This is a genomic window from Roseateles depolymerans (assembly GCF_003387155.1).
Classification (GTDB): Bacteria; Pseudomonadota; Gammaproteobacteria; order Burkholderiales; family Burkholderiaceae_C; genus Roseateles; species Roseateles depolymerans.
The window spans coordinates 938465-995509 of record NZ_QUMT01000003.1; the positions used below are offsets into that span (position 1 = coordinate 938465).

Annotated in this window: 51 protein-coding genes and 1 riboswitch (1 of these 52 running past the window's edge); of the genes, 28 read left to right on the plus strand and 23 right to left on the minus strand. The window is 67.2% G+C overall.

All coding sequences use genetic code 11. The annotated features are described in order from the left end of the window. From glcF to DES44_RS18030, 10 genes are all read left to right on the plus strand, one after another. On the plus strand, positions 1-1100 hold the 3' portion of the coding sequence (glcF, locus tag DES44_RS17990) for a glycolate oxidase subunit GlcF (RefSeq protein ID WP_058933424.1). The gene continues 145 nt to the left of window position 1, outside the view; 1100 of the gene's 1245 nt are visible here — the last part of the coding sequence; its start codon lies off the left edge, out of view; its stop codon occupies positions 1098-1100. Between the two features lie 355 nt (positions 1101-1455). After that, on the plus strand, positions 1456-3243 hold the full coding sequence (locus DES44_RS17995) for an alkaline phosphatase family protein (protein ID WP_058933423.1): 1788 nt from the start codon (positions 1456-1458) through the stop codon (positions 3241-3243). Between the two features lie 148 nt (positions 3244-3391). Then, positions 3392-4288, plus strand: a complete 897-nt coding sequence (locus tag DES44_RS18000) for a glycine betaine ABC transporter substrate-binding protein (protein WP_083525237.1) — start codon at positions 3392-3394, stop codon at positions 4286-4288. Between the two features lie 64 nt (positions 4289-4352). Then, positions 4353-4613 carry a hypothetical protein gene (locus DES44_RS24735; protein WP_147307131.1) on the plus strand — a complete coding sequence of 87 codons (261 nt, stop codon included), beginning with the start codon at positions 4353-4355 and terminating at the stop codon, positions 4611-4613. A 177-nt stretch (positions 4614-4790) separates the two neighbouring features. Continuing rightward, a complete protein-coding gene (locus DES44_RS18005) occupies positions 4791-6752 on the plus strand; it encodes an ABC transporter ATP-binding protein (protein ID WP_083525236.1) in 1962 nt (653 codons plus the stop codon). A gap of 81 nt (positions 6753-6833) precedes the next feature. Next, the gene (locus tag DES44_RS18010; RefSeq protein ID WP_058933422.1) at positions 6834-7307 is read left to right on the plus strand and encodes a hypothetical protein; all 474 of its coding nucleotides are present in this window, start codon (positions 6834-6836) and stop codon (positions 7305-7307) included. Between the two features lie 173 nt (positions 7308-7480). Continuing rightward, positions 7481-8146, plus strand: coding sequence for a hypothetical protein (locus tag DES44_RS18015; RefSeq protein WP_116001698.1), 666 nt, complete (start codon positions 7481-7483; stop codon positions 8144-8146). After that, entirely contained in the window at positions 8146-8454 is a 309-nt protein-coding gene (locus DES44_RS18020; protein WP_058933420.1) for an HPr-rel-A system PqqD family peptide chaperone, read from the plus strand. The genes DES44_RS18015 and DES44_RS18020 overlap by 1 nt, the downstream gene beginning before the upstream one ends. Continuing rightward, positions 8451-9365, plus strand: a complete 915-nt coding sequence (locus DES44_RS18025; protein ID WP_058933419.1) for an HprK-related kinase A — start codon at positions 8451-8453, stop codon at positions 9363-9365. The genes DES44_RS18020 and DES44_RS18025 overlap by 4 nt, the downstream gene beginning before the upstream one ends. Then, positions 9362-10540 carry a nucleotidyltransferase domain-containing protein gene (locus DES44_RS18030; protein WP_058933418.1) on the plus strand — a complete coding sequence of 393 codons (1179 nt, stop codon included), beginning with the start codon at positions 9362-9364 and terminating at the stop codon, positions 10538-10540. The genes DES44_RS18025 and DES44_RS18030 overlap by 4 nt, the downstream gene beginning before the upstream one ends. A gap of 27 nt (positions 10541-10567) precedes the next feature. On the opposite strand, the gene DES44_RS18035 is transcribed toward DES44_RS18030, so the two are convergent. Then, positions 10568-12175, minus strand: coding sequence for a S41 family peptidase (locus DES44_RS18035; protein ID WP_083525235.1), 1608 nt, complete (start codon positions 12173-12175; stop codon positions 10568-10570). Positions 12176-12371: 196 nt separating this feature from the next. Between DES44_RS18035 and pssA the strand changes: the two genes are divergently transcribed. Beyond that, positions 12372-12989: a CDP-diacylglycerol--serine O-phosphatidyltransferase gene (gene pssA, locus DES44_RS18040; RefSeq protein ID WP_058937124.1), complete on the plus strand. Its 618-nt coding sequence runs from the start codon at positions 12372-12374 to the stop codon at positions 12987-12989. 81 nt (positions 12990-13070) lie between these two features. On the opposite strand, the gene DES44_RS18045 is transcribed toward pssA, so the two are convergent. The 6 genes from DES44_RS18045 to DES44_RS18075 all read right to left on the minus strand — a co-directional run bounded on the left by DES44_RS18045 (position 13071) and on the right by DES44_RS18075 (position 19896). After that, on the minus strand, positions 13071-14660 hold the full coding sequence (locus tag DES44_RS18045; protein WP_083525234.1) for a S41 family peptidase: 1590 nt from the start codon (positions 14658-14660) through the stop codon (positions 13071-13073). A gap of 232 nt (positions 14661-14892) precedes the next feature. Then, complete coding sequence (locus DES44_RS18055; protein ID WP_058933416.1) at positions 14893-15984, minus strand: alpha/beta hydrolase family protein; 1092 nt, start codon at positions 15982-15984, stop codon at positions 14893-14895. Positions 15985-16073: 89 nt separating this feature from the next. Then, entirely contained in the window at positions 16074-17066 is a 993-nt protein-coding gene (locus DES44_RS18060) for a DMT family transporter (protein ID WP_058933415.1), read from the minus strand. A gap of 21 nt (positions 17067-17087) precedes the next feature. Beyond that, a complete protein-coding gene (locus DES44_RS18065; protein WP_058933414.1) occupies positions 17088-17915 on the minus strand; it encodes an AraC family transcriptional regulator in 828 nt (275 codons plus the stop codon). Positions 17916-17977: 62 nt separating this feature from the next. Continuing rightward, positions 17978-19006, minus strand: a complete 1029-nt coding sequence (locus tag DES44_RS18070; RefSeq protein ID WP_232309905.1) for an AraC family transcriptional regulator — start codon at positions 19004-19006, stop codon at positions 17978-17980. Continuing rightward, positions 19003-19896 (minus strand): GGDEF domain-containing protein, encoded by an 894-nt coding sequence (locus DES44_RS18075; RefSeq protein WP_058933413.1) that lies wholly within the window; start codon positions 19894-19896, stop codon positions 19003-19005. Before DES44_RS18075 ends, DES44_RS18070 begins: the two co-directional genes overlap by 4 nt. 188 nt (positions 19897-20084) lie before the next feature. On the opposite strand from DES44_RS18075, the gene DES44_RS18080 reads away from it, so the two are divergent. Beyond that, a complete protein-coding gene (locus tag DES44_RS18080) occupies positions 20085-22679 on the plus strand; it encodes a TonB-dependent receptor (RefSeq protein WP_170156695.1) in 2595 nt (864 codons plus the stop codon). Between the two features lie 215 nt (positions 22680-22894). Next, on the plus strand, positions 22895-24499 hold the full coding sequence (locus DES44_RS18085) for a phytase (protein WP_211326942.1): 1605 nt from the start codon (positions 22895-22897) through the stop codon (positions 24497-24499). Between the two features lie 111 nt (positions 24500-24610). Here DES44_RS18085 and DES44_RS18090 read toward each other — a convergent pair whose 3' ends face one another. Further along, a complete protein-coding gene (locus DES44_RS18090) occupies positions 24611-25156 on the minus strand; it encodes a diguanylate cyclase domain-containing protein (RefSeq protein ID WP_083525231.1) in 546 nt (181 codons plus the stop codon). Between the two features lie 292 nt (positions 25157-25448). On the opposite strand from DES44_RS18090, the gene DES44_RS18095 reads away from it, so the two are divergent. The 10 genes from DES44_RS18095 (at position 25449) to DES44_RS18125 (ending at position 37101) form a co-directional block, all read left to right on the plus strand. Continuing rightward, positions 25449-26003 carry an ECF-type sigma factor gene (locus tag DES44_RS18095; protein ID WP_058933409.1) on the plus strand — a complete coding sequence of 185 codons (555 nt, stop codon included), beginning with the start codon at positions 25449-25451 and terminating at the stop codon, positions 26001-26003. Positions 26004-26116: 113 nt separating this feature from the next. Next, positions 26117-28807, plus strand: a complete 2691-nt coding sequence (locus tag DES44_RS18100) for a serine/threonine protein kinase (RefSeq protein WP_058933408.1) — start codon at positions 26117-26119, stop codon at positions 28805-28807. Positions 28808-28833: 26 nt separating this feature from the next. Next, complete coding sequence (locus DES44_RS24740; protein WP_147307133.1) at positions 28834-29241, plus strand: hypothetical protein; 408 nt, start codon at positions 28834-28836, stop codon at positions 29239-29241. Positions 29242-29542: 301 nt separating this feature from the next. Beyond that, positions 29543-29674 carry a hypothetical protein gene (locus DES44_RS25840; protein WP_257720726.1) on the plus strand — a complete coding sequence of 44 codons (132 nt, stop codon included), beginning with the start codon at positions 29543-29545 and terminating at the stop codon, positions 29672-29674. A gap of 12 nt (positions 29675-29686) precedes the next feature. Continuing rightward, positions 29687-29833 carry a hypothetical protein gene (locus tag DES44_RS25130; RefSeq protein ID WP_157592927.1) on the plus strand — a complete coding sequence of 49 codons (147 nt, stop codon included), beginning with the start codon at positions 29687-29689 and terminating at the stop codon, positions 29831-29833. 602 nt (positions 29834-30435) lie between these two features. Next, positions 30436-30588, plus strand: coding sequence for a hypothetical protein (locus DES44_RS25135; RefSeq protein ID WP_157592926.1), 153 nt, complete (start codon positions 30436-30438; stop codon positions 30586-30588). Positions 30589-30816: 228 nt separating this feature from the next. After that, positions 30817-33057 carry a peptidase domain-containing ABC transporter gene (locus DES44_RS18110; protein ID WP_198164877.1) on the plus strand — a complete coding sequence of 747 codons (2241 nt, stop codon included), beginning with the start codon at positions 30817-30819 and terminating at the stop codon, positions 33055-33057. A gap of 1 nt (position 33058) precedes the next feature. Then, the gene (locus DES44_RS18115) at positions 33059-34309 is read left to right on the plus strand and encodes an HlyD family secretion protein (protein ID WP_058933406.1); all 1251 of its coding nucleotides are present in this window, start codon (positions 33059-33061) and stop codon (positions 34307-34309) included. Between the two features lie 99 nt (positions 34310-34408). Beyond that, positions 34409-34924, plus strand: coding sequence for a hypothetical protein (locus DES44_RS18120; RefSeq protein ID WP_058933405.1), 516 nt, complete (start codon positions 34409-34411; stop codon positions 34922-34924). A gap of 200 nt (positions 34925-35124) precedes the next feature. Then, positions 35125-37101: an RDD family protein gene (locus DES44_RS18125; RefSeq protein ID WP_083525228.1), complete on the plus strand. Its 1977-nt coding sequence runs from the start codon at positions 35125-35127 to the stop codon at positions 37099-37101. 26 nt (positions 37102-37127) lie between these two features. Here DES44_RS18125 and DES44_RS18130 read toward each other — a convergent pair whose 3' ends face one another. Beyond that, positions 37128-37634 (minus strand): tellurite resistance TerB family protein, encoded by a 507-nt coding sequence (locus DES44_RS18130; RefSeq protein ID WP_058933403.1) that lies wholly within the window; start codon positions 37632-37634, stop codon positions 37128-37130. Between the two features lie 116 nt (positions 37635-37750). After that, positions 37751-38236, minus strand: a complete 486-nt coding sequence (locus DES44_RS18135; protein WP_147307134.1) for a hypothetical protein — start codon at positions 38234-38236, stop codon at positions 37751-37753. Here DES44_RS18135 and DES44_RS26075 point away from each other — a divergent pair. Beyond that, positions 38208-38627 carry a MerR family transcriptional regulator gene (locus tag DES44_RS26075; protein WP_375137538.1) on the plus strand — a complete coding sequence of 140 codons (420 nt, stop codon included), beginning with the start codon at positions 38208-38210 and terminating at the stop codon, positions 38625-38627. The genes DES44_RS18135 and DES44_RS26075 overlap by 29 nt on opposite strands. Positions 38628-38794: 167 nt before the next feature. Here the strand turns inward: DES44_RS26075 and DES44_RS18140 are convergent, their stop codons facing one another. From DES44_RS18140 to glpD, 7 genes are all read right to left on the minus strand, one after another. Beyond that, the gene (locus DES44_RS18140; protein ID WP_198164956.1) at positions 38795-40507 is read right to left on the minus strand and encodes an ABC transporter substrate-binding protein; all 1713 of its coding nucleotides are present in this window, start codon (positions 40505-40507) and stop codon (positions 38795-38797) included. 136 nt (positions 40508-40643) lie between these two features. Further along, positions 40644-40952, minus strand: a complete 309-nt coding sequence (locus DES44_RS18145; protein ID WP_058933400.1) for a DUF2160 domain-containing protein — start codon at positions 40950-40952, stop codon at positions 40644-40646. 14 nt (positions 40953-40966) lie between these two features. Further along, a complete protein-coding gene (locus tag DES44_RS18150) occupies positions 40967-41779 on the minus strand; it encodes a carbohydrate ABC transporter permease (protein ID WP_058933399.1) in 813 nt (270 codons plus the stop codon). Continuing rightward, positions 41772-42656 carry a carbohydrate ABC transporter permease gene (locus DES44_RS18155; protein ID WP_058933398.1) on the minus strand — a complete coding sequence of 295 codons (885 nt, stop codon included), beginning with the start codon at positions 42654-42656 and terminating at the stop codon, positions 41772-41774. The genes DES44_RS18150 and DES44_RS18155 overlap by 8 nt, the downstream gene beginning before the upstream one ends. Then, positions 42653-43780 carry an ABC transporter ATP-binding protein gene (locus DES44_RS18160; protein WP_058933397.1) on the minus strand — a complete coding sequence of 376 codons (1128 nt, stop codon included), beginning with the start codon at positions 43778-43780 and terminating at the stop codon, positions 42653-42655. Before DES44_RS18160 ends, DES44_RS18155 begins: the two co-directional genes overlap by 4 nt. Further along, positions 43780-44850 (minus strand): ABC transporter ATP-binding protein, encoded by a 1071-nt coding sequence (locus DES44_RS18165; protein ID WP_058933396.1) that lies wholly within the window; start codon positions 44848-44850, stop codon positions 43780-43782. Before DES44_RS18165 ends, DES44_RS18160 begins: the two co-directional genes overlap by 1 nt. Continuing rightward, entirely contained in the window at positions 44841-46472 is a 1632-nt protein-coding gene (glpD, locus tag DES44_RS18170; protein WP_058933395.1) for a glycerol-3-phosphate dehydrogenase, read from the minus strand. Before glpD ends, DES44_RS18165 begins: the two co-directional genes overlap by 10 nt. Positions 46473-46603: 131 nt before the next feature. Between glpD and DES44_RS18175 the strand changes: the two genes are divergently transcribed. Together DES44_RS18175 and glpK are read left to right on the plus strand one after the other, a co-directional pair. Then, on the plus strand, positions 46604-47368 hold the full coding sequence (locus DES44_RS18175) for a DeoR/GlpR family DNA-binding transcription regulator (protein ID WP_058933394.1): 765 nt from the start codon (positions 46604-46606) through the stop codon (positions 47366-47368). Positions 47369-47505: 137 nt separating this feature from the next. Next, positions 47506-48999 carry a glycerol kinase GlpK gene (glpK, locus tag DES44_RS18180; RefSeq protein ID WP_058933393.1) on the plus strand — a complete coding sequence of 498 codons (1494 nt, stop codon included), beginning with the start codon at positions 47506-47508 and terminating at the stop codon, positions 48997-48999. 90 nt (positions 49000-49089) lie between these two features. Here glpK and DES44_RS18185 read toward each other — a convergent pair whose 3' ends face one another. From DES44_RS18185 to DES44_RS18195, 3 genes are all read right to left on the minus strand, one after another. Further along, positions 49090-49668, minus strand: a complete 579-nt coding sequence (locus DES44_RS18185; RefSeq protein ID WP_058933392.1) for a TMEM165/GDT1 family protein — start codon at positions 49666-49668, stop codon at positions 49090-49092. A gap of 3 nt (positions 49669-49671) precedes the next feature. Continuing rightward, a riboswitch (yybP-ykoY riboswitch) is annotated at positions 49672-49863 on the minus strand. After that, entirely contained in the window at positions 49843-51282 is a 1440-nt protein-coding gene (locus tag DES44_RS18190; RefSeq protein WP_058933391.1) for a M16 family metallopeptidase, read from the minus strand. It overlaps the preceding riboswitch by 21 nt. Next, on the minus strand, positions 51279-52565 hold the full coding sequence (locus DES44_RS18195) for a M16 family metallopeptidase (RefSeq protein ID WP_116001705.1): 1287 nt from the start codon (positions 52563-52565) through the stop codon (positions 51279-51281). Before DES44_RS18195 ends, DES44_RS18190 begins: the two co-directional genes overlap by 4 nt. Before the next feature lie 108 nt (positions 52566-52673). Here DES44_RS18195 and DES44_RS18200 point away from each other — a divergent pair, with 108 nt between their 5' ends. Continuing rightward, positions 52674-53060 (plus strand): VOC family protein, encoded by a 387-nt coding sequence (locus DES44_RS18200; protein ID WP_058933389.1) that lies wholly within the window; start codon positions 52674-52676, stop codon positions 53058-53060. 10 nt (positions 53061-53070) lie between these two features. On the opposite strand, the gene DES44_RS18205 is transcribed toward DES44_RS18200, so the two are convergent. Together DES44_RS18205 and DES44_RS18210 are read right to left on the minus strand one after the other, a co-directional pair. Then, positions 53071-53637 carry a DUF3885 domain-containing protein gene (locus DES44_RS18205; RefSeq protein WP_058933388.1) on the minus strand — a complete coding sequence of 189 codons (567 nt, stop codon included), beginning with the start codon at positions 53635-53637 and terminating at the stop codon, positions 53071-53073. 55 nt (positions 53638-53692) lie between these two features. Continuing rightward, a complete protein-coding gene (locus DES44_RS18210) occupies positions 53693-54997 on the minus strand; it encodes an NAD(P)/FAD-dependent oxidoreductase (protein WP_232309904.1) in 1305 nt (434 codons plus the stop codon). A 61-nt stretch (positions 54998-55058) separates the two neighbouring features. Between DES44_RS18210 and DES44_RS18215 the strand changes: the two genes are divergently transcribed. Next, positions 55059-55751: a helix-turn-helix transcriptional regulator gene (locus DES44_RS18215; protein ID WP_058933387.1), complete on the plus strand. Its 693-nt coding sequence runs from the start codon at positions 55059-55061 to the stop codon at positions 55749-55751. Between the two features lie 30 nt (positions 55752-55781). Here the strand turns inward: DES44_RS18215 and DES44_RS18220 are convergent, their stop codons facing one another. After that, a complete protein-coding gene (locus DES44_RS18220; RefSeq protein ID WP_058933386.1) occupies positions 55782-56870 on the minus strand; it encodes an acyltransferase family protein in 1089 nt (362 codons plus the stop codon). Positions 56871-57045: the final 175 nt, after the last annotated feature.

The window sequence follows — 57045 nt, forward strand, 5'->3', positions numbered from 1 at the left end:
GGGGCCGCATCTACCTGATCAAGCAAGTGCTGGAGGGCGCCCAGCCCACGCGGGCCACCCAGCAGCATCTGGACCGCTGCCTGACCTGCCGCAATTGCGAGAGCACCTGCCCCTCCGGCGTGCAGTACGGGCAACTGGTGGAGATCGGCCGGCAGGTGGTGGACGCCAAGGTCGAACGCCCGCGGCAGGAACGGCTGCGGCGCTGGCTGCTCAAGGAAGGGCTGACCTCCTCGCTCTTCAAGCCCGCCCTGCGCCTGGGCCAGGCCTTCCGGCCCTTCGTGCCGGCCGCGCTGCGGGACAAGGTGCCCGCCCGCCCGCCGGCGCGGGCCCATCTCTGGCCGCAGCACAGCCATCCCCGCAAGGTGCTGATGCTGCTGGGCTGTGTGCAGCCGGCCATGCATCCCAACATCAATGCGGCCACCGCGCGGGTGCTGGATGCCGCCGGCATCCAGACCCTGGTGGCCGATGAAGCCGGCTGCTGCGGCGCCCTGCGGGCCCACCTGGGTGACCACCATGGCGGGCTGGATGATGCCCGTCGCAACATCGACGCCTGGTGGCCGATGGTGGACGGCCACAACCAGCCGGTGGAGGCCATCGTCATGAATGCCTCGGGCTGCGGCGTGCAGGTCAAGGACTACGGCCGGCTGCTGGCCCATGACCCGGCCTATGCCGAGCGTGCGGCCAAGGTGTCGGCCATGACCCGGGACCTGTGCGAGCTGCTGCCGCCCATGGCCGCGACGCTGGGCCGGCGCTTGCGGCCCGGTGCCAAACGGCCCCGTCTGGCCTATCACCCGCCTTGCACCCTGCAGCACGGCCAGCAGATCCGCGGCGGGGTGGAAGGGATGATGCGGGAGCTGGGTTTCGAGATCTCGGTCGCGCCGATGGACAGCCACCTGTGCTGCGGCTCTGCCGGGACGTATTCGGTGTTGCAACCGACGCTGTCCAAGCAGTTGCGGGACCGCAAGCTGCAGGCCCTGGCGCCGCTGGCGGCTGACGTCATCGTGTCGAGCAACGTCGGCTGCATCCAGCATCTGCAGGCAGGCTGTGAGACGCCCGTGCGGCACTGGATTGAAGTGCTGGATGACGCCTTGATGCCCTGAACGCGCGGCGGGCCGGCCACGGATCACCGCTGAATCGTCGCTTTCTTGCGTCGTTCGGACCCGAATGGCTGCCAAATCGAGAAAGAAGTCGCATCCAGGAGGCTCCTCTCCGGGCAAACCCCGGCATGCGCAGGGCCCGGCGCCCGCACAATCGCGGGCAATAACAGGAGGGGAGCGCGCAAGCGATCCAATCAGAAAACGGAACGGGCCGGTCACCATGTGGGGACCGGCCCTTTTCCTTTTTGGTGCGGAGTGCCTCACTGGTGCAGCCTGCGCCCGGCCCGTGGACGCCCCGGTGCCGCCAGGGGCCCGATCGGGCCATACTGCGCCGGTCACGTTTTCACCCCTCCCCGTCATGACACAGACCCGCCGCTCCTGGCTGGTGCTGCCCCTGCTCGCGGCTCTGGCCGCCTGCGGCAGCCCGGCACCGTCCAGTTCCGCCTCGTCGTCCGGTTCGACCGGGGCTTCGTCCGCCGGAGCCGCCACACCCGCGCCGTCCGCCCAATCGGGTGGCTCGGCGGGTCGCACGGGACCGGTGGCTGCGGCCCGGCCGCCCAAGCTGATCGTCTTCATGGCGGTCGATGGCCTGCCGCTGCGCCAGGTGCTCGGCTACCGGGACCAGCTCCAACCGGACGGCTTCCGCCGCTTCCTCGACCGGGGCACCTGGTTCTCCAATGCCTATTACGGTCATGGCTACACCGTGACGGCCGCCGGCCACTCCATCATGCTCAGCGGCGCCTATCCGCAGCGCAGCGGCATCATCGGCAATGAGTGGCGCGATCCGAAGACCGGCGCGGTCGTCTACAACACCGAAGACACGCGCTACCGCTACATCAACCACGAGACCGACCCTCACGCTGGCACCAGCCCCGCCAACTTCAAGGCGGAAACCGTGGGTGACGTGCTGCGGACGGTGCGGCCCGGTGCGAAGGTGATCGGCATCTCGGGCAAGGACCGCGGCGCCATCCTGCCGGCCGGCCACAAGGGCACGGCCTACATGTACATGAGCAGCGACGGCCAGTTCGCCTCCACCACCTACTACATGGACCGCCATCCGGCCTGGGTGGATGCCTTCAACAACACCCGCCCGGCGGACGCGTTTTTCCACAAGTCCTGGACGCTGCTGCTGCCGGAATCGGCCTATTCGCGCAGTGCCCCGGACGGTCAGCCCTGGCAGAGCAACGAGGGCAACGGCAACCGCCTGCCCGCGATGATGGGCGCCGGGCTGGACAAGCCGGGGCCCAAGTTCTACGCCGGCCTGCTGCCCTCCCCCTTCGGCGACGAGCTGACGCTGGCCTTCGCCCGCGCCGCCATCGAAGGGGAACAGCTGGGCGCGGACGACCAGACCGACATCCTGAGCGTGAGCCTGTCCAGCCACGACTATGTGAACCACGCCTTCGGCCCGGAGTCGCGCCTGTCGCACGACCATCTGCTGCGACTGGACCAGTATTTGCAGGGCTTCTTCCAGTACCTGGATGCGCGTGTGGGCCGAGACAACTACCTGCTGGCCCTGACCGCCGACCATGGCTTCATGGACACGCCCGAATGGGCGCAGCGCCAGGGCCGGGAGGCCGGCCGGGTGAACCCGGCGCAGTTGATCGCCAGCCTGAACAAGGGGCTGTCGGAGCGCTTTGGGGAGGGTCGCTGGATCACCAGCTTCTCGGCCACCGGTCTGCTGTTCGACGAGAAGCTGATCCAGTCCAAGGGGCTGCGCAGCGACGACGTCTACGCCGCCGCCAAGGTGCTGGCCGAGCAGGTGCCGGGCATCCAGGCCGCCTTCACCCGCGCCCAGCTCGCGGGCGACGACACCGCCACGCCCTATCTGGCGCAGATGCGTCGCTCCTGGCATCCGGACGTGGCAGCGCCGCTGCAACTGGTGCCGCGGCAGGGCTACATGTTTTCCAGCCGCACGACCGGCACGACCCATGGCTCGCCCTATGAGTACGACAACCATGTGCCGCTGCTGACCTGGGGGCCGGCCTGGGTGGGACAGGGCGAGGTGACGGCCCGGGTGGAGATCGTGGACCTGGCGCCGACGCTGTCGCGCATCCTGGGCATTGCCACGCCGGCGCAGTCGCAGGGGCAGGTGCTGCCACTGCCGCTGCCCGGTGGAGCGACCGCAGCGCCCCCCGTCGCACGCTGACGGGCGCATGCAGACCGTTGCCCCGGCCGGGCGACGGTTTCAAGCGGCCATCAAGACTGTTTCCCGGCTTGCTGGCTTCCTCCGGAGGCGCTCGCCGGGAATGATCTCCAGACGCATCGTGACGTCACGGTGACTGGAGACCTCTGCAATGACCGGCAACCAACGCCGCGCCGTCCTGCTCGGCGGCGCCTACGCTCTGCTCGGTGGCCGCGCCACCGGCGCTTCCCCCGACCGTGCGCCCATCCGACTGGGCGTGATCGACCTGAGTTTTCACCGCGCCACCGCCGCCGTGGTGACCGCCCTGCTGGAGCGGATGGGCCACCGCGTGGAACGCCACTTCGCCCTGCATGAAGCCTGCTTCGACCTGCTGCGCACCGGCGCGGTCGATATGGTGGCGTCCGCGTGGCTCAATGCCAGCCACGGGGTCTACCGGGCTCGGGTGGACGAGGTGGCGCCTACGCGGGCGCTGGGCCTGCACTATCAACCGTATGCGTTCTGGGGCGTGCCCGACTACGTGCCGTCTTCCATCGTGAGTGGGATCCAGGACCTGCTGCTACCGGAGGTCCGTGCGCGCATGCATCCGGTCATCCAGGGCATCGGGCCTGGCGCCGGCATCAGCCGGTTTTCGGTGAAGGCGATGGAGGCTTATGGGCTGAGGGAGGCCGGTTATCGCTTCCAGAATGGGTCCGAGGAAGACTGCTTCACCGCCTTCGAGCAGGCGGTGGCGGAGCAGCAATGGCGGGTGGTGCCGCTGTGGCAGCCGCAGTTCCTGCACGCCCGGCACAAGATCCGCGAGCTGAAGGATCCCCGGCAACTGTTCGGGGGCGTGGACCGCGCGGTGCTGCTGGCGCGGGAAGACCGCCTGAAGGCCTTGCCCGAGGACACCGTCCAGGCCCTGGACCGGATGCGTCTGTCCAACGGCATCGTGTCCGCGCTGGACCTGGCCATCAGCCGGCTGGGCCAGTCGCCGGACGAGGCGGCCGCGGAGTGGATGCGCGAGCATGGGGATCGGTGGCAGCCGTGGCTGGAGCGGGCTGGCAACTGACCAAGCATTCAAGGCGCGCGCCAAGGGCTTGTGATGTGGCGAGTTCCCCCACAAACTCTCGTGCATGTCGCAATCAATCCGCATCTCCGACGATCTCTCCGCGTTGGCCGAGCAGGCCAGTCAGGCGCAACAGATGGAAGTTTGCGCGCTGTTGAGAGATGGACTTCCTTCGCTCCAAGAGCGTCAGCTCAAAGACGAGGAAGATGTCTCGGCCGGTTTGCGAACAGCACGTAGCCTTTGGGCGGTCCAGAAAGGAGATCTAGAGGGATACCGTTTCACGCACAGTAAAACCTCGGAATTCGAAAAGGTCGGGCAGGGATGGTGAGGCGGCTCTGGCCCTCCCGGTTGCTCTCCCCGGCCATTCAACCGCGCCATGCGCCATTCATCCCTCGGGATGGCCACGCGTCACGCCTCTCCTGTAGGCTTGTCACTCTTTGCCCATAGGCCGCTCCCGAGCCGCCTGTGGGCGACGCATTGGTGACCATCGTTCCGGGAGACAGCCGTGCTGGGCTGGTTTGAAAAACTCGTTGACCCCTTCCCCACCGGCCCGGCTCCGCAGCCGCCGCAGGGCTTCTTTCCGTTCGTCTGGGCGGCCACCCGCGGCATCCGCGGGCTGCTCCTGCTGCTGACCGTCCTCACCGCAGGCATTGGCGCCTTCGAGGCGCTGCTGTTTTCCATGCTCGGCTCGGTCGTGGACTGGCTCAGCGCCGTGCCAGCCGCCCAGTGGTGGTCCACGCAGCAGCATCACCTGCTGCTGCTGGCCGGCATCCTGTTGGCCAGCCCGGTTCTCATCGCCCTGCAGGCGATGGTGAAGTACCAGGGCATGTCCAGCAATTTCCCGATGCGGCTGCGCTGGAACTTCCACCGCCATCTCCTGGCCCAGAGCATGAGCTTCTACCAGGACGAGTTCGCCGGCCGCGTGTCGGCCAAGCTGATGCAGACGGCGCTGGCCGTGCGTGAATGCGTGATGATCGTGACCGACATCCTGGTCTTCATCACCATCTACTTCGTCACCATGCTGGGCGTGGTGGGCAGCTTCGACCTGCTGCTGCTCGCGCCCTTCCTGGGCTGGCTGGTCTGCTATGTGCTGGCGCTCATCTTCTTCGTGCCGCGCCTGGGCAAGGCCGCCGCCGCACAGGCCGATGCCCGCAGCCTGATGACCGGCCGGGTGACCGACGCCTACACCAACATCAGCACCGTCAAGCTGTTCTCCCACAGCCAGCGCGAGGCCGGCTTCGCCCGCGGCGCCATGCAGGACTTCCTGGGGACGGCCTATCGGCAGATGCGGCTGATCAGCGGCTTCGAGATCGTCAACCACGCCTTGTCCATGGGCCTGATCGCCTCGACCGCCGGCATGACGCTGTGGCTGTGGACCCAGGGGCAGGTGGGCGTGGGCGCAGTGGCCGCGGCCACCGCCATGGCGCTGCGGCTCAACGGCATTTCCCACTGGATCATGTGGGAGATGGCCAGCCTGTTCGAGAACATCGGCACGGTGCAGGACGGCATCACCACGCTGTCTCGCCCCATCGCCATCACCGATGCGCCTGACGCGAAGACACTCACCGTCAGCCGCGGTGAGGTGCACTTCGACGCCGTGGACTTCAGCTACGGCGGCAAGAAGCCGGTGCTGCAGGGCCTGTCCCTGCACATCCGCCCCGGCGAAAAGATCGGCGTGGTGGGGCGCTCCGGCGCGGGCAAATCCACGCTGCTCAACCTGCTGCTGCGCTTCTACGACGTGGAGCGGGGCCGGGTGTTGATCGACGGCCAGGACATCGCCCAGGTCACCCAGGACAGCCTGCGGGCGCAGGTGGGCATGGTGACGCAGGACACCAGCCTGCTGCACCGCTCGGTCCGCGACAACCTGCTGTATGGACGGCCCGACGCCACCGAGGAGGCCATGCGTGCCGCCGCCGCGCGTGCCGAGGCCCAGGACTTCATCGACGGCCTGACCGACCCCAAGGGCCGCAAGGGCTATGACGCGCATGTGGGCGAGCGCGGCGTGAAGCTTTCCGGCGGCCAGCGCCAGCGGGTGGCCATTGCGCGGGTGATGCTCAAGGACGCGCCCATCCTGCTGCTGGATGAAGCCACCAGTGCGCTGGACTCGGAAGTGGAGGCGGCCATCCAGCGCAGCCTCTACCGGTTGATGGAAGGCAAGACGGTGGTGGCGATTGCGCACCGGCTGTCCACCATCGCGGCCATGGACCGGCTGATCGTGATGGACCAGGGCCGCATCGTCGAGCAAGGGGACCACGCCAGCCTGCTGGCCGCCGGCGGCCTGTATGCCAAGCTGTGGGCGCACCAGAGCGGCGGCTTCCTGGTCGAGGACGACGTGGACGATACGGCGCAGGAAGCGGCGGACCCGCGGCGCTCCTCGGCCACTGCGTCCCCGGACGCGGCCCGTGAGGGCGCCTCTGGCACCCGCCGTGATGCCGACCGCGATTATGTGGAGGACGCCGCAGACTGACCGTTGTCGTACCCAGGCCCCCGTTGCCGCTGACACGCCCCCCCGGGAAGATGGCGGGTTGATCAATGGGGGACATTTGCGTTGAAACTCGACATCCATGCCTTCGTGCCGGGGCCGTTCCAGGCACACGGGCAGATCGAGATGTGGCGGGAAGGGCCGATCATCCGCCTCCGCGCCCAAGGCCCGTTCAACCGGGAAGCCGTGCTGGGGCTGCGTCGGGCCATGGTGGACCTGCTGCAGGGCGACCCGCCGCCGGCGGCCTTTGGCTATGTGCTGGAACTCACCGGCAGCATGATCACGTCGCCGGAATCCATGGAAGAGATGGACCGGTTCCTTGAGCAAATGGCCGCCCTGCGCCAGCCCCCGCAGGCCGTTGCCTACGTGGTGCCGCCGGAGGTGGAGGCCCGCGACATCATGCTGCCCCTGATTGAAGCCATGTATCGGCGACACGGACGCCGTTTTGGTGCCTTCGACACCCTCGCATCCGCCTGCGACTGGACCCAGCAGCAACTGGTGTCCGGCCCGGATGCCCAGGCGCCAATGGATTCCGAGTGAGCCAGCACCAACTTATCCTTACGATTAGGTAGAACGGGCGCCACCCGTTCAAGGGGTGCACCGGCTTGGCGTCGGCGTGCCTTGTATGAAACACTTCCATCGCAGCCCGCAAACCGCGGGCGGCTTGAGCATCCGCCCCTCTTTGCGGGCACGTGCACTCGAAAGCTGAGCATATGGATCACCACAGCGACTCACAACAGCCATCGGCCCCGGTGCCGAATGCCGGCCCCATGGTGTCGTCGCGCCGCCGCCGCTTCCTGCAGGCCGGCGTGCCGGTGGGTCTGACCCTGGCCAGCCGTCCGGTCATGGCCTGGCACTGCAACACCACCTCGGCGTGGGGCTCGGCGGTGCTGCGCAATGGCGGCGCCAGCGTGCAGGCCCGTGCCGCTGCTGCGGTGCTGACCAATACCGAATGCTGGACCATCAGCAACTGGGTGAACAACTCGGTGCGTGCAGCCGTGTCGAGCTCGCCCCCGTGGAGCTTCGTGGCCACCTACTGGTATGCCGGCCGCTCGGTGAACTATTGCAAGAACAATCTGACGGTGGCCAAGGTGTTTCCGGGGGGGCTGAAGAATGTGTCCCCCAACGCCAAGGTGTCCGACCTGTTTGCGGCCAACGCCGGCAGCTACGCCACGATGATGCTGGTGGCCCGGCTCAACACGATGTTCGCCGGCCACAACGTGGCGCAGTGCGTGGTCTCGTCCACCGGTGAGGACATGCTGGTGAAGATGGCAGCCCTGGGGCCCAACAGCTTCAAGCCGAACAACGCCGGCAGCACCGCTCCCTGGACGGAAAGCGACTTCCGCAACTATCTCTACAGCAATTACCTTGTGAGCTGATGGCGCTCACGGCGACGTGGCGCTGCGCACATCCCGCGTCTGAGGTGCTGCGCGCCTGGGAAGGCGAGCAGCACGCGGTCTTTTTCAATCCTGCCAGCGGGGACACCCACCTGATCGCGGCCCTGGGGGCCCAACTCGCGGAATGGCTGCGGGACACGCCGATGACGCGCGAGCAGTTGCTGGTCCGCCTGACCCACGACGTGGACTGGGACGACACGCCCTCCCCCGAAGCGATGGCCGACCTGCTGGACCTGCATCTGCGTCGCCTGGTGGACATTGAACTGCTGGTGCAGGAGAGCGGGCCGTGAAACTCGCCGAGCTGTCCCGCGACGACGTGCGCCGCCAGTTGCGCACCGACGGCCTGGCCTTGCGACTCGCCCCGTTTTCGGTGAAGGTGCGCTCCGATCTGCCGCACCTGGCCGACGAACTGGTCGGCCTGTATGACCGCTTTGAGCTGGTCCCCGATCATGACTTCATCGACTTCCATGTCGCGGTGCTGCGCAGCCCGCACTGGCGGTCGCGGCTGATGGGCCGGGCGGAGTTCTGGTTCGACGGACAGCGCTCCTTCACCCCGCTGCCCGGCGCCCAGGCCCTGGCCATGCTGGAGTGGGGCATCAACTGGTGCATTGCCGCCCATGCCCACCAATACCTGCTGATCCATGCCGCCGTGCTGGAGCGCGGCGGACGCGCGCTGGTGATGCCGGCGCCGCCGGGCTCCGGCAAAAGCACCCTGTGCGCTGCACTGGCCCATCGCGGCTGGCGGCTGCTGTCCGATGAGCTGGGCCTGCTGGACCTGCGCACCGGCCTGCTGCACGGCATGGCGCGGCCGATCAATCTCAAGAACGCTTCCATCCCGCTGCTCAAGGCCTTTGCGCCGCAGGCGCGCTTCAGTGCGTCGATGCCCAACACCACCAAAGGCACAGTGGCGCTGGTGCGCGCCCCGGAGGACGCCATCGACCGCCGCAGCCTGCCGGCCCAGCCTGCCTGGGTGGTGCTGCCGGCCTGGCGGGCGGACGGTCCGGCGCAACTGATGCCGGTGGAGCGGGCCCAGGCCTTCATGGCGCTGGCCGAGCAGAGCTTCAATTACGACCTGCATGGGCAGGCCGGATTTCAGGCGGTGGGCCGCCTGGTGGATCAGTGCGACTGCTACCGCTTCGAATACAGCCATCTGGACGAAGCCGTGCGGCATTTCGAATCACTGGCTGAGGGGGCGGAATGAGTGCCCAGTTGCAGGCCGGCGCCCTGCCCGCGCCGCAGCACTCGCCAGCGCCCGATCAGCCGCTCCTGGTGCGGGTGCTGCTGTCCCCCACGCTGGCCTCGACCCTGTCCCTCACCGAGTGGGATCTGCTGCTGCGCCAGGCGCGGCGGGCCAACCTGGCCGGCAAGCTGGCCCACCTGGCCCGGTCGGGGGGATGGCTGGACGACCTGCCCGCCCCGGTGCAGCCGCATTTGCGCTCGGCGCTGCTGCTGTCGGAGCGCCAGGCGCAGATGCTGGCCCGCGAGGCCCGTTTTCTGGCGCAGGCGCTGTCCGAGCTGACGGGGCCGGTGGTGCTGCTCAAGGGCGCGGCCTATGCGCTGGGCGGCCATGCCCCCGCCCCCGGCCGCATGTTCACCGACATCGACCTGCTGCTGCCTGCCGCGCAACTGCCGCGCGCCGAGATTGCGCTGATGGTGCACGGCTGGGATTTCGATCCGCTGGACGACTACGACCAGCGTTATTACCGCGAATGGATGCATGAGCTGCCGCCGTTGCATCACCGGCGCCGGGGCACCTCGCTGGATGTCCATCACAGCCTGCTGCCGCCCACGGCCCGCACGCCCCTGGACACGGCCGCACTGTTTGACCACCCCCGGCCGCTGCCGGGCCACCCGGGCCTGTTCGTGCTGCCGCCCGAGGACATGCTGCTGCACAGCGCCACCCACCTGTTCCACGAGGGCGAACTGCCCAACGGCCTGCGGGACCTGTTCGACCTGGATGCGCTGATCCGCGAGTTCAGCGCCTCGGAAGGCTTCTGGCAGCGGCTGCTCCAGCGGGCCGAACGAATCGGCCTGGCCCGTCCGCTGGCCCTGGCCCTGCGCTACACCCGCCGCTGGCTGAACACCCCGGTGCCGGACGAGGTCATGGACGCACTGGCCCCCCAGGTCCGGCGCTGGTCGCAGCCCTTGCTGGACGCTGCCTACCGCCGCGCCCTGCGCCCCCCGCACGACAGCTGCCGCCTGCCGGGGCAAGGGCTGGCGGAGCTGGCGCTGTATGTGCGGGCGCACTGGCTGCGCATGCCGGTTCCGCTGCTGGCCCGCCACCTGGGCCGCAAGGCCTGGAGCCGTCTGACCGCTGCGCCCGCTCCGATCCAGGATGGGCCAGGCCACGGGGACGGGGCTGGGGACAGGGCTTGAGCGCGCGCCAGCGACGGGCCAGCCCGCTCAGCGCGGACGCACGCTCGCGCCTGGCTTCGACAGATCCAGCGCGGCCGGCCGGCGCAGGGGCCTGAAGGCACTCGCCGCGCTTGCACGCGCGCCCTGAAGCGGGGCCGCCTGCGACGGGCACTGTCCGGTGGCACGGAAGCTCAGTGCAGTCGCCAGCAAGCCCTCCGCTGGATCTCCCAGCGCATGCGTCAGGTCATCGAGGGCCTCACAGCCCGGCAGGCCCGTCGGACCATTGCCGCCGGGCTGGAAGCCGGCGGTGTAGTCGCCAAATCCTTTGGCGTTGCGCGCCTGGACCTCGATGGCGAAGGTGGCGGAACCGCAATTGTTGACACCCTCGAAGCCGTAGGGCTTGCCGCAGGTCGTGCCGCCGATCTGGACCACCTCGACATCGACACCCCGAAGCCCGTTGATCAGCAACTCGCTGGCGGAGCAGGTGCCGGGACCGGTCAGCACGAACAGGCGGCGAAGCTGCAGGGAAGGGAGCGGCTGACCCCGTTCGCAGCGTTCGTCCCCCTCCTCGCAGGTCTTGGTGAGGAAGGGCATCACGTCGCTCGCTGCAGTGGCCATGCGCGCGGCATTCCGGCGTGGCTGGTTGAACGTCTTGCCGGTGGTGCTGCTGCCCGCCACCATGTAGGCCAGTTGGCTGGCGATGAAACCCAGGCCTCCCGGGTTGTAGCGCAGGTCCAGCACCAGATCCCGCACCTGGGCCGCCGCCAGTTGCTCAAAAGCCTGCTTCAGGGCGGCCTGAGCCGGGGCGTTGAAGTCGTTGAACAGCATGTAGCCGACCGGCTCGGTCTGGCCTTGCTCCGCACCGAGCACGGAGACCAGCGGCACGGGCTGGGTGTCAAAGCGAGCGGCCACGAGGCGCCGGGTCAGAGGCCCTTCCGGGCGCTGCACGGTGAACGTGGCACTGTCTCCGACTGCGGGGCCCTGCAGTCGCTCTTCCATCTTCTGGCGCAGGGCCGGGTCGGACGACACCAGCGGAGCGTCGTCCAGCGCCAGCAGTTCGTCCCCACGGCGCAATCCGGACCCGGCGGCCGGCCCTTGCGGGTCCACCCAGGTCACGAACACCCGTGGAGGCTCCGTGGGCAAGGCCACGACGTTCAGGCCCCAGCCGGCTTCCTCGCCCGCCATCGACGCCTGCGCCGCGGTCACGTTGACGCGGTAGCTGAAGGGGTCTCGATCGGTGCTACCGCCCGGCCGGATCAGGTCGCCAAACCAGCGGTCCATGGCCGTGGCATGGTCCACCGGCGCGCCTGGCGTTCCCTGGTAACGAACGTCACGAAGGTCCAGGGCCGGCAGGTCCTCACTCCACAGATAGCGCTCCTGCAGCATCGCACGCAGCCAGGCCATTTCCGTGGCCCGTGAACCGGTCCGTTGAGGGGGCGGGGCGTCCGGATTGTCCGGAGCGCAACGCTCGGCATACACGCTGCTGGGCAATGGGGGTGAGGCGGCCGAGGAGGGGGCGGGCGGGGCATCTCCCCCGCCGCAGGCAGCCAGCAACAGCGCCAGGCCTGTGCCGGCCACCGCCGTGCGCAAGAGGGGCCAGCGTTCGGCGGTCAAAGGTTGGCCGCTGGGGAGGGGCGTTTTCGTGTGTCGAATCATGCCCGCTAGTCGGGAGGACTGTGGAGGCAGTTCCCCGCCCGTGGCGAGGGCCGGCCGCGCAGCCGGTCCAGCCTCTGGCGGCAGTTTCCAATGCAGGGTGGGGTCCTACAGGCCTGAAAGGCCCGAAAGGCCCGGTCAGATCAGGCAGGACCGGCCTTTGCTGCGTCAGGCTTGGACCTTCGCTTATGCTCGCAACATGAACAAACCCAAGCCCTTTTCGATGATCCGCGAGTTCCATCTCGCTGACTGGTTTACGCTGGGAAATGCCTTCTGTGGTGTCGGCGCCCTGTTCTCGGTGATGACCTACCTCCAGAACCGCGAACTGCTGCATCTGTACTACGCCTGCGCGCTGATCCCCGCTGCGCTGATCTTCGACGTGCTGGACGGGCGCATTGCCCGCTGGCGGCAGAAAAGCTCCGCCATGGGCCGGGAACTGGATTCGCTGGCCGACGTGATCTCCTTCGGTGTCGCCCCGGCGGTGATCGCCTACGGCTGTGGCATGCAGGGCCTGTGGGACCGCATCATCCTGGGCTTCTTCGTGGCGGCAGGGGTGTCGCGCCTGGCGCGTTACAACATCACGGCGGAGAGCCTGAGTTCCGAGTCCGGCAAGGTGTCCCACTTCGAGGGCACCCCCATTCCGACCTCGCTGCTGCTGGTGATCGTGATGTGGGTGGCGGCCGCCCAGGGCGCCATTGGCGACGCGCTGTGGTTCGGGGAACTGAAGGTGGCGGGCTTCCTGCTGCACCCGCTGGTGCTGATGTTTGCGGTGTCGGGCTCGCTGATGATCAGCCGGATCCGGATTCCCAAGCTCTGACCCTGGCGCGGCGGCAACGAAAAAAGGCGCTCCCTCGGGAGCGCCTTTTGTTTGGCGTCAACAGACCGGTGGATCAGACGATCATGGACGTCCGCCCAGGATGCGGTTGCTGCGCGCCGCCAGCCGCTGCAGGCTCAGCGCGACGCTGTCCGACGACGAGCGGGCCGACAAGGCCGTCGCGCGGTTGCTGCTGCCGGTCGCCTTGACCGGGCAGGTGCCATTGGCGCGGTACTGCAGCGCCGCGGCCAGCATGCGCTCGGACGTGTCGCCCAGCTGGCGAGTGAAGTCGTCCGTCACCGCGCAGCCGGGCACGCCGGTCGGTCCGGTGCCACCCGCCACAAAGCCGTCGGCGTAGTCACCGAAGCCCTTGTTGTTGGTGCCCACGAACTCGATCGGGAAGTAGCTGTAGCCGCAGTTGTCCTTGCCGGTGAAGCCATACGGCTTGCCGCAGGTCGTGCCGCCCATCATCACCACTTGCACATCCACGCCGCGCAAGCCGTTGATGATGGCCTCGCTGGCGGAGCAGGTGCCTTCCTGAGCCAGCACGAACACCCGCTTCAGGTTGAGCGTGGGCAGCTGCTGCGATTGGTTGCTGCACCGGCCGTTCACCAGGATGCAGGAGGTGGTGTAGAAGTCGGTCTTCGAGGCCGAGCTGCTGTTGTCCGACGTGCGCCGGCTGTTGTAGCGCAGCTGTTCGAAGGTCTTGCCGGTGGTGGCGTCCGGGCCGGCAATCATGTAGGCCAGCTCGCTCGCAATGAAAAGGTAGCCGCCGCCGTTGTAGCGCAGGTCCAGCACCAGGTCGGACACGCCCTGGTTCTTGAAGTTCTGCATGGCGGTGATCAGCTGGGCCTCGGCGGGGGCGACGTGGTCGTTGAAGACCATGTAACCCACCTTCGCATTGTCGGCAGCCGTGATGACCTGCGTCTGCAGCACCGGCGTCTTGGTGACGTTGGTTGCCACCAACGTGACGTCGCGGGTCCCGCCGCCGTTGGGTGTCAGCACCAGACGGTGGCTGGTGGCGGCACGCGACGGGAACAGGGCCTCATTGAGCGTGCCCACGCCGGAGGCCGTGGGGTCGTCGGCCGACACGGCATCCGCCGTGACCAGGGTGTCACCACGCCGCACACCGGCCGCAGCCGCCGGGCTGTTGGGTTCCACATAAGCCACCTGGATCTGGCGCGGCGGCGTGGCCGACTGCAGATGCCATTCAATGCCATAACCCAGCGTCACGCCACTGTCGGACAGGGCATTCCACTCGCGGGTGGACATCATGAAGCTGAACTCGTCCTTGGCCTTGTTGCTGGCCGTGCGGGCGGGAGTGCGCAGCGCGGTGAAATAGGCGTCCAGCGCGGTCCCAACGTCCGAGCCGCTGTACTGGGCCGCGGAGGGGTCCACATTGGGCACTTCGTCGCGCCACAGGTAGGCCTCGTCCATGTAGGCGCGGACCCAGTTCTTCTCAGTCGTCAGGCTGGCCGTGCGCAGGCCGGCGGCCGCTTCCAGGTTGCTGGGGGAACACTGCTGCGCGAAGCTTGCGCTGCCCGTGCCGCTGGGCGGCGGCGTTGAGCTGCCACTGTCCGAACCACCACCGCCGCCACAGGCTTGCAGAACCAGAATCGCCACCGCGCCGGCCACAGCCAGACGGGCGCGCCGCAAAGATGCGGGCAAAGTCATTGAACTGTCCTCCCTGAAGATATGGAACCCGTGTTGTATCGGTTTGCCCACATCTGTTAACTGACCTGAAATGATGCGAGCCGGATTTATAGCCCCTAATTCATGGGAGGCAACGACTTAAACATTTGGTTCCAACTTTAGGGTGATGCATGAATCGCCCACGCCCGAGCCGGTGCCGACATCCGTGCCAATACCGGTGCCAAAGCCGGTGCCAATGCCGGTGCCGGTGCCGTCAGCCCTGCTGCCAGGCGTCGCCGGCGGCCAGGCCTTGCGGCGACTGGAGTCGCTGTCGCGCCGCCGCATCGTTCAGCAGCCAGCATCGCCACCAGTCGGTCGTGACCGAGCGGATCACCGCCGCATGGTGGTCCGCCAGGGCCACCGGCGCTTCCGGCCGGCCGCGCCCCGCCAGTCGGGCCGCACGTCCGGCACCGACTTCCCCGCTACCGCCGAAGGTCTGGTGATCGGCGCCCTCCAGCCACAACTGCGCCTTGGCGCCCGGGGGCAGATGCTCATACACGGCCCGGCGGTAGTCGCCGGAGCGCTCGCTGCCCAGTGGGTCACCGTCCAGGCTGCCGGTCATGCAGAGCATCGGGCGGGTGATGGTGCGAAGGCCGTCGGGATTGGACCCGGCCGCCGGACTGAAGGCGGCAAACGCCTTGAAGCGGGGCTCGGCCAGATCGCTGCCCAGCCGGGCCGGGAAGGCACGACCGGCCACCGCCAGGGTGGTGTGGGCGCCAAACGAATGGCCGGACATGCCCAGCGCATCCGGCCGGATGCGGGCCCAGCCGGCCTCGCCCGCCTGCTGAAGCTGCAGGAGCTGGGCCACGGCGAAGCGCACATCCCGGCAGCGGGCCAGCAGTTGCTCGACGCTGGCCGCCGCCTTGACGGCCTTCAGGCCGCCGGCCCAGATCGCCCGGTCGCTGCCGGCATGTTGCAGATGCAGCGTGGCCAGACCGGCCTCGGCCCAGGCGCGGGACCACTCGGCGCCGCCTTCCAGGCTGCCGCCCAGGCCGTGGGAAAACAGGATGAGCGGGACGGCGCCGCTGGCGACCGCCGTGTCGGGCAGTCGCAGTCGCCACGGGATGTCGCGCTGGCGATCGGGATCGCGCCAGACGCCTTGCGTCACGATGCCGGGCCCGGCGGCGCTGCGGCTCTCCAGTCCGGCTTTTCGACGCGCGTCCCGATCGAGATCACGTGCGCGTGCGCTGCCAGGGACGGGTGCGCCGGGGTCGGTCCCGGTCTGCGCCCAGGTCACGGCAGACCCAGCGGCGGCCACCATCGACAGCGAGGTGGTGCGAAGAAAGTGTCGGCGGTTCACAGGCATGACGCATTGTGCAGAGCCGGCCCGCCGCTGACATCCCCGCTGGCCCGGATTTACCTGCCCATCACCGAAGCGTTACGCCGCAGCAAGCGTCATCCACCCGATCCCCGGGAGACCGGTTCCTCGGCCGACAAGACCGGCTGGACCGGCTTCAGGCGCAAGGCCCAGCACACCCCCGCCACGAGCAGCACCACACCCGCCACCGACACCGGCTGCGGCCAGGCCCCTCGCAGCAACTGGGCATAGGCCAGGGCCGACAGGGTCTCGAACACGATGAGCTGGCCGACCAGCGCCGTGGGCAGTCGCTGACTGGCCTCGTTCCAGCACAGGGTGCCCAGCCAGGACGCGAGCAGCCCCACCGCCAGCATCAGCCCGGCATAGGCCCACGGACGCGGTCCCGCCGGCAGCGCAAAGTCGTGCGGCAGCACCGGCACGCCCGCCGTGTGCAGCCCTGCAAGGACCAGGAAGGCCAGCAGTGCCATCGGCAGCGTCACCAGCCCCTGCGCCGTCGCCCAGGCGCGGGGGCTGCGGTCGGTGTGGGTGCGCAGCCAGTCGGCATTGCGGATGGGGTACCAGGTCCAGCAGGCCACGGCCACGCACGCCAGCAGCGCGCCCTGCAGGTAGCGCCCGCGATCCGCTGCGGCCACGGTCGCCTGCTCCACCTGGTTCACGCAGGCAATGCCAGCGGCCATCAGCAGCAGCGCGGGCGCCAGTTGCGCCCAGCGGTATTGCCCGTCGCGCCTGGCATTACGCCGGTTGGAGCACAGCGCGATCACCACCGGCAAGGTGCCGATCAGCATGGTGGGCAGCGGCCCGCCCGCGCGCTGGATGGCCGCCGACAGCGTGAGGTAGTAGAGGAAGTTGCCGATGGCGCTGAGCCGGCAGGCCGCCCACCAGTCGGACCGGCTCAGCCGCGACAGCTCGCGCCGGTCCAGCAGCGCCAGCGGCACCGCGATCAGGCCGAAAGCCAGGTAGCGCCCGGCGGTGAGCAGCACCGCCGGATAGTCCGGCAGCAGCAGCGGCGCCACGAACACCAGCCCCCACATCAGGCCGGCGGTCAGCGCAAAAAGAAGTCCGATCCCCATGACCGGCAGTGTGCCTGTGGGTCAGCGCCGGGGTCTTGTACCCAATTGCTGCTGGTAGCGGGCGGGCGTGACCCCGTAGCGCCCGGCAAAACTGCGGGTGAGATGCGCCTGGTCCGTCAGGCCGACAGCCGCAGCGACATCCGCAGGTGGCTCGCCGCAGGCCAGGCGGCGCTTGGCCTCGTTCAGGCGCAAAGCCATCAGTGCCTGCTGCGGCGTGGCGTGGTGACAGGCCTTGAAGCTGCGCAGGAAATGGAAGGGACTGAGCCCCGCCACGGCGGCGAGGGTGTCGGTGTCCAGTGTCCGGTCGAGATGGGCGCGCATGTAGTCGATGACCGGCTGGAAGCGCGGCGCGGCCCCGTCGCGCTGCACCGGCGCGCGATGGGCATGGCGGCTGAGCACCTGCACCAAGTCCAGTAATGCACTGTCAAAGGCCAGCGGCTCGCGGGCCTGCCACAGCGTGGCGATCAGCCCGGCGGCCCGTGTGGCGGACGGTGCATCCAGGGCCACTGCCGCATCAAAGCGCCAGGCGGGGCCGCCGTACAGCCGGGTCAGCAGCGACTCCTGCAGGTAGACCATGCGGTAGCCCCAGGCCAGCGGCGTCGCGGCCTGGCCGGTGTGGATATCGTCGGGGTTCATCAGCATCAGGCTGGCGCTGGGCGCCAGATGCTCGCCGCCGCGCCAGCGGAAGCGCCCCACGCCTTCGGTGATGGCGCCCAGGCCGTAAGCCTCATGGGTGTGCGGCTCGAAGCTGTGACGCAGGATGTGAGCACGGTAGAGCTCCACCCCGTCCCGATGGGCGGGGCGGCGGTAGTGGGCGTGATCCTCGGCATGCTCGAACACGGGCGGCATGGCCGTAGTGTAGGGACCTGCCGCAGGGAACGACCGCAGAGAATGGCCGTTGCGATTGGCCGCTACAGCATCCCCGGGGTCATGCCGGTCCAGCGACGGAAGGACCGCCGGAAGTTGCTCTTGTCGTGGAACCCCAGGGAGCGGGCCACGCTGTCGGCCCGCTGCCCGTGCTCGGTCATCAGGTACAGCGCCGCCTGGGCCCGGACCTGATCCAGCTGGGCCTGATAGTGCGTGCCCAGTTGCGCGAGCTGCCGCTTCAGGGTCGCGGGGCTCACCCCGAAACGGCGCGCACAAGCCTCCAGCGTCGGCGGCTCGCCGAGTGCGGCCAGCAGGCAGTCGTCCAGCGCCGCCAGTTGCCCGCGCCACAAGGCTTGCGGATCGGCCCCCTGGGCCAGCGCATTGGAGGCCATGGCGGAAGGACGGGCCGCCGCCGGCCAGGGCACCAGCGCCTCGGACTTGGACAGCCGCATCGCATCCGCCTGGCAGCCGAATTGCAGATCGGTGCCCAGATGGGCCGCATGCTGGGACAACTCCCGCGGGCGAGTACGGTTGAAGCTGAACCGCCACGGCAGCGGACGACCGCCCAGCCAACGGGCCATGGCGGTGACGGCGGTCATCTGCATGTCCACCAGCAGCGGCTGCAAGGGCGCGGGGGCACCACAGGCCGGCGTCCAGACCAGCAGCAGGTCGTCCTGGGTTTCCAGCAGGCGGGGCGTGAGCAGCGGCGACAGACGCGCTGCATACGCGCACAGCAGCTGCAGCGCCTGTCGCAGATCGGTGGCCTGCTGCAGTGCCTGGCTGGCCAGGCCGTAGTGCCCGGGCAGGCTGAGCTGCCCCAGCACAAAACCCACATCGCGCGCTTCCCGGTGCAGGGCGGCCAGCAGGCTCAGCAGTTGGCGCGGCGACAGCAGTTGTCCGGGCGACAGACCCAGCGGCGTCAACCAGTCCTGTGGGCCCAGCCCGCGGCTGTGCGCAAACTCCGCGAGCAGCGCGCCCTGGTAGGCCCAGGGAATGAAGGCGGTGTCGGCGCCGTAATGCGGCGGCTGGCCGGCCGGCAGGCTGCGGCGCAACTGGGCCAGCGCCTCGCTCACTGCAGTTGCTCCACCAGGCGCAGCAATTGCGCTTCGGCGTCCAGCACCGGGTCCAGCATCGTCTGCGCCATGCGGGCTTGCAGACGCGCCCGGGTGCGGCCGTCGGCGCAGGGGTGGACATGCGTATTCATCGTCGCCAGCAGGTCCTGCGGCAGCGTCCGGTCGGCATGCGGCAGCAGCGCCACGAAGCGGTCGGCCGCATACCGGCACAGCAGATCGCCCGGCCGCATCTGCAGCAGCAGCAGCGCACCGGTGCTCTGCAGGAGGCGGTCTGCTTCGGCCAATCCATGCTGGCGGGACAAGACGGCCAGGTCGGTCCAGCCCAGCATCACCAGCAGCGCGGGCTCGCCGCGATGCTGCTGCTGGCGCAACTGGTCCAGCAGATAGGCGCCGTCGCCCAGTTGCGTCAGGCGGTCGATCTGCGCGTGTTCCCGATACCCCCGTTCGCGCCCGCTGCGCAGCGCATTGAGCGCCAACTGCTCCTGACGCCACAGGTGCAGGCCCCAGGTCAGCCCGATCATGCCGATCAGCTGGAAGCCGGACTCCATGCCCAGCAGCAGGGTGTAGTCCCGCGGCAGCTTCCAGAATTCGTCCATCAGGTCGGCCCAGCCGCCCATCAGCATGCCCGAAAGACCCAGGCACAACCAGGTGGTCACGCGTCCCCCGGGGCGGCTCGCCCGCAGTTGCACCAGCCACAGGGACAGCATGCCCACCACCAGCGACTCGCTGAGAATGTCGATCCAGCGCCAGGCGGTCACCGGCTTGGCCACGGCCCAGTGGGCGAAGAGCCAGGTGATGCCGCACATCATCAGCATCAGCGCATGACCGAAATGACGCGAACCGGCCACCGGGGCCAGCACCAGCGGCGGGCGCGGCAGGACAAGTTTCATGGCGCGCGATGCTAGGGAGGGTTTGTGACAGTTCATGGCGCCGCGACGGCGGGGGGTGCAAACAGCTCACGGCGGTGGGCTCGATGCGCTGTACGGCAGCGGGCATGGCGTGGATGCCGCACTGTCATGCAAGCGCCATGCGGGGTTCTCACCATCCGGCCCCATTGCTGACTCCCGGACTGCCTTCCATGCGTACACCGCCCCGCCCCACCCTGCTGGCCCTGTGCCTCTCCAGCCTCTGGCTGACGCCGGCCTTGGCTCAATCGACAGCGCCGGCGCAGGCTGCGCCCTCCCCTGCGGCGGCGGCGTCGGCTGCATCGAAGACTGGCGCGAGTGCGAGTGCGGGTGCGAGTGCGGGTGCGACCGCCAGCCCCCAGAAGCTCGACACCGTGGTCACCGTCGGCCAAGCGGCCGCGCTGCGCTCCGCGCTGGACAAGCAGACCGCCGCCGCCGGCATCGTGAACGTGGTGCACGCCGACGGCATCGGCCAACTGCCGGACAACAATGCCGCCGAGGCACTGGCCCGTCTGCCGGGCGTGTCGGTGGAGCGGGACCAGGGCGAAGGTCGATTCATCCGCGTGCGCGGCCTGGGGCCGGACTACAACATGGTCACCATCAACGGCGCCGTGGCTCCGGCGTCGCAGTCCGACCGTCGCGCGCCCGGCCTGGACCTGGTGCCGGCCGGCCTGATCCGCTCGCTGGAAGTGGACAAGACGCTCATGCCCGAACAGGACGCCAACTCCCTGGGCGGTACCGTCACCGTGCGCACGCTCAGTGCGTTCGACCAGCCGGGGCGGCTGTTCACCCTGGAGGCCGGCGTCAACCACGATGCCAACGCCAGCCAGACGCGCCCGCGCGGCTCGGTGGCCTTTGCCGACCGCTTTGCCGGCGGCACGCTGGGCCTGGCCGTGGCCCTGTCCGCGGATCAACGCCGCTTCGCCAGTGACAACGTCGAGACCGGCGGCGATTGGTCCGACGGCAAGCTGGGCAGCTTCGAGCTGCGTCGCTACGAGATCACCCGCGAGCGTCTGGGCGCTGCCCTCAACCTGGATTACCGCCCGGATGCCAACCGCAGCTTCTACCTGCGCAGTTTCAGCAGCCGCTTCAACGACGAGGAAAACCGCCAGTCGATGAAGGTCGCCTTCAACAGCCCCCAGGCGCCGAGCGAGGTGGGCGCCGGCACTGTCAGCCGCGGGGTGAAGCAGCGCCGTGAGATCAACAAGTCCTCGGCCGTGGTGCTGGGCACCGAGTGGACGCAGGACGTGTGGAAGGCCTGGGCCGAAGTGGGCGCCGGCCGTGCCAGCGAGGACAAACCCGACACGCTCAGTTCCTCCGCCTTCACCGCCGACTTCACCGGCCTGGGCTACACCAGCACCGAACGTCCGATGCCCACCGTGGTCAGCGGGCTGAACGATGCCGGCAAGTACAGCTTCAACAAGGCCAAGATGGAGCAGAGCCACGCCACCGACCGCGTGCGCCATGCCAAGGTCGATCTGCAGCGTGAGTTCGATGTGGCGGGCTGGGACCTGGACCTGAAGACCGGCCTCAAGGCCACCCGGCGTGACAAGGACAACGCCCAGGAAGTGTTCGCCCCCACCGCCAAGCTGCTCAAGAAGGCGCCCTACAACCGGACCTCGGCCCAGTTGAAGATGGGCAATTTCCTCACCGGTGAGGCGGTGGACTTTCCGTGGACCGATTTCGGCCCCGGCATCGATCCGGGCGCGGTGCGCGGCCTCTATGCGGCTTCGCTGAAGGACTTCCGCGATCCGGTGGATTCCGAAGTCAACGACTACGCCATGCGCGAGCGCACCGACGCCGGATACCTGCAGGCCAAGCTGGAACAGGGTGGCACGCAGTGGATCGCTGGCGTGCGCGGCGAGCGGGTGCGTTTCGAGGCGGACGGCAAGTCGTCGGTCGATGACAAGATCGCCCCCACCGCCACCCGCAACAGCACCCACCGCTGGCTGCCGGCGCTGTTGCTGCGCCAGCAACTGGGCGCCGAGACGGTGCTGCGTGCCGCCGTCACCCATACGATGGTGCGTCCGTCGTTCGACCAGCTCAGCCCCGGTCTCACGGTGGATGGCGACGAAGCCACGCTGGGCAATCCGCAGCTCCAGCCGCTGCGCTCCCGCAACCTGGACCTGGGCGTGGAGCGCCGACTCGGCAGAGACGGCGCGGTGTCGGCCTACGTGTTCCACAAGCAGATCCGGAATTTCGCCTTCCAGACCGACATCGCCGGCACGCCGGGATGGGAAGGCTTCAGCCATGTCGAGACTTATGCCAATGGCGGCGCGGCCTCGGTGCGGGGGCTGGAACTGTCGTGGAGCCAGGCGCTGACCACGCTGCCTGCGCCGTGGAACGGGCTGGTGCTGGGCGCCAACGGCAGCTTCGTGCGCTCGCGGGCCAGCATCGGGGCGTATGACGGCGGCGTGTACACCACACGTCGGATCACCCTGCCGAGCCAGTCGGACCGCAGCATCAACCTGAGCCTGGGCTGGGAATCGCCGGCCTTCGCCGCGCGGCTGGCGCTGAACCACAAGTCGCCGTATCTGCTGGAGGTGGGCGATGTGCTGGATGCGGCGCAGGACCGCCGTGTGGATACGCAGAACCAGCTGGATGCGTCGATGCGCATCCGTCTGGTCAAGGGTGTGGACCTGAATCTGGAAGCGCTCAATCTGAGCAACGAGCGCTACTACGTCTACCAGGGCGACAAGGCCCACAACGTGCAGTACGAGCGCTACGGTCGTGCCTACAAGGTCAGCGTGAAGCTGGCGATGTTCTGAAGGAGCCGCCCTTGAGCAGGATCACCAAAGTGGGACCTCGGGCAACGGGCCGCAGCTGGGTCGCGTCCGCCGCGCTGGCGGCTTGCCTGATGCCATGGACGGCGCAGGCTGCTACAGCGATGCAGGGAGATGGACAGCCGCAAACGCCTTCGCTCGCGAATTCGCAGTCGCAGTCGCAGTCTCGGTCGCAGTCGCAGTCGCAGTCAGAGCGCCAGTTGCAAACGCCGTTGCAGGCACAGACGCTGGAGCTGGCCAAGTCCGGCCTGCGTCTGCTCGACGCGCAGGGTCACGTGCAGGCCGAGCTGCCGATGCGGGCCAAGCGCTGGGACCAGCGCCGCCTGCCTGACGGGCGTACCGTGGCCCTGGTGCAGGACGCGGACAGCGGCGCCCTGCGGCTGATCGAGGCGCGGCGCGGCCAGCTGGAGGAGCGTCGTCGCTGGGACGGACCCGCCTTCAATCTGGAGGCGCTGTGCCTCTACCTGCCCCCCGCGCAGCCGCTGCTGCAGGCCTTTGTGCTGGGCGATGACGGTATTGGGGAGCAGTGGCTGGTCGACGAGCAGGGCTTCCCTGACACGTCTGGCACGTCTGGCACGTCTGGCATGTCCGGTGCGTCTGGTACGTCCGGTGCGTCTGGCGCGGCCCGGTCGCCGGTGATGCGGCGCGTCGCCAGCGTGCCCGATGCCAAGGGCTGCGCCGTGCGGGATGAGGAAAACCGGCTCTACGTCGCCGAGGCCGGTGTGGGCCTGTGGGCCCAGAGCGCCGATGCCGAGCGGCATGAACGGCGACTGGTGGCGCCCGGGCTGGCCCCGGCGGACCTGCCGCTGTGGATGTCCGCCCATGCCGCCGAGCGCCCGGCCGCCATCCCGGTCGTGCAGCCCAGCGCCCAGACCGTACCCGTGCGCGGCAGCGGCGATGCGGCAGACGACCCGGCCATCTGGGTACATCCGCGCAAGCCGTCGGCCAGTCGCATCCTCGGCACCGACAAGAAGCTGGGCCTGGGCGTGTATGACCTGCAAGGCCGCGAGACGCAGTTCCTGCCGGTCGGGCGGGTGAACAACGTCGATCTGCGACAGGGTCTTCGTTATGGCAAGGCCACCTGGGACCTGGCGGTCGCCTCCCAGCGGGACCGCAAGACGGTGGTCGTGTTCCAGATCGATGGCGCCGGGCACCTCACCGCGGCCGCTGAGCTGCCCACCGGGCTGGACGAGGTCTACGGCATCTGCAGCGGCCGTAATCCTGACGGTGGGCTGGATATCTTCGTCAACGACAAGGATGGACGGGTGCAACAGCTGCGCTTGCAGCGGCAGGGCAGCCACTGGACCGGTCAGCCGGTGGCGCAGTTCCGGCTGGAGACGCAGCCGGAAGGCTGTGTGGTGGACGAGGCCGGACAGCAGCTGTTCATCGGCGAGGAGAAACGTGGGCTCTGGCGCATTGCGCTGGAGTCGGACGGCCGCATGGGCGCGGCGCAGCTGATCCTGCCGGTCGGGGACATCCTGACCGCGGATGTGGAGGGCATGGCCGTGCACCGCAGCGCCAAGGGCGCGTGGCTGGTGGTGTCGGCGCAAGGGAGCGACAGCTTCGTCGTGCTGGACGCGCAGCCGCCGCATGCCGTTCGAGGCCGGTTCCGGGTGGGGCTCAATGCGGCGCTGGGCATCGACGCCGTGTCTGAAACCGATGGGCTGGATGTGACGGCGGCCAACCTGGGCGGTCCCTATGGAGAGGGGCTGCTGGTGGTGCAGGACGGCCACAAGCGCTGGCCGCTGGGGCGTCAGAACTTCAAGCTGGTGCCGTGGACGGAGGTGCTGCGGGTGATGCCCTGAGCGGGGCGCAGCCACGCACGCTCTGAAGCCAGGCGGATCGACTCGCGGCGATGCCGTGAACGCGGCAGCAGCCGGCGTGGGTCGCCCGCTCCTGCCGCGTGAGCCGATTGCTCAGGCGGCGCGGGCGCGCAGGTTGTCCCGCGCCATCTGGGCGAGTTCAGCGCCCCGTGTACTGCCGTCCGGAAATGCGGAAGCGCCGATTTGCAGCCGCACATGCATCAGCTGACCGTCTCCCACGCCGTAGGAGCCGCCCAGCGCCTGATGCAGCCGGTGTCGGACGATCTCGGATTCCGGCGCGCCCGCATCGATCAGCAGCACGGCAAAGCCGTTATCGCCGACCTGCACCACCGCATCGGTGCCGCGCACCCGGCTGCGCAAACGGCGGCCCACCGCTGTCATGAGACTGGCCTGCTCCTGAGGCGGCACCAGCGCCTGGGCGGCCTCCACCGCCTCGGCCTCCAGCCACATCACCGCCAGCTTGGCGCCATAGCGCCGGCACTGCGTCAGTTGCCGGGTGATCATCAGTCCAAATTCACCAATGGAATCCACCCGCGGAATGGTCAGTGCGGGCACGTGACGCACCGGCTTGACCGGCGCCGCCTCCACAGGGCGGTCCTCTGCCGGGCAGGCTGCAGCGCTTGAATGGGAAGAACTCATCTGAACGACTCCGGACCGGGACTGCCACGTCCTTGTGCGCAGCTCCCTCTTTGCCGCGCGCAAGGTGAGGGCACGACCTGCCTATAGCAGCCCGTGTCATCCGGCCTCCCTTGCCACATCTCAAAGTCGTGCCCTCCTTTATCAAAACGGGCTATCGGGATGTCACCCGACATCCGCAGACCACAATTTGCTCAGTGAAAACCCTTGGTTGGGGGTCAGATTGTGCGCTTTGACAGCGAACGGGACCGGTCACATGTAACAGATTCATACAGTGCCGGTAGAGTCCGGGCCCATGACGGAGATCACCCAATTGCTGCAAGCGGCCAGCCAAGGCGACCGAAAGGCCGCCGACCTGGTCGTGTCCCAGCTCTATGGGGAGTTGCAGCGGCTGGCGCGGCAGCGGATGCGGCTGTCCGGCAGCGTGACGCTGCTGGACACCACGGCGCTGGTGCATGAAGCGTGGCTGCGGCTGGCGGGGGCGCAGGCCAAGAGCTTTCCGGACCGGCGCCATTTCCTGGCGTATGCAGCGCGGGTGATGCGCAATGTCGTGATCGACGTGGTGCGCGCACGACGTGCGGAGCGACGGGGCGGCGACCAGCTGGAACTGACGCTCAATACGGCGGTCATTGAAATGGGGCCGCAATCGGACGACAGCATTCTGCGCATTCATGAAGCGCTGGATGAACTCGCAGAGGTGGAACCCCGGCTGGCCCAAGTGGTGGAGATGCGCTACTTTGGCGGCTTGCTGGAACAGGAAATCGCCGAGGCATTGGGCGTGACGGAACGCACGGTGCAGCGCGATTGGCAGAAGGCAAGGCTGTTTCTTTCCATCAGCCTGAAAGATTGAGGCTTGCACACTGACGGCATTGCCCAATACAAAAGAAAAGAGGCCCGCGAGAGGCCAATGCACATGCGGGAGGCGTCTGAGGAGGCGCCCGATAAGAATCAATCGAGACGCCCATGGACGCTCTGGAAAAAGAACGTTGGATTGCCCTGAGTCCGCTGCTGGATCAATTGCTGGACCGGGATGAGGAGGATCGCCAGCGCTGGCTGGCGCAATTGCGCGCGCACGATGCTGCGACGGCCGATGAGCTGGAGGCATTGCTGGCCAAGGACCAGGCGCTGCACGCCAAGGGCTTCATGGCACAGCCGGCAGCAGAGCAGATGGGCGGTGTGGTGACGCCTGTGGGGGAGTCCGTGGCGGAACTGGACCTCACCGGGGAATCGATTGGGCCGTATCAGCTGGAGCGCGAAGTCGGCCAGGGCGGCATGGGCGCGGTGTGGCTGGCGCGGAGAGCGGATGGTCGGTTCCAGGGTGAGGTGGCCATCAAGTTCCTGAAGGCCGGGCTCTTTGGCAAAGGCGACAACGGACGCTTTGCACGGGAAGGCCAGATCCTGGGGCGGCTGTCTCATCCGCACATTGCGCGACTGCTGGATGCCGGTGTGCATTCGGGGCACCAGCCTTATCTGGTGCTGGAATATGTGGACGGTCTGCCGATTGACCGCTATTGCCACGTGCACGGGCTGGACATCGAGGCGCGGATTCGACTCTTTCAGGATGTGCTGGCGGCGGTGGCGCATGCGCATCAGCGGCTGATCCTGCATCGGGACCTCAAGCCCAGCAACATTCTGGTGACGGCCGATGGACAGGTGAAGCTGTTGGACTTCGGCATTGCCAAGTTGATGGACGATGCCACGCAGCCCGCGGCGGCCACTGAATTGACGCAACTGGCGGGCAGTGCATTCACACCGCAATACGCGGCGCCGGAGCAGATCCAGCAAGGGGACGTGACCACGGCGACGGATGTGTATGCGCTGGGGGTGCTGCTCTACCAATTGCTCGGTGGACGGCATCCGACGGCGGACGACACGCAGACGCATCTGGACCGGCTCAAGGCGGTGGTGGAGCTGGTGCCCAAGCGGCTGTCCGAAGTGGCCGGTGGGCAACTGGACCCGGTGATTGCGCGCCAGGCCAAGCTGCTCAAGGGCGACCTGGACACCATCGTGGCCAAGGCGCTGAAGAAGTCTCCGGCGGAGCGGTATGCCAATGCGGAGCAGTTCTCTGCCGACCTGAATCACTGGCTGCAGCATGAGCCGATTACGGCGAGGCCGGATACGCGGTGGTATGTGCTGGGACGGTTCGTGCGGCGGCACCGGCTGGCGGTGGGGGCGAGCACGGCGGCCGTGTTGGCGCTGGTGGGGTTGACGACCTTCAGCGTGTTGCAAGCCCACCGGGCCGAGCAGGCGGAGCATCAGGCGCAGCAACGGCGGCAACAGGCGGATGACCTGTTGAGCTTCATGCTGGGGGAGTTCGCGGACAAGCTAAGGCCGATTGGACGGCTGGAGTTGCTGGACAGTGTGGGGACGAAGGCGCTGTCGTATTTGTCAGCGAATGAAGGACTGAGTCCGCAAGAGCGGTTGCAGCGGGCGAAGGCGTTGACGGTGCTTGGGGAAGTGCGAGTGGCAAAGCGGGATATGGAGGGCGCGCGCGAGCCTTTGATCGCGGCCCAAGCGCTATTGCAAGGACCGCCGCCAAGCAAGGAGATGGCAGGGGCTTGGTACAAAGCGCAGGGGGTAGCGGCGTTTTGGGAGGGGCATTCGTATTTCACAAAGCGCCAGTTTGAAAAGGCACAAGGTCCGCTGGAGCGATATGCAAGTTTTAGCAAGGCTTGGCTAGATGCCCAACCGGACAGTGAAGAAGCGTTGACAGAGTTGGCTTATGCAGAAAACAGCCTGGGTTCCCTTCGCCTCGAGAACACCGACTTTGATGGGGCGGTCCGCAGCTTCACGGCCTCCATTGCGATCAAGCGAAAGGTGATTGCCAACAGCACGCCAGAAAGAGCATTGGCACTTAAGGCTGAACTGGCTGACAGCATGAGTTGGCTTGGAACCACTTGGGCACGAAAAGGCAACGCGCACGAAGCGCTCCAAGCATTTATCAACGCAATTGCGTTGCTCGAGGAAGTAAGAAGTAGTCAACCAAAAAGCGGAATCTTGGCATATCAGTTGGCAGCGATGCATCGATCTGCCGCACAGACGGCCCTCAGGTTGAGTGAGCTGGAACTGGCCACACAGCATATAGACGAAGCCGTCCGACTGATGGATGCGCTGCATGCGCAAGACCCTTCAAACATGAACTGGCGCATCAATCTTTTGATAACTCGCTCACTGCAGCTTGAATACCGGCGAGACGTCGCTTCATCAGCAAACCGATTAGAGCCATGGGAAGCTATTGCAGCGGAATGGTTAGAGATTGAGAAGACGTCCAGAGCCAAGGCGTCTCCCGTGGCGATGTCAGAGCGTTACCAATCAGAACGAGGCTACGCAAAAGCGCTTGCCGCGGCGGGCCGATTTAATGAGTCTGCAGCGGTGTTCGAACGCATCCTGTCGGGCTTCAGCGACAAGCTCATTGTCCAGAAGGACTTTGTTCTTCTGCTGATTTACGTTGACACGTCTGTCGCGGCGTTGCAGCTTCTCCCTGAAGCCGAAGGATTCCGACTTAAACGACATCTGCTGTGCAGCCACTTGGCAGATGAAATTGCAAAGATGCCCCAATTCATTGGCGTTAATCCGACAATCACTAAGGGTTGGGATACTGCCCAATCATGCTTGGGAGTGAAGTCTCAAGCAGTGGGGAACCGATCTTCCTAATGACACATCCACGAGAGAGGAAAACCATGACATCAGAATTTTTTGTGCGTGCCACCCCAAGCGCAGACGGTAACTTTGCCGAGTGCACCTACTTCAATGACAAGGACGCTACCAGTCCGCACCCGAGCTCAACCTTCAATGTGCTGAAGACTGCTGGTCAATGCACCTTCACCGAGGCAAACGGTTCCGACCTGACACTCATCGGTGCGACTTTCAGCACGCTGGGCGGGACACCTGGCATGAACAGCGGGAACTTTTGTCCGGCCGACGGTAACCACTCAGTGCAGGTCAGCATGCCAACGAACTTCATCTGCACGAAGGGCGTCGTGCTGCTCTTTTCGAATCCCAATGTTGTGGATAACATCTATCCGAGTAGCGATCCACAAATCCTCAACGACAGCGTTCTGCCCCCAATGAACGGAGTGACTGGTTGAAAGACTAGAAAAGTCATCGCCTCAGCTCAACGGTCGGATCTCATTGCAAGATCGATGGACTCTGATGAATGAGATCCGCGCGACCGGTTTCACCGATTAAGGATTCAATAGACCCACCTATGACGCAAGAGACCTTACAACATCAATCGCCAGCCCACTTATCTGACCAAGAAGCAGAGGTCACCCAGCTGAGCTTGGAAGATCTTGAGGCCGTCTCGGGTGGTCCACAAATCACTAACGACGGCTTCCAGCCGTAGACCTGAAATCTTCAGTCTTTTCATTGCAGAATTGAGGAAGCAAAGTGAATCAAGACCTGCCTCTCAACCCTGAAATTCTCTCGGACTCGCTAGATTCCGAGCTGATTGATTTGTCATTGATTGAACTGGAGGCTGTTGCAGGCGGGCCGCAGCTGACCAATGACGGCATCATCTGAGCGGAGACCTGTATGCGCGAATACCAGGAACACGAGATTCAGGAATCCGAATCCCACCCTGCTCCCGATCCGACCCCGCGAGTGCTCTGCCTGGATGAGCTGACCGAAGTTGCTGGCGGCCCACAGATCACGAATGATGGCATCACGCCGCCGGCCTGAGTTTTCACCCACGCCACCTCGCCTGCCATCGATAGGATGCGAGTGTCCGGATGCACTGATGAGGTGGCTTTCGCATGATCAGATTGATTCGACAGGGAGACCTTATGAAGCAAGAGACCATACAACACGACTCGCCTGCCGCCGTTTCTGACCCAGATGCGGTAGTCGTCGAGCTGAGCCTGGAGGACATTGCGTCCGTCTCGGGAGGCCCGCAGATTACAAACGACAGCTTTCAGCCTCCGAGCTGAAAGCTTCGTGCCAAAGTTACCCCAAACTCGCAAGACAACTTCGATTGAGAACGTGAGTCAAATGAATCAACTACCCGAACACGACCAGGCAACACTGTCGCCACCGGCACCCGAATCAGCGATGGTTGAACTCTCTCCGGCTGATCTGTCCTCCGTTGCAGGCGGCCCGCAAATCGCGAACGATGGTCCAAACGCACCGGGCTGACGGCTCCGTTTGTTCGTTGCGGCCAAATGGTTCGCACGGGGAGCCGGTTGATCGCATCGGTAGGAACCCCGACTATCGAACCGATCGGGCAGATTGACGTTCGGAGGTTCGGGGACGCACACTCTCAAATCAACTTATAGGGAGCACGTATGACTATCGACGCGGTAGAACATCCTCTGCCAGAAACCATTTCCGATGAGGACACGGTCATCATCGAGCTGAGCTTGGAAGACATTGCGTCTATCGCTGGTGGCCCGCAGGTTACAAACGACGGGATCATGCCCCCCCTCCTAAGCGACTGAAGCGGGACGAAACTCCAACCGCTGGCCGGTCAACGACTGTCCGCATCACGGACCTGTTCGGTCTCGCGACCGGTTAGCCGCTCCAGCTGCGCAACATCCCCTTCCCAAGGGTCGCGTTTGTCGCGACCCTTTTCCGTTTAAATCCCCCCCAGCCCCGCCCTCCCCGCACAACCCAAGAGACCGCTGTTGAATCCCTTTGATTGGATGCGTGGCAGGCGAGCGCTGCCGATGTTTCATCAGTCCGAAGTCGCGGAATGCGGCCTGGCGTCGTTCGCCATGATCGCCGCCTATCACGGCCACAAGGTCGATCTCAACGGCCTTCGCCAGCGCTACGCCCTCTCCCTCAAAGGCGCCACCATGGCCGACATCGTCAAGATGGCCGACGGCCTGGACTTCGCCTGCCGCCCCTTGCGTCTGGAGCCCGAGCATCTCGACAAACTCCAGCTCCCTTGCATCCTGCACTGGGACATGAACCACTTCGTCGTGCTGCGCGAACTGCGCGGCGACGTCGCCATCATTCACGACCCCGCCCTTGGCATCCGCGAAATCTCCCCGCGCCAGATGTCCAAGAGCTTCAGCGGCGTCGCCCTGGAGCTCACGCCCACCAACCACTTCAAGCCCGTCGAAGTCCGCATCCGCGCCCGCATGCGGGACCTGTGGACCCGGGTGCGCGGCTGGCGTGGTCCGCTGCTGCAGACGCTGGTGCTCTCCATCATGCTGCAGCTGTTTGCAATGGCCGCCCCGGCCTTCCTGCAGCTGGCCATGGACGACGCGGTCTCCCGCATGGACCAGCACTTCCTCCTCATCCTGGCCATTGGCTTCGGTGTGATGTATGGGCTGCAGGCCCTCACCGAAGCCCTGCGCAGCTTCACCGTGCTGCAGCTCGGCCAGGCCATGAGCTTCCAGCTCACCGGCAATGTGCTGCGCCACCTGCTGCGCCTGCCCGCGGAGTTCTTCGAAAAACGCATCGTCGGCGACATCCTCTCCCGCATGGGCGCCATCCGGCCCATCCAGGAAGCGCTCACCCAGTCCGTGGTCACCGCCTCCATCGATGGCGTGATGACCCTCGCCACCGCCGCCCTGCTCCTCATCTACAGCCCCGCCCTGGGCGGCGTGGTGCTGGTCTCCATGTTGCTGTATGTCGTGGTGGTACTGAGCCTGTATCCGCTGCGGCGTCAGCGGGAGGAAGAACAGCTCATTGCCCAGGCTGAAGCACAGACCTACCTGATCGAATCCATCCGCGCCTCCAAGACCGTCAAGCTGTATGGCCGCGAGGCCCAGCGCGAGATGGTCTGGCGCAATCACTTCGCCAATGTCGTCAACGCCACGCTGGGCAGCGGCAAGGTGGAAGTCGGCACCACCTTCGCCCGCAGCCTGCTGTTCAATCTGCAATTGGTGGTCATCGTCTATCTCGGCGCGCAGCGCGTCATGACGAATGAACTCAGCGCCGGCATGCTGTTCGCCATCCTGCTCTATCGCAATCAATTCGGCGAACGTGCCGAGGCGCTGGTGCGGCAGATGGTCCAGTTCCGGTTGCTTCGTCTGCACATGGAACGTCTGGCCGACATCGTCACCACCCCGCGCGAAACCGGCCTGGACGCCGCTGCCTCCCTGCCCGAGCGCGACGTGCGCGGCGCATTGAGCCTGCGCAACGTCTCCTTCCGCTACGCGCAGAACGAGCCGATGCTGCTGCAGGACATCACGCTGGACATTGACCCGGGCGATTACGTCGCCATCGTCGGCAGCTCCGGCGGCGGCAAGACCACGCTGCTGAAACTGATGCTCAGCCTGCTGCCGCCCACCCAGGGCGAGATCCTGGTGGACGGCATGCCGATGCAGTCCTTCGGCATCCAGGCCTGGCGCCGCGCCATCGGCGTGGTGCAGCAGGACGACGGACTGCTGATGGGCACCATCGCCGACAACATCGCCTTCTTCGATCCGCAGCTGGACATGGCCCGCGTCGTGGAAAGCGCCCAGGCCGCCGCCGTGCATGACGAGATCCAGGCGATGCCCATGGGCTATCTCAGCATGGTGGGCGACATGGGCAGCACCCTCTCTGGCGGTCAGCGCCAGCGGGTGCTGCTGGCGCGCGCGCTGTATCGGCGGCCGTCGGTGCTATTCCTGGATGAGGGCACCGCCAACCTCGACCCGCAGGCCGAGCGACGCATTGCCGACCTGGTGCAGGACATGCCCATCACCCGCATCGTCGTGGCCCACCGGCCGGAGCTGGTGGACCGCGCCACGCGGGTGTTCGAGCTCAGCCGCGGGCGCTTGATCGAGCGGAAAGGGCCAGGGGTTCCGGCGGTGTCCTCGGAAGAGGAGACGAGGGCCGCGGACCCAGCCAAGCAGGCGCCAGATCACTCCGCCGGCGCCGGATCCAGAAATGCGTCGAGTGCTGGCTTGAATGCGGGCTCCGGCGACGACAGCTCCGCCGGCTCCAGCCCGCGCGCGTCGAGCGAGGCCGTCTGACATGAGCACCAAATCCCTGTTCCGAAAAGAGGCCATCGAGCATCGCGGTCAGCGGCTGCTGGGAGAGGTCCTCCTGCAAGTGCCGGCCGGTGCCCGCTGGGTGACCGCCACCGTGGTGCTGGTCTTCGTGCTGGTGGTGGGGTTCCTGTTCTTCGGCACCTATGCACGGCGGGAGACCGTCACCGGCTGGCTGCGTCCCGAAGGCGGCGTCATCCGCGTGGAGGCGCAGGTGGACGGCGTGGTGGAACAGCTCCAGGCGGTCGAGGGCGACCGCATCAATCGGGGCGCCCCCATCGCCACTCTGCGGCTGGATGGCGAGCTGGAACAGGGCCAGAGCCTGTCCACCCGCCTCATCGCCGGGCTGAATCGCGAGCGACAGCAGCTGGAGCAGCAGCGCGACGCCATCCGCGCCCGTTATCAGCAGCGCGAGGCGCGGCTGCAGGAGGAGATCCGCAGCCTGGAAGCGGAGCTCATCCAGTACCGGCGTCAGATCGAGAACCTGGACCGCCGCGCCGCCCTGGCGCAGCGGCAGGTGCAGGACCAGGCGGACCTGGCCCGACAGGGCTATCTCTCCCGTCGCGATGCCGACAAGCTGGAAGATGCGGTGCTGTCCATCACCGAAAGCCGCGAGTCGGTGCGGCAGGACATGCTGGCGCGAGACACCACCCTGCGCAACACCCGGCATGAGCTCAGCAGTGTCGGCACCGAGCGGGATGCCGCGCTGGCGGAAGTCGGCGAGAAGCTCGCGGCGCTGACGCAGCGGGACGCCGAGGCCGTGCGGCGCGGTCGCGTGCAACTGGTCGCGCCGATTGATGCCCGCGTCGGCAACGTGCGGGTGGAACCGGGGGCGTCGGTGCGGGCCGGCACCCTCGTGGCGGACCTGTTGCCGGTGCAGGGGCCGCTGCGGGTGGAGCTGTTTGCGCCCAGCCGCGCCATCGGTTTCGTGAAGGCGGGGGACGAGGTCCGCCTCCGGTTCGACGCCTTTCCGTATCAAAAATTCGGCATTGGCCGGGGGCGCGTGATCAGCGTGTCCCGCTCCGCGGTCGATCCGCGGGAGCTGCCGATGGGCCAGCAGGCCAGCGGCCCGGTGTACCGCGTGCTGGTCAGCCTGGACGAAGGCGCGCCCGGGCTGGAAGGCCGCGCCGATGCGCTGCGGGCCGGCATGACGCTGCAGGCGGACTTGGTGCTGGAGGAGCGGCGCATCGTGGAATACCTCTTCTCCCCGGTGCTGGGTCTGGCGAAGAACGGGTGACTTCATCATTCGCCCGCTCCCCGGCCGCGCACCGAGTCGGGTTTTGTCGCGCGGCGCAAAATGGCTTGTTCCTCACCCAAGCCTGAAGGATCCAGCCCCATGCGACAGCTCGGAGCCGTCATCAGCAGCGCCCTGCTCGCCGCGGTCCTGACCGCGGGCCTGAGCGGCTGCGCCACACCGATCAAGGACGAACGCCTGCGCCCCGGCGTCAGCACCGGCGCGGAGCTGCTGCAGTACTACGGCCAGCCCAGCCGGGTGTGGCCGGAAGCCGACGGCGGCCGCACCCTGGAGTACGCCACGCAGCCCTTCGGCCAGACCTGTTACATGGTCCGGCTGGATGCGCAGGACCGGTTTGTGAGCGCCGTCGATGCCCTGGCCCCGGCGCAGCGGGAGCAGGTCCAGCCCGGCATGACGCCGGAGCAGGTCACCCGCATGCTCGGCCGGGAGCGCAGCCGCGTGTTTTTCCGCAACAGTGGCGAGGACGTCTGGGACTGGAATGTGCCGCCGGACATGAACGGCTATCTGCTCCGCTTCAACGTCCACTTCAAGGACGGCGTGGTGCTGCGCACCAGCTACAGCGTCGTCTATCCGGACCGACGCTTCCTCTGGGACTGACGCCATCCCCTGCCGCAGGCCCGCAGCAAGGGCCTGGGCGCTGACGGCGGCCGCGCGCCGGCCGCTCTTGCGACGCTGAGCAGACACTGTGCGCCATCGCCAGCGCTGTGACGGATTGGTCGTCCATCCCCCACAGGCAGGAACTCAGCGTCGGTGCGGTTCACTACACTTCCCCCCTGAATCGAGGGGGAAGAGGGAACATGAGGAATCATTCGGCGGCACCGTCCACGCGGGCCTTGGCCATGGTCATTGACGGCGTGCTGTGGGCCATGGGCAGCGCAGTGCTGATGTGGGTCGTGTATGGGGACCCGGTCAGCCGCTGGGACGACATGCGGCCCGGCACGCTGGCCATCAACTGGCTCCTGCCGCTGGTGATGTGCGTGCTGTTCTGGGCTTGGCAAGGCGCCACGCCCGGCAAGCTGATCGCCGGTGTGAAGGTGGTGGATGCCCAGAGTGGCCGTCGCCCGACGCCGCTGCAGGCCCTCATCCGCTGGGTCGGCTACCTGGTGTCCGCGGTGCCGCTGTTCGCCGGCTTCTGGTGGGCCAAGCTGGATGCGGAAGGCCGCACCTGGCATGACCGCCTGTCCCGCACGGCGGTGGAACGCAGCCGCCCGCTGCCCGCCAGCGGCCGCGGCCTGCTGGCCGACTACATGGTCACCCACTGGCGCGGCGAGCAGAGCCTGGCGCAGAGCTTCTGGGTCAACAACATCCTGCTGGCCCTGCCGCTGATGGCCGCCCTGACGGGCGTCATGAGCTGGATCCAGATGAAGGGCGACGCGCTGCAGGCCGGCAGCATCGCCATGCTGATTGGCTGGCCGCTGATGCTGCTGCTGGACACCTGGTGCGTGGTGGGCTGCTGGCGCGCGGTGCGCGGGTATGTGGACTCCAATGGTTCGCTGCTGTGGGCGGCACTGGCCCGGCTGATCCTGTTCTTCAGCGCATTGCAGATCCTGGCGTCGCTGGTCATCGGCTTCATTCCTCAGGTGCCGGAGTTCTGGAAGATGGCCCGGGGCATCGACCCGATCGGCCAGGCCGAGATGAAGATCAGCACGGACGGGCATACGCTGCATTTCCAAGGCCCCATCGGCATGGGCGACGCCCGCCGCATGGGCAAGCTGCTGGAGACCGCGCCGAATGTGAAGTCCTTCGAGCTGGCTTCCCCCGGTGGCCGGCTGGCCGAAGCCGAGGACATGGTGGTGCTGATGCGCAAGCGCGGCGCCACCACCCGTGCGGTCGGGGACTGCCAGAGCGCCTGCACGCTGCTGTTCCTGGCCGGCAACCAGCGCCAGCTGATGCCGGGAGCGCAGCTCGGGTTCCACCGGGCATCCACCGGCACCTACAACCCGGCCTTTGAAGAGATCGCCAATCAGCATCTGGCCGAAACCTATCGCAAGATGGAACTGCCGGAGGACTACATCCAGCGCACGCTCAAGACGCCGTCTCGCAGCATGTGGTACCCCAGCCCGGACGACCTGGTGCGTCACCAGCTGATCCAGGAGCCGCCCAAGACGATGGACGTGGCCCTGCCCGACGGTCCTAAGCCGGGCGAGCCGGCCCCGCTGTCGGAATATGTGGCAGCGTTCAAGTCCAACCCGGTGTGGTTCCACCTGGATGAGCGTTTCCCCGGCACCCTGAACCGTGCGGCCACGCAGATGCGGAATGCGCGGCTGGCACTGGCGGGCACTGAGCAGGAAATGGATGGGGCGCAGATGGCAGCGCAGATGGCCATTGCACCGGAGGTGCGGCAACTGCTGATCTCCGGATCGGCGGAATCGCGGCGTCGGTATCTGCAGGTGGTACGCGGTCAGTTGCGGGCGATGCAGTCGCTGGGCGCGGACACCTGCCAGGCGTGGCTGGCGGGTTCACCGGCCACTCGCCGACTGATGCCGCAGGAAGTGATGGCCTGGGAGACCAGCTGGCTCTCCAATGCAGCTCAGGAAGATCCACCGTCGCGCACCCGTGCGGGGGAAGCGTCCCGGCTGGAGCTGGAAGTGGTGTACCGCACGCTGGGCGCGCAGGCGCCGGGGCTGCTGTCGCGGCTCTGGTCCGATGACACCAGCGGCGACACCACGGGCGTGGTGACCTGTGAGCGGGCCGCGCAGTTGCTGGACCAGATTCAGCGCTTGAAGGTCGCGCCGCGGGAGCTGGCGGAGCGGGTGGTGTTCCAGACGCGATGAGCGACGGTGGGAAGCGCTGGGTCGCGTCAGTGTGGCTCGCCGGGGGCGGATAGACCGCTCTCCGGCGGCAAGCCGGCCGCTTCCCGCGCCCGCATGCGGGCATGCACATAGGCACCCTGCGGGATGTGCAGCAGATCGGCAATGCGCCACATCACATGGCGCTCATGGTCCGACAGCCGGCCGTCGGCATAAGCGACGTCCCACATCAACTCGATCATCCGCAGCTTGCGGGGCATGTCCCAGGCGTCGATCCGGGAGGTGAAGGCGAAGAGGTCGGTGGCGTGGCGTGCGGTGCCTTCAGCCAGCTCCGCCAGACGATCCGCCTCGTCCGGCGTCAGCACGAATTTCTCGACCAGGGCCCGGCGCACGGCGGTCCGCTCGGCGACCGCGAGCCCGTCATCGGCCCGCATCACCTCCACCAGCAACACCGCAGCCGCGAGCTGTACCGCGTGCTGTTCGCCGCCTCCCTGCATACCGGCCACGGACTCGGGCGACATCAGGCTGTCGAAGAGGTCTTTGAGGGTTTTCAGCATGGGGGAATGGTGACACAAGGCGCATGACCGGGTCTGCCGGGCAGGATTTGGGCCTTTGTCAAAGGGAGCGCGTTGATCAGGTCAGGCGGCATCACATCCAGCAGCGCGCCTACTGTCTATTTCTCAAGCAGGACACGGTAGTAGTCGGCAACGTTGTTCTCCGGCCCCTCCATGATGCGGTTGCGCGCACGTGCCCAAGGCCAAAAGTTCACCCCGGACTTGGTTTGAATCCCGGGGAACCGCTCTCCGTCCATGGTGACGATGCCCCAGGTGCCGCCGTGATTCTTGCGGTAGACCTCACCGATGTAGCTCCCAAAGGCTTTGGCAAACGACATCACCTGGGCTTCTGTCGGACGCGGACTCATCTTGAGAAACGATTCATGCATCAGTGAGAGTGCTTCCTCGACCTTGGCGATGCTTGCATCGGACCCATCAAGCGTCATGTTGAACTGCTTCTTCGACAAATCGATGCAGTCTTGAGCGTATGCCTCGGCCATTTTTTGGACGTTGGCATCGGGAGAGAAGGTGTTTTTGGGGTTTGCCAATGCAGATTCACTGAGAGAAAGTAACGACATGAAGAGGGTGACGAGGAAAACGCGCATAGATGAGCCTCATGTTCAAGCCGGCTGTCCGCGAAGTCACGCGGTGCATGTCCGCCAAAGGCATGATGCCACTGCCGCCTGGATCGCCCAAACGACACCCGCCTGCCCGGCGAACAGCTCGGAGGAGATCACCAGCGAAGCCGCATCCAGGCTCCTGCATGTCTCTCGGACTCATCTGAACGCACTTGCAGACGCTGGCGTGCTGGGCCCGGTCCGACGGACAGAGGGTGGCCATCGGCGCCTGGTGAAAGCAGAGGTCATGCGCCACCTGAAAGAGGCCCAAGACCGGCAGTTAAAGGGGGTCCAAGACATGATGTCGGCCTCCGATGAATTGGGGCTGTACGAAGACGAGGCAAAAGCACTAAGACCCAAGCGCTTCAGACGTCCTTGACCCCATGCCGCTACTCGCAACGCCTGGCATCTTGAGGACCCACCACTGCAAGAAGTTGGCCTGCGCGCTGGCCCAAACCGGACACGTCAGTGCTTGTTGAATGCATACAAAAAAAGCCGCGCGGCCCAAAGGCTCACGCGGCTTCGCTGAGAGAGCGTTGCTGAAAATCAGCGCACGCGCCCTTCCTTCCAGGCGCTGATCAGCTTGTCATAAGCGATGGTCTCGCCCTTGGGCTTCTCGTTGGCCAGCTTGGCCCACGGTGCGCCCTTGTCGGACAGCCACTTCTTCGCGTCTTCCTTCTTGTTGAGCTTGGGCGCGCACTTGGCCATGCCGGCGCGCTCCAGGCGGGCCATCACCGCATCCATTTCGTCGGCCAGGTTGTCCATCGCGGCTTGCGGCGTCTTCTCGCCGGTCACCGCCTGGGCCACGTTCTTCCACCACAGCTGCGCCAGCTTCGGATAGTCCGGCACGTTGTTGCCCGTCGGCGTCCACGCCACCCGCGCCGGGCTGCGATAGAACTCGATCAGGCCGCCGTACTTCGCTGCATTCTTGGTGAAGTAGTCGCTGCGGATGTCGCTGTCGCGGATGAAGGTCAGGCCCTGGATGCTCTTCTTCAGGCTCACCGTCTTGGCCGTCACGAACTGCGCATACAGCCACGCCGCCGCCGTGCGGTTGGGATCGTGGTTGGCAAAGAAGGTCCAGCTGCCCACGTCCTGGTAGCCGTTCTGCATGCCGGGCTTCCAGTACGGGCCGTTGGGGCCAGGCGCCATGCGCCACTTCGGCGTGCCGTCCGCATTGACCACCGGCAGGCCGGGCTTGGTCATGTCGGCAGTGAAGGCGGTGTACCAGAAGATCTGCTGCGCAATCTGGCCCTGGGCCGGCACCGGGCCGGATTCACCGAAGGTCATGCCGGTGGCTTCCTTCGGCGCGTACTTCTTCATCCAGTCCACATACTTGGTCAGCGCGTACACCGCTGCCGGCGAATTGGTCGCGCCGCCCCGGGAGACCGACGCGCCCACCGGCGTGCACTTGTCGTCCGCCACGCGGATGCCCCATTCGTCCACCGGCATGCCGTTGGGAATGCCCTTGTCCGCAGCGCCGGCCATCGACAGCCAGGCGTCGGTGAAACGCCAGCCCAGCGACGGGTCCTTCTTGCCGTAGTCCATGTGGCCGTAGATGGGCTTGCCGTCGATGGTCTTCACGTCATTGGTGAAGAACTCGGCGATGTCCTCATAGGCGCTCCAGTTCAGCGGCACGCCCAGGTCGTAGCCATACTTGGCCTTGAACTTGTCCTGCAGGTCCTTGCGGGCGAACAGGTCGGCGCGGAACCAGTACAGGTTGGCGAATTGCTGGTCAGGCAGTTGATAGAGCTTGCCGTCCGGCGCCGTGGTGAAGCTGGTGCCGATGAAGTCCTTCAGGTCCAGGTCCGGATTGGTGAACTCCTTGCCCGCACCGGCCATGTAGTCGGTGAGGTTCATGATCTTGCCGTAGCGGTAGTGGGTCCCGATCAGGTCGGAGTCGGAGATCCAGCCGTCATAGATGCTCTTGCCCGATTGCATCGAGGTCTGCAGCTTCTCGACCACATCGCCTTCCTGGATGATGTCGTGCTTGACCGTGATGCCGGTGATCTCGGTGAAGGCCTTGGCCAGCACCTTGCTCTCGTATTCATGGGTGGTGATGGTCTCGGACACCACCGAGATTTCCTTCACGCCCTTGGCCTGCAGTTTCTTGGCCGCCTCGATGAACCACTTCATCTCGGCCAGCTGCTTGTCCTTGGCCAGGGTGGACGGCTGGAACTCGCTGTCCACCCACTTCTTGGCTTCCGCCTCACCGGCCCAGGCGCTGTGGACCCCCAGGGCCAGCAGGGCGGCCAGGGTCAGCGCGGAATACTTGCTCTTGTTCACGCTTGTCTCCTTCTTCTCATTGAGCATCCCCCGATGAGGACGGATTGGCGGTTCCGGGGGAGATGGAACCGAATCCCGATACAACAACAACTTCCCGACGTGCAGCGCCCCATCAGCCCTTGCGGAGAATGAGCGCCAGCACCAACATCGACAGCACGAAACTGATCCACACGCTGGGCTCGGCCTCCAGCTGGAACCAGCCCATCATCTTCTCGCCCAGGCCCACGAAGGCCAGGTTGATGTAGGCGGCCATCAAGAGCCCGATGAAGAGCCGGTCCCCGCGCGTGGTGCGCAGCGGCAGCCAGCCCTTGCGCAAGGTGGTCGGCGACTTGATCTCCCAGATCGTCATGCCCACCAGCATCAGCACCACGCAGCCGAAGAACACGGCCACGGGCAGGGTCCACACCATCCAGTCAAACATCTCTCATCCCTTCCTCACACCCGGCCCATGGCGAAGCCCTTGGCGATGTAGTGCCGCACGAACCAGATCACGATGGCGCCCGGCACGATAGTGAGCGTGCCGGCGGCCGCCAGCGTCGCCCAGTCCATGCCGGAGGCGCTGACGGTGCGGGTCATGGTGGCCACGATGGGCTTGGCATCCACGCTCGTGAGCGTACGGGCCAGCAGCAGTTCCACCCACGAGAACATGAAGCAGAAAAAGGCGGCGACACCGACGCCCGCCTTGATCAGCGGCAGGAAGATGGTCAGGAAGAAGCGGGGGAAGCTGTAGCCGTCGATGTAGGCGGTCTCGTCGATCTCGCGCGGAATGCCGCTCATGAAGCCTTCCAGAATCCACACCGCCAGCGGCACGTTGAACAGCAGGTGCGCCAGGGCCACGGCCAGGTGCGTGTCCATCAGCCCCAGCGTCGTGTAGAGCTGGAAGAAGGGCAGCAGGAAGACGGCGGGGGGCGTCATGCGGTTGGTCAGCAGCCAGAAGAACACATGCTTGTCGCCCAGGAAGCTGAAGCGGCTGAAGGCATAAGCCGCCGGCAACGCCACGCTGATCGAGATCACCGTGTTGATGGCGACATAGATCATGCTGTTGATGTAGCCGCTGTACCAGGACGGATCGGTGAAGATGGTCCGGTAGCTGGCCAGCGTGAATTCACGCGGCCAGAGGCTGAAGCTGGACAGAATCTCTTCATTGGTGCGGAAGCTCATGTTGACCATCCAGTAGATGGGCAACAGCGCAAACAGCAGATAGAGAATGAGGAAGAGGCTTCTCTTCTTGAACCGGCGCTCATCCATGGGCGGCCTCCGATTGCTGCGACTGCCCCAGCGACTGCATCCAGTTGTAGAGGATGAAGCACAGCAGCAGGATGATGAGGAAATAGATCAGCGAGAACGCCGCCGCCGGGCCCAGGTCGAACTGGCCGACCGCCTTCTGCGTCAGGTACTGGCTGAGGAAGGTGGTGGCATTGCCGGGGCCGCCGCCGGTCAGCACAAAAGGCTCGGTGTAGATCATGAAGCTGTCCATGAAGCGCAGCAGCACCGCGATCATCAGCACGCCCCGCATCTTGGGCAGCTGGATGAAGCGGAACACCGCCAGCTTGCTGGCCCCGTCGATGCGCGCGGCCTGGTAGTAGGCATCGGGAATCGAGCGCAGCCCGGCAAAGCACAGCAGTGCCACCAGCGGGGTCCAGTGCCAGACGTCCATCACCAGCACGGTGATCCACGCATCGGTCGCATTGCCGGTGTAGCTGTAGTCCACGCCCAGGGCCCTCAGGCCCGCCCCCAGCAGGCCGATGTCGGCGCGGCCGTAGATCTGCCAGATGGTGCCCACCACGTTCCAGGGGATCAGCAGGGACAGGGCCACCAGCACCAGCACCAGCGAAGCCTTCCAGCCCTGCGCCGGCATCGACAGCGCCAGCGCGATGCCCAGTGGAATCTCCACCAGCAGCACCGCCAGCGAGAACCCCAGCTGGCGCAGCAGCGCGCCATGCAGTTCTTCATCGCGCATCACCGCGACAAACCATTCGGTGCCGACAAACACGCGGCGCTCCGGCGAGATGATGTCCTGCACCGAATAGTTCACCACCGTCATCAAAGGCAGGATGGCCGAGAAGGCCACGCAGATGATGACCGGCAGCACCAGGAACCAGGCTTTCTGATTGACCGGTTTCATGCGGAGGTCTCCTTGAGCACGGACGCGGGCGACGGCATCAGCTGCTCGTCCGCGCCGTAGAAGCAGGTGTGGGCATTCATGACCTGCAACCCGATGGGGTCACCCACGGCCGGCGGCTGCGCCTGCGCGGGCAGACGGGCCTTGACGACATGCTCTCCGAGCGAGGCCGTCAGCAGCCAGTAGGTGCCCAGGTCCTGCACCTGGGTGACGGTCGCGTCCAGCACGCCTTCCGCGCCCGGCTCGGCCAGCGACAGGTATTCCGGACGCACGCCCAGCGTGAATTCGCGCAGGGCGGTCAGTCCTTCGGGCGCCAGGCCCTGCGGCAGCCGCACCGACTGGCCGGCCACGTCCAGCACCCCTTCCGGGTGGAAGCGGCCCGGCAGGAAGTTCATGCCGGGAGAGCCGATGAAGTGGCCGACAAACCGGTGCTGCGGCCGCTCGAACAGCGCCGCGGCATTGCCGACCTGCACCGCCCGTCCGCGGGTCATCACCACGATCTGGTCGGCGAAGGTCAAGGCCTCCACCTGGTCGTGGGTGACGTAGATCAGCGTGAGCTTGAGCTCATGGTGGATCTGCTTGAGCTTGCGGCGCAGTTGCCATTTCAGATGCGGGTCGATGACGGTCAGCGGTTCATCGAACAGCACCGCCGACACGTCCTCCCGCACCAGCCCGCGGCCCAGCGAAATCTTCTGCTTGGCATCGGCCGACAGCCCTGCAGCGCGCTGGTTGAGCTGACCGCTGAGCTCCAGCATCTCCGCAATGCGACCGACACGCGCGCGGATCTTGTCCGGGGCGACGCCGCGGTTGCGCAGCGGGAAGGCCAGGTTGTCCGCCACCGTCATCGTGTCGTAGATGACGGGGAACTGGAACACCTGCGCGATGTTGCGGGCCTGCGGCGACAGGTCGGTGACGTTCTTGCCGTCAAAGCTCACCGTCCCCTGCGACGGCTTGAGCAGCCCGGAGACGATGTTGAGCAAGGTGGTCTTGCCGCAGCCCGACGGCCCCAGCAGCGCATAGGCGCCGCCGTCCTCAAAGCTCATGCGCAGCGGCAGCAGCGCGTAGTCGTCGTCGCTGCGCGGGTCGGCGCGATAGGCGTGCGCCAGATCCAGGTCGATGCGAGCCATCAGCGGCCTCCCCGTCGCTCGGGCGCGCGCGTCAGCAGCCCGGCAGCGTCAAACACGTGGACCTGCGAGGCCTGCAGGTAGAGCGTCAGCGGCGTGCCCAGGTCAAAGTCGTGCACCCCGGTGAGCTGGGCCACCAGGTCGCCGACTTCGCTGCGCACATGCACGAAGGTGTCGCTGCCGGAAATCTCCGCCAGTTCCACCTGGCCCTTGAGCGCGATGTCCCCCGGCTGCGCCTGCACCCGCAGGGCATTGGCGCGCACGCCCACGGTGACGGCGCCCTGGCCGGGCAGCATCAGGTCCAGGCCCGGCAGCAACTGCAGCCGGTCGCCCAGGCCCTGGGCCAGCAGCAGGTTCATCGGCGGGTCGCTGAAAGCCCGCGCCACCCGCAGCGAGGCGGGACGGTGGAAGACCTCCGCGGTCGGTCCGTATTGCAGCAGCTCGCCCGCATCCATCACCGCGGTGTAGCCCCCCAGCATCAGCGCTTCGGCCGGCTCGGTGGTGGCGTAGATCACGGTGGAATCGCCGGCTGCGAACAGCTGGGTCAGTTCATCCCGCAGTTCCTCGCGCAGCTTGTAGTCCAGGTTCACCAGCGGCTCGTCCAGCAGCATCAGGGGCGCCTGCTTGGCCAGCGCCCGTGCCAGGGCCACCCGCTGCTGCTGACCACCGGAGAGCTGCGCGGGCAGCTTGTCCAGGTGCATCTCGATGTGCAGCTTGCGGGCCAGTTGCTCGACCCGGTCATGCACGCCCGCACGGTCCAGCTTGCCGCGCAGCTTCAGCGGCGAGGCAATGTTGTCCCGCACCGTCATCGACGGATAGTTGATGAACTGCTGGTAGACCATGGCGACATCGCGCTGGCGCACCGGCCAGCCGGTGACGTCGGTGCCGTCCACCTCGATGCGGCCTTCGGTGGGACGGTCCAGGCCGGCCATCAGGCGCATCAGCGTGGTCTTGCCGGCCTGCGTGGCGCCCAGCAGCACGGTGACCGCGCCCGGGACCGGACGCAGGTCCAGCGGATAGAGGAATGGCTGAGCCCCGACACGGTGGCTGATACCGTGCAGACTCAGCTCCATGACCTGTCTCTTTGCATGTTGTTGTTGTCAGGGGGGGTGGGAAGGGCCTGCTGGCGGAACCAGTCCTGCACGGCGGCGCGCTGTGCGTCGCTGTAGTGCAGGCCCAGCTTGGAGCGCCGCCACAGGACATCGTCGGCCGACTGCGCCCATTCTTCGCGGACCAGATAGAGCAGTTCGGCTTCGTGCAGGCCCGGGGCGATTTCCGGACCGAGATCGCTGAGGTTTTCCGCGCCGCCCAGCACGCGGCCGATGCGGCCGCCGTAGGCACGGGCCAGTCGATGCGCCAGCGCCGGCGGCAGCCAGGCATGGCGCTGGCCCAGGGCGGTGAGCAGGCGCTGGAAGTCGGTGTCCGGGCGCTTGGGGGCGCCGATCCACTCGCGCAGATCGCCGCCCGGCAGGTAGGCCGATTCGGTCCAGGCGGCGCGGCGGTCGCCGAGCATGCCGCCCACCATGTCGGCCGCGTCTTCGGCCAGCTTGCGGAAGGTGGTGATCTTGCCGCCCCACACGCTCAGCAGCGGCGCACCGCCGTCCGAATGCGGCTCCAGCAGATAGTCGCGGGTGACGGCGGAAGGATCGCCGGAGGCATCGTCCAGCAGCGGCCGCACGCCGGCATAGGTCCACACCACGTCGGCCAGGGTGAGCGGCTTGGCAAAGTAGCGGCTGGCCTGTTCGCACAGATAGGCCACTTCCTTTTCCTCGATCTGCGCCTTGCCAAAGCCCGCCAGCGCATCGGCCGGCAACTCCACGTCGGTCGTGCCGATCAGGGTGAAGTCGTTCTCGTACGGGATGGCGAAGATGATGCGCTTGTCCGGGTTCTGAAAGATGTAGGCATGGTCATGCTCATAGGCCCGGCGCACCACGATGTGGCTGCCCTTGACCAGCCGCAGGCTCTTGGTGGCCAGGGCTTCGGTCTTGGCCGACTGGGCATGCTCACGCAGGAAGCTCTCGGCCCACGGGCCCGCCGCATTGACCAGCGCCCGCGCACGAACGGTGAACTCGCCCTGCGGACCGCGCAGCGTGGCCAGCCAGTGGTCCGCCTGCCGACGGGCGGCGACCACCGTCGTGCGGGTGTGCAGGCTGGCGCCCTTGTCCCGCGCGTCCAGCGCGTTGAGCAGCACCAGGCGGGCGTCATCCACCCAGCCATCCGAATAGACGAAACCGCGGGTGTACTGCGCCTTGAGCGGCGCCCCCAGCGGCGACTGGCGCAGGTTCACGCCAGTGGAGCCGGGCAGCACTTCGCGCCGGGCCAGATGGTCGTAGAGGAACAGGCCGATGCGGATCATCCAGGCCGGTCGCATGGCCGCGTCATGCGGCATGACAAAGCGCAGGGGCCACATGATGTGCGGCGCGCTGCGCAGCAGCGTCTCGCGCTCCTGCAGCGCCTTGCGCACCAGAGAGAACTCGTAGTACTCGAGGTAGCGCAGGCCGCCGTGGATCAGCTTGGTGGACGAGGACGAGGTGTGGGCGGCGAAGTCGGAGGCTTCGGCCAGCACCACCGACCAGCCGCGCCCGGCCAGGTCCCGGGCGATGCCGGCGCCATTGATCCCTCCGCCCACCACCAGCACGTCGCAGGACGCGGGCGGGGCGGAGCCTTCGAATGCAGCAGCGGGGCTTGCGGTCACGGCGTCTCCTGGCGCACCTCGCAAGGCACGCGCTTGTGTTCTTCTTTTTTCTTTTTAGCGCGATTCGCCGCGTTTCCGACCAGGGATAACCCGGTGTCGTGTTCGTTTTGGTTCGCTTTAGTCTGCGCGCCATGAATCCGAATCCCCGCCAGAACGATCTGCTCCAGGAGGTGCGCGCCCGTGGTTCGGTGAGCGTGGAAGCGCTGGCCGAGCGCTTCGGCGTCACCTTGCAGACGGTGCGGCGCGATGTGCAACGGCTCGCCGAGGCCGGCCTGGTGGCGCGATTCCATGGCGGGGTGCGGGTGCCCTCCTCCACCACCGAGAACATCGCCTACCGGCAGCGGCAGGCCATGCAGGCCGATGGCAAGGCGCGCATCGCCCGCGCGATTGCGGCGCGCATTCCGGCGGGCTGCTCGCTGATCCTGAACCTGGGCACCACGACCGAGGCCGTGGCCCATGCGCTGTTGAATCACAAGGGCCTGCGCGTCATCACCAACAACCTCAACGTGGCCACCATCCTGAGCGACAACCCGGACTGCGAACTGGTGATGGTGGGCGGCTCGGTGCGGCATCGCGACCGGGGCGTGGTGGGCGAAGCGGCCGTCGACTTCATCCGTCAGTTCAAGGTGGACATCGGCCTGATCGGCATTTCCGGCATCGAGTCGGACGGCAGCCTGCGGGACTTCGACTATCGCGAGGTGATGGTGGCGCGGGCCATCGTCGAGCATTCCCGCGAGGTGTGGGTCGCGGCCGATGCCACCAAGTTCAACCGCCCCGCCATGGCCGAGGTGGCGCGGCTGCAGCACATCGACGCCCTCTTCACCGATGCACGGCCGCCCGAGCCTTTTCCCGGCCTGATGACCGATGCCGGGGTGGAGCTGGTGGTGGCAGACTGAGGCTGATTGCGTACCGCCGCAAACCACCGCGAACGACTGAAAACGACGAAAGAACGACCAGAGGGCGGCGCCGCAAGGACGCACGACACGACGCCAACGCGCGACCGCCCCGGCACCACAACAGAGCGAGACACACCATGACCTACCTGCTGGCCCTGGACCAGGGCACCTCCAGTTCACGATCCATCGTGTTCGATGCCCAGGGCCGCATCGTGGCCATGGCCCAGCGGGAGTTCCGCCAGATCTATCCGCAGCCCGGCTGGGTGGAGCACGATGCCCAGGAAATCTGGGACACGCAACTGGCCACCGCGCGCGAAGTGTTGGCCAAGGCCAACCTGTCCGCGGCCGATCTGAAGGGGCTTGGCATCACCAACCAGCGCGAGACCACGCTGGTGTGGAACCGCAAGACCGGTCAGCCGGTCTATCACGCCATCGTCTGGCAGGACCGACGGGCCGAGCCGCAATGCGCGGCGCTGCGCGAGCAGGGTCACACCGGGCTGGTGCAGCGCAAGACGGGGCTGGTGATCGACGCGTATTTCTCCGGCACCAAGCTGCAATGGATCCTGGACCACGTGCCGCAGGCGCGGGAGCAGGCCGAGCGCGGCGAGCTGGCCTTCGGCACCATCGACAGCTGGCTGATCTGGCAGCTGACGCACGGCGAGGTGCATGTCACCGACGTGAGCAATGCCGCCCGGACGATGCTGTTCAACGTCCATGAAAACCGCTGGGACGATGAGCTGCTGGCGCTGCTGCGCATTCCGAAATCGGTACTGCCGCAGGTGCATCCCTCCGCCCATGAATTCGGCGTGGCGGCGGCGGACCATCTCGGGGCGCCGGTGCTGATCGGCGGCATCGCCGGGGACCAGCAGAGCGCCCTCTTCGGCCAGGCCTGCTTTGAAGCCGGCATGGCCAAGAACACCTATGGCACCGGCTGCTTCATGCTGATGCACACCGGCGGCCGTTTCCAGACCAGCGGCAACGGACTGATCACCACCAGTGCGGCGCAGCCCACCTCCACGCCGCAGTTTGCGCTGGAAGGCAGCGTCTTCATCGGCGGGGCGGTGGTGCAGTGGTTGCGGGACGGGCTCAATGCCATCAAGGCCAGCGGCGAAGTGCAGGGCCTGGCGGAGAGCGTGCCCGATGCGGGCGGTGTCATGTTCGTGCCGGCATTCACCGGCCTTGGCGCGCCTTACTGGGACGCGGAGGCGCGCGGCGCCATCGTGGGGCTGACGCGCGGGTCCACGGTGGCCCACATTGCACGGGCGGCCCTGGAGAGCATCGCCTTCCAGAGCGCCGCTTTGCTGCAGGCCATGAGCCGGGACGCGGTGGCTGCCGGCGGCGCACCGGTCAGCGAGCTGCGGGTGGACGGCGGTGCCTGCGTGAACAACCTGCTGATGCAGTTCCAGGCCGACCTGCTGGGCATTCCGGTGGTGCGACCCAAGGTCATCGAGACGACGGCCCTGGGCGCGGCCTACCTGGCCGGTCTGACGGCCGGCGTTTACCGGGGCACGGCGGACATCGGCAAGAACTGGCAGACCGAGCGCACCTTCCTGCCCACCATGTCCCGGGACCGCGCCGAGCAGCTCATGACCGAGTGGGAACGGGCGGTGCGCCAGGCCTGCACGCGCTAAGCCCGCGCAGGGCGCGCGTGCACGCGCTGATCGCGCGCAAGGCGGGCGCAAAGCGGGCGTTCAGTGCGCTTGCCCTGCGCTGGCAGCGCCTCAGACGCCGAGCGATTCGCCCGCCCCCAGCAGCGTCGCCACCCCCAGCACCGCGAAGATAACCGCCGCGATGCCATGCACCAGACGCACCGGCAGCTTGTGCGCCAGCTTGTCGCCGATCAGCACGGCCGGCACATTCGCCAGCATCATGCCGAAGGTGGTGCCGGCGACCACCGGCCACAGGTCGTTGAAGCGGGCCGCCAGGGCCACGGTGGCGATCTGCGTCTTGTCGCCCATCTCGGCCAGGAAGAAGGCCACGATGGTGGTGCCCAGCACGCCCAGCTTGAAGCGGCCGCCGGTCTCTTCCTCGTCGATCTTGTCGGGGATCAGGGTCCAGACGGCCATGGCGATGAAGCCCACGCCCAGCACCCAGCGCAGCACCTGCGGCGAGACCTGATGGGTGATCCACGCGCCAATGGCGCCCGCGCAGGCATGGTTCACCAGCGTGGCGATCAGGATGCCGAGGATGATGGGAATGGGGCGCCGGAATCGGGCCGCGAGGATGAAGGCCAGCAGCTGGGTCTTGTCGCCGATTTCGGCGAGGGCCACCAGGCCAGTCGAGATGAGGAAGGCTTCCATGACAAACACTCAGCGGCCGAGAGAACCCAATGACCATGCCCACCCCCGGCCGCAACCCGGGGGGCATGGTCAAAGGTCTCGCCAGGCTGGGAACCCGTGGGTTCCTGGCTACCGCGCGCCATGAGCCCAAAGGCTCAAGTCTGTTGACGCAGGTCTGCTGAATGGGTGCAGCGGCTACTCCCCAATGACAGCCGCCATTCTAACCACAGACACACCCGGCCATGCCCGCTGCAGGGGCTCGGGCGGGCCGGCCTCGCCCACCAGCAGCACCTGCGTGCGGGATTCCCGCCAACTGCTGGCCAGCAGCAACTGCAGCACCGGCGCGCTGACGGCGCGCAGACGCTGCGGCCACTGCAGCACATCGTCCAGCTCGCCCTGCCCCAGGGCTTCGGCCAGCAGCGCATCCGGCGCGGACTGAAGTCGCGACTGCCATTCCCCCAGGGCCAGCGCCTGGGCCATGGCCAGGTCTTCCGGCGTGACCGGGGCATCGGCCAGCTTGGGCAGTTGCTCGCGGGCCTGGGCCAGCAGATCGGGCACCGCCTCAGGCGGCAGGCTGAGCGACAGGCGCCAGCAGACCGGACCGCCGGGCGCTTCCATGTCGCTGCGCCAGGGCCAGGGCAAGGCCTCCATCAGCCGCTGCTGGAGCAGATGCCGGGCCAGTGCTCGCAGCGCCGGCGGTGTGCTGCGCGGCACGGCGGTCTGCAGCACCATGCGGCAGCCCAGCGCCCGCGGAAGCGGGATCAACCGGGCCACAGGCGCCGGCTGGGCTGCCGCCGCGACGCCCTTGTCGGCAGTGCGCGCCGTCAGCGACGCCGGCGGATTCTTCGGCGCGCGCCAGTCGTCGTAGAGGTCCTCGGCCCACTGGCGGGCGGTGTCCAGGGTCAGGTCCCCGCAGAACAGCATTTGCGTGCGGTCCGGCTGCCAGTACAGACGGTGGAAGGCCTGCACCTCATCGCGACGCAGGCGCTTGAGCGAAGCGGCTGTCGCCAGCGGATAGGCCGTGCCCCAGAACAGCCGGCGGCCCACCCAGGGGGCGAGCTGCTCGGCATCGGCGCGGCGCAGCAGCAGGGCGTCCTGGGCCCGGCTGCGGACATGCTCCAGGGCTTCGAAGGACAGGGCCGGGGCGCCCACCAGGTCCGCCATCAGGCTCACCGCATCGTCGCATTGGTCCGGCAGGGCTTCCAGCGCCACCTCTGCCGTGGCGGGCGACAGGTCCAGGCGCAGCGGCCGGCCCAGCAGGTCGGAGGCGTAGGCGATGTCCGCCGAATCCATCGCCTCGTTGCCGCGGTTCGCGCCTTGCGCCAGCATCGTCAGCGCCACTTCCGCCAGGCCTTCGCGGCCGGCCGGGTCCTTCAGCCAGCCGCCGGCCCCGATCAGGCGCATCGACGTGCGCACGGCACCCGGGCGTTGCAACACCATCAGGCGCAGCCCGTTGGGCAGCCGCGCCTGCTGCAGCGTCAGCGACGGCACGGCTGGAGCAGGTGGCACTTCCGGCGGCGTGTCGAAGCCTCCGGGTGTCCCTGCGGGGCTGGACGCCTGGGTGCGGGCCTGAAGCATCGGCCAGGCACCGGCCAGGCCAGCGCCCAGCATCAGTTCACGTCGTTTCAGCGTCATACCACCACTCCGGAGGCACCGGGCGCCGCAGCGCCCGCCACATCGGCCAGCAGCGTCAGCACCGGCGTGCGGACGATCTGGCTGCGCCACAGCTGCTGCACCTCCTTGGCCTGCACACGCGTCCAGGCGGCAGCATCGCGACCGGGCGCCTGCGGGTCCCCTCGCACCGCCCAGGCCGTGCCCAGGCTGCGGGCCAGCGTGTCGGCCGTCCACTCACTGGCCTGCCAGTCCCGCTTGAGCAGCGCCTTGGCCTTGTCCAGTTCTTCGTCGCTGACCGGCTCATCCGCCAGGCGCAGCACTTCGTTTTGCAGCGCCTGCGCCAAGGGGGCCGCCGTTTGGCCATGCGCCGCCAGGCCTTGCGCCACGAGCAAGCCCGCCTGCTGGCGCTGGACCAGTCGAAGGCTCAGTTGATGGGCCACGGCCAGTTCGTCGACCAGCGTGTCGGTGAGGCGGCCAGAGCGTCCGCGTGCCAGCAGCGCGTGGGCCACCTGCCAGAGCGGCGTGGTGGCATCGTCGGCGCGGGGCGCCTGCCAGACCAGGGCGGCCGCGGGCAACGGGGCCTGCGGCAGGGAGATCTTCACCGTCTGGCTCTGCGGACGGCGCGGCTCCTTGACCTCGCGGGTCTCCAGCGGCGGCATTAGCGGCGCGCGAATGGAGCCGAAGTGATGCGTCACCCAGCGGGACAAGGTCGCCTCGTCCCACGCGCCGGTGATGACCAGCAGCGCGCGGTCGCAGCGGAATGCGCCGGCGTGGAAGCTCCGCACGGCCTCGATGTCCAGGTCCTTGAGCTGGTCCGGATCCCCCAGCGCACCGCGCTGGTAGGGATGACTGAGGTAGCCGTTGCGGGTGATGGCCGGGTCCAGCCGACCGTAGGGCCGGATCAACGGCTGGCGCACGGCCTGCTGGAGCTGCAGGCGGGCACGGTCCAGGGTGCCCGGCTCCAGGCGTGGATTGCTCATGCGCTCGGCTTCGGCCCAGAGCAGGCGCTCGAGATGATGGGCAGGCACCACCGTCTGCAGCGCGGCGAAGTCCTCATCCGCTTCGAGCTGCGTGGTGCCGCCGGCCTGGGCGACCATCCGGTTGAACTGGCCGGGCTCGAGGTAGCGGCTGGCGCCGGCCACCATGCGCAGCGTCAGATGGGTGAGGCCGGAGCGGCCGGTGGGGTCGTCCTTGGCGCCGACGCGGTAGACCACACGGACGGCCACCTGCGGCCCCGGGGCCGGACGTGCCACCCAGAGCAGCCCATTGGGCAGGCGCTGAGGCTCGATACTGGTACTGGACATCCACACAGCATAGCTGCCAATGCGGTGTCAGCAGCCGGTCGTCATGATCCGCGCCACGGATGCGCCCCAGAGCTGGGGGACAGCCGATCCACCACAGGGAGCCCCACCATGAAATTTGCCTACACCATCATCTACACGGCGGACGTCGCCGCATCGCTGGACTTCTTCGAGCGGGCCTTTGGTCTGCAGCGGCGCTTCCTGCATGAGTCGGGCGCTTATGGCGAAGTGGAGACCGGCGCAACGGCACTGGCCTTTGCCCATCACGACATCGCCCGGGGCAATCTGGGGCACGACTACCGCAGCGCGTCCGACGGCGCACCGCTGGGCATGGAGATCGGCCTGACGACCGACGATGTGGCTGCGGCTTATGCCCAGGCCCTGGCTGCGGGGGCGCAGGGGCTGGCCGAGCCGGTCACCAAGCCGTGGGGCCAGGTCGTGTCCTATGTCCGGTGCCCCGATGGCACCTTGGTGGAACTGTGCTCGCCGATGGGCTGACGCAGCGGTCTCACAGCCCGTCCGGCTGGGACGAACGCCATGCTGCGAAGCGGGCGGCCAATTCGTTGGGCGCGACGGAGACGCTGAAGACGTCCATGCCGCCATCGTAGGGGCAGAGCATGTTGCCGGTGGCGGGAGAAGCCAGCGAGAGGCCCACTTCCTGGTTGTCGGCCACCAAGGCCACCAGCGCTTCGAAGAAGTCGGGCTTCCAGGTGGTGGCGAGTCCGCGAACCTGCAGGGGTGGGTCTTCGCCCATTTCACACACCGTCTCGCGGAACTGCCGCCCCGCAATCTGCGGACGGGGGCGGGACCGGCTTCGTCGGGGCGACGGCTCCCAGATCGCTCGAAACACAAACAGCGGCTCGCCGGCGGTGAAGAGGGCAGAGCCCACGGCCTCATGCCGTTGCACGATCTCCCGCGCTTCCTCAGGCGTATCGGCGTAGCGTTTGGCGCCGGGCAACGAGTGCAGGCGCAGCCATCGTTCGCGCCAATGGTCGCGCAGCAGATGGCCTCGCGGCGGCAGGCCGGTGGCCAGGCTGTTCCACCACGCCAGAGGGTCTGAGGAGTTCACGTGCATGGGTCACATTCTTCCAGGGAACCCACTTGACGTTCGACACCAAGCGCCAGCCGTCCTAAGCCTCTTCCGGATCGCCGTGCTGCTGCGGCTCCACGACGATGCGTGCATGCCGCTGGAAGGTGAAATAGGCCCAGGCCCAATCGGCAAACACCCGCACGCGATTGCGGAAACCGATGAGGAAATACACGTGCACGAACAGCCAGAACAGCCACGCTGAAAAGCCGCTGAACTGAATCGTGCCCAGGTCCGCGACGGCCGCCTTTCGGCCGATGGTGGCCAGGTTGCCGTAGTCGCGATAGCGGAATGCGGGTTCTGAACGTCCCTGCAGCCGCGCCAGGATCTGCCGCGCCGCATGCCGGCCGGCCTGCTTGGCGCCCGGGCTCACCCCCGGCACCGGCTTGCGGCTGCCGTCCTTTTCCAGGCTGTGGGCCGCGGCCATGTCGCCCACCACATAGACCTCCGGATGACCCGGAATGTTCATGTGCTCGTCCACGATCACCCGCCCGGCCCGGTCCAGCGGCACGTCCAGCGTGCGCGCCAGCGGCGACGCCGCCACGCCGGCCGCCCACACCTTGGTGTGCGAGGCAATGCGCTCGCGCTGGCCATCGGGCTTTTGCAGCTCCACGCCGGTCTCGTCGATGCCCACCACCCGGCAGCCCACCCGCACGGTGACGCCCAGCCGCTCCAGCTGCGCCTGCGCCTGGGCCGACTGCGCCGGCTTGAAAGCCGCCAGCACCCGGTCCGATCCTTCCACCAGCAGCACCTTGGCGCGGCTGGGGTCGATGCGACGGAATTCGTCCTTGAGCGTGTGGCGGGCAATCTCGGCCAGCGTGCCGGCCATTTCCACACCAGTCGGCCCGCCGCCGATCACCACGAAGGTGAGCCAGCCCTCACGTTCCGCCGGGCGGTCGGCCAGGGTCTCGGCTTTCTCGAAGGCGCTGAGCAGCCGCGCGCGCAGCTTGAAGGCATCGGCCAGGGTCTTGAGTCCGGGCGCATGGGCCTGCCACTGGTCATTGCCGAAGTAGCTGTGAGTGGCGCCGGCCGCCACGATCAGATGGTCGTAACTCAGCGTCTGCCCGTCGGCCAGATGCACTTCCCGCCGGGCCTTGTCAATGGCGGTGACCTCCGCCATCAGCACGGTGAGGTTGCGCTGATGCCGCCGCATGTGACGGATCGGCGAGGCAATCGACGGGGCCGACAGACCTGCCGTCGCCACCTGGTAGAGCAGCGGCTGGAACAGGTGATGGTTGCTGCGGTCGATGAGGGTGACCCGCACCGGCGCGCCGTCCAGCACCTTGGTGGCTTCCAGGCCACCGAAGCCGCACCCAACGATCAAGACATGAGGCAATTCGGCATTCATGCCACAGATAGTAATGGGATGACGACCTTCTTCTGTCAATGCGTTCGCTGACAATGCCGCTATGCGCCGCGCCGACCGCCTGTTCCAGATCGTCCAACTCATTCGCGGACGCCGCCTGACCACCGCTGAATTCCTGGCCCAACGTCTGGAGGTGTCCATCCGCACCGTCTATCGGGACGTGGCGGCCTTGCAGCAGCAAGGCGTGCCGATTGATGGCGAGGCGGGTGTGGGTTACCGAATGCGGGTCGGGTTTGAACTGCCGCCGCTGATGTTCAGCGCGGAAGAAGCGCAGTCGCTGGTGGCGGCCGTGCGGCTGGCGCAGCCGCAGCTCGATGCGGTGCTGGAGCAGCGCGCGGAAGAGGCGCTGAGCAAGATCCTGGCGGTGCTGCCGGGCACGGCTCGGGCCGCGGCGGAAAGCCTGACCGTCTATGCGCTGCAGCGCGGGCTGGACGAAGCCACGCGCGCGCGGCTGACGCAGTTGCGGCAGGCCACCGAGTCCCGCAACAAACTGCGGCTGTCCTATCTCGACCTCAATGAGCAGACCACCAGCCGCGTGGTGCGTCCGCTGGCCTGCTTCTTCTGGGGACCGGTGTGGACCTTCTCGGCCTGGTGCGAACTGCGCGAGGACTTCCGCAGTTTCCGGGTGGACCGGGTGCAGCAGCTGGAGGTGATGGACGAGCGCTTTCGGGACGAACCCGGTAAGACGCTGGCGGATCTGCAGCGGCTGGACAGCGCGCGGGAAGACTGGGCTTGAGGTGCTGTGGCGCTGTGTCGCGGCGGCGCTTCAGCGCACCGTGACGCCAGCGCGCGGCAGCGTCGCCGCCCGCGGACGCCAGCGCAGCAGCGGCGCTTCCACCCAGTGATAGAACGGCAGCGCCGCCACATTGCTCAAGGCCCAGGCGGCCAGCAGCGCGATCGGCGCCAGCGCGTCCAGCATCGGTGCCGGGCTTTCGGCGCGATGCTCATACAGCGCGTTGACCAGCAGGCAGATGGGGAAGTGGATGAGGAACAGCGCATAGGCATGGCGGGCGAAGCCCTGCACGCGCACCTGCAGCCAGTCCGGTCCCTGACCGCGTTTCCACAGGGCCACGACCAGCGCGGTGAGCCCTGCCACCACCAGCCGCTCGCGGAACTGCAGGGCCAGGGCCGACACCATCAGCACGGCCATGCCGGCCAGTGCCGCGCGGCGCCACGGCTGCGGCCAGGACTGGCACCAGAACAGCAGCGACCCCAGCCCATACGCGCCGAAGAAGTAGATGCCATAGGCGTCCAGCGCGGCCATCCGGTTGAAGTGCAGCAGCGAGGCCGCGCACAGGGCGCCCACCAGCACCGGTGCCAGCCATTGCCGCGTGCTGCGGCGCAGCGGCAGGCGGCGCAGGGCCCACAGCAGGCCCAGCAGCAGGGCGAACAGCTGGAAGTCGATGGCCACATACCAGGCGCCGACGGTCAGCGCATCCACGCCGACCAGGTCATGCACCAGCAGGGCATGGGCGAGCAACTGGAAAGCCTCGACCTGGGCCGGCACCAGCTCCGGCAGCAGCGGCTCCACCAGCCAGGAGGCCAGCAGGGTCAGGACGACAGCCGCCATGAACGGCGGCACCAGGCGCCAATAGCGCTGAGCCAGCAGGGCCGGAGCGGCTTGATGAAGATGGGGTTCCTGCGCCGACAGGGCCCGCGCGCTGAGGTAGCCCCCCAGCACCAGGAACACCTGGACGGCCATGCGCCCGTAATCGAAGAGCCAGCCCGTCAGCAGCGGGAAGAGGCTGTGCATGGCTTCGGCGATCGGGCCGTAAGCGGACAGATGGTGCAGAACGATCAGCTGCGCTGCGACGGCACGGAGGGCGTCCAGCGGGAAAAGACGGGCGGCGGCCATGGCAAAGAACGATCAGGAAAAACGGCGGCCACCCAAGGTGGCCGTCAGATGGGGCGTGATTCTAAAGGGGGTGGGCGGGAATACCCTGACGGGGTGGCGCTCCTCGCCCACCTCCGGCGACGGACGGTGGGGCTCCTGGAGGCAAGCGGCGCACCCAGCGGCCGGAGTGACGGGG

Excerpts from the sequence above, each read along its gene's own strand:
- DES44_RS18175 (WP_058933394.1), top strand. The coding sequence starts at position 46,604 with ATGAATCCGAATCCCCGCCAGAACGATCTGCTCCAGGAGGTGCGCGCC.
- pssA (WP_058937124.1), top strand. The coding sequence starts at position 12,372 with ATGAACAAACCCAAGCCCTTTTCGATGATCCGCGAGTTCCATCTCGCT.
- DES44_RS18075 (WP_058933413.1), bottom strand. The coding sequence starts at position 19,896 with ATGAAACTTGTCCTGCCGCGCCCGCCGCTGGTGCTGGCCCCGGTGGCC.
- DES44_RS18200 (WP_058933389.1), top strand. The coding sequence starts at position 52,674 with ATGAAATTTGCCTACACCATCATCTACACGGCGGACGTCGCCGCATCG.
- DES44_RS18055 (WP_058933416.1), bottom strand. The coding sequence starts at position 15,984 with ATGCCTGTGAACCGCCGACACTTTCTTCGCACCACCTCGCTGTCGATG.
- DES44_RS18160 (WP_058933397.1), bottom strand. The coding sequence starts at position 43,780 with ATGGCTCGCATCGACCTGGATCTGGCGCACGCCTATCGCGCCGACCCG.
- DES44_RS18145 (WP_058933400.1), bottom strand. The coding sequence starts at position 40,952 with ATGTTTGACTGGATGGTGTGGACCCTGCCCGTGGCCGTGTTCTTCGGC.
- DES44_RS18000 (WP_083525237.1), top strand. The coding sequence starts at position 3,392 with ATGACCGGCAACCAACGCCGCGCCGTCCTGCTCGGCGGCGCCTACGCT.
- DES44_RS24740 (WP_147307133.1), top strand. The coding sequence starts at position 28,834 with ATGACATCAGAATTTTTTGTGCGTGCCACCCCAAGCGCAGACGGTAAC.
- DES44_RS18115 (WP_058933406.1), top strand. The coding sequence starts at position 33,059 with ATGAGCACCAAATCCCTGTTCCGAAAAGAGGCCATCGAGCATCGCGGT.
- DES44_RS17995 (WP_058933423.1), top strand. The coding sequence starts at position 1,456 with ATGACACAGACCCGCCGCTCCTGGCTGGTGCTGCCCCTGCTCGCGGCT.
- DES44_RS18015 (WP_116001698.1), top strand. The coding sequence starts at position 7,481 with ATGGATCACCACAGCGACTCACAACAGCCATCGGCCCCGGTGCCGAAT.
- DES44_RS18060 (WP_058933415.1), bottom strand. The coding sequence starts at position 17,066 with ATGGGGATCGGACTTCTTTTTGCGCTGACCGCCGGCCTGATGTGGGGG.
- DES44_RS18125 (WP_083525228.1), top strand. The coding sequence starts at position 35,125 with ATGAGGAATCATTCGGCGGCACCGTCCACGCGGGCCTTGGCCATGGTC.
- DES44_RS18035 (WP_083525235.1), bottom strand. The coding sequence starts at position 12,175 with ATGATTCGACACACGAAAACGCCCCTCCCCAGCGGCCAACCTTTGACC.
- DES44_RS18030 (WP_058933418.1), top strand. The coding sequence starts at position 9,362 with ATGAGTGCCCAGTTGCAGGCCGGCGCCCTGCCCGCGCCGCAGCACTCG.
- DES44_RS18090 (WP_083525231.1), bottom strand. The coding sequence starts at position 25,156 with ATGAGTTCTTCCCATTCAAGCGCTGCAGCCTGCCCGGCAGAGGACCGC.
- DES44_RS18135 (WP_147307134.1), bottom strand. The coding sequence starts at position 38,236 with ATGCGCGTTTTCCTCGTCACCCTCTTCATGTCGTTACTTTCTCTCAGT.
- DES44_RS18190 (WP_058933391.1), bottom strand. The coding sequence starts at position 51,282 with ATGACGCTGAAACGACGTGAACTGATGCTGGGCGCTGGCCTGGCCGGT.
- DES44_RS18110 (WP_198164877.1), top strand. The coding sequence starts at position 30,817 with ATGTTTCATCAGTCCGAAGTCGCGGAATGCGGCCTGGCGTCGTTCGCC.
- DES44_RS18095 (WP_058933409.1), top strand. The coding sequence starts at position 25,449 with ATGACGGAGATCACCCAATTGCTGCAAGCGGCCAGCCAAGGCGACCGA.
- DES44_RS18045 (WP_083525234.1), bottom strand. The coding sequence starts at position 14,660 with ATGACTTTGCCCGCATCTTTGCGGCGCGCCCGTCTGGCTGTGGCCGGC.
- DES44_RS18065 (WP_058933414.1), bottom strand. The coding sequence starts at position 17,915 with ATGCCGCCCGTGTTCGAGCATGCCGAGGATCACGCCCACTACCGCCGC.
- DES44_RS18220 (WP_058933386.1), bottom strand. The coding sequence starts at position 56,870 with ATGGCCGCCGCCCGTCTTTTCCCGCTGGACGCCCTCCGTGCCGTCGCA.
- DES44_RS25135 (WP_157592926.1), top strand. The coding sequence starts at position 30,436 with ATGACTATCGACGCGGTAGAACATCCTCTGCCAGAAACCATTTCCGAT.
- DES44_RS26075 (WP_375137538.1), top strand. The coding sequence starts at position 38,208 with ATGAAGAGGGTGACGAGGAAAACGCGCATAGATGAGCCTCATGTTCAA.
- DES44_RS18130 (WP_058933403.1), bottom strand. The coding sequence starts at position 37,634 with ATGCTGAAAACCCTCAAAGACCTCTTCGACAGCCTGATGTCGCCCGAG.
- DES44_RS18155 (WP_058933398.1), bottom strand. The coding sequence starts at position 42,656 with ATGAAACCGGTCAATCAGAAAGCCTGGTTCCTGGTGCTGCCGGTCATC.
- DES44_RS25130 (WP_157592927.1), top strand. The coding sequence starts at position 29,687 with ATGCGCGAATACCAGGAACACGAGATTCAGGAATCCGAATCCCACCCT.
- glpK (WP_058933393.1), top strand. The coding sequence starts at position 47,506 with ATGACCTACCTGCTGGCCCTGGACCAGGGCACCTCCAGTTCACGATCC.
- DES44_RS18020 (WP_058933420.1), top strand. The coding sequence starts at position 8,146 with ATGGCGCTCACGGCGACGTGGCGCTGCGCACATCCCGCGTCTGAGGTG.
- DES44_RS24735 (WP_147307131.1), top strand. The coding sequence starts at position 4,353 with ATGTCGCAATCAATCCGCATCTCCGACGATCTCTCCGCGTTGGCCGAG.
- DES44_RS18100 (WP_058933408.1), top strand. The coding sequence starts at position 26,117 with ATGGACGCTCTGGAAAAAGAACGTTGGATTGCCCTGAGTCCGCTGCTG.
- DES44_RS18165 (WP_058933396.1), bottom strand. The coding sequence starts at position 44,850 with ATGGAGCTGAGTCTGCACGGTATCAGCCACCGTGTCGGGGCTCAGCCA.
- DES44_RS18120 (WP_058933405.1), top strand. The coding sequence starts at position 34,409 with ATGCGACAGCTCGGAGCCGTCATCAGCAGCGCCCTGCTCGCCGCGGTC.
- DES44_RS18150 (WP_058933399.1), bottom strand. The coding sequence starts at position 41,779 with ATGGATGAGCGCCGGTTCAAGAAGAGAAGCCTCTTCCTCATTCTCTAT.
- DES44_RS18185 (WP_058933392.1), bottom strand. The coding sequence starts at position 49,668 with ATGGAAGCCTTCCTCATCTCGACTGGCCTGGTGGCCCTCGCCGAAATC.
- DES44_RS18205 (WP_058933388.1), bottom strand. The coding sequence starts at position 53,637 with ATGCACGTGAACTCCTCAGACCCTCTGGCGTGGTGGAACAGCCTGGCC.
- DES44_RS18080 (WP_170156695.1), top strand. The coding sequence starts at position 20,085 with ATGCGTACACCGCCCCGCCCCACCCTGCTGGCCCTGTGCCTCTCCAGC.
- DES44_RS18210 (WP_232309904.1), bottom strand. The coding sequence starts at position 54,997 with ATGAATGCCGAATTGCCTCATGTCTTGATCGTTGGGTGCGGCTTCGGT.
- DES44_RS18215 (WP_058933387.1), top strand. The coding sequence starts at position 55,059 with ATGCGCCGCGCCGACCGCCTGTTCCAGATCGTCCAACTCATTCGCGGA.
- DES44_RS18195 (WP_116001705.1), bottom strand. The coding sequence starts at position 52,565 with ATGTCCAGTACCAGTATCGAGCCTCAGCGCCTGCCCAATGGGCTGCTC.